The organism is Streptomyces sp. LaBMicrA B280 (assembly GCF_049222185.1).
Taxonomy (GTDB): domain Bacteria; phylum Actinomycetota; class Actinomycetes; order Streptomycetales; family Streptomycetaceae; genus Streptomyces; species Streptomyces murinus.
Map to the genome: position 1 here is coordinate 1 of NZ_JBMJCT010000020.1, position 57,274 is coordinate 57,274.

Sequence of the window (57,274 nt, forward strand, 5' to 3'; positions counted from 1 at the left end):
TTCCGATCTGCCCCCCTCCGGGGCGCCGCCCCGCGCGGGGGGCGCGGCGCCGAACACGCGGCCCCACTGGGCGAGCCGGTCCCGGCCCTCGGCGAGCAGCAGCATCAGATAGCCGCCCGCCGCCACCAGGAACCACAGCCAGTCCGGGCCGCCCTGGGACAGCCCGGCGGCCACCGAGTACAGCGCGAGCAGCGGCAGCCCGGCGGGCGCGGCGCTGCGGAAGGTCACCGCGAGGGTGTCCACCAGCAGGCCGATCAGCAGCACACCGCCGATCAGCAGCAGCCGGATGCCGTCGGTGAGCGGTGCCGGTATGGCGTACTGGCTCACGTCCTGCGCGCCCTGCCGCAGCAGTTCGGTGAGGTACGAGAAGGTGTCGGGGCCAGGGATCACCCCGGCGATCGCGTGCCCGCGGGCGAAGACCAGGGTGAGCAGCAGCAGCGTGACCACCGCCTGCACCAGCACGGTCCCCGTCCGGCCGAGCGGCACCCGCCGGGCCGCCGCGCCCACCCCGCTCTGCACGGCCACCAGCGGCACCAGCTCCAGCAGCCAGGACGGTCCGTTCACCAGCGGCAGCAGCGCGCACGAGGCCATCAAGGTGGCCGCCGCCGCGCACAGCGCCAAGCGCGCCCGCCCGCTCATGCCCGCACCTCCCCGGCCGCCGCGGCCAGGCCCGAGCGCTCCCGGTCCGCCCGCTGCCACAGCTCGTCGAGGGCGGCGCCGCGCGGCACGTCGACCACCGTCCAGCCCGCGTCGCGCAGCAGGTGCAGCCGGTCCGTGCGCGGGTCCCCGGGGCGCGGGGGCGCGGAGGGGTCGCGGGTCCAGGTGGCCGGGTCCAGGACGAAGGCGACGGCGCCGCCGCCGCGCCGGTTCATCCCGGCGACCGTGGTGGCCTGCTCCTCGTCCAGGTCGCCGAGGAAGGCGATCAGCAGGCCCTCGCCGCCGCCGCGCAGCGCGTCATGGGCCCGGGAGAGATCCTCGCCGCCGGAGTGGTCGATCACCGCGAGGGTGTCCAGGATCAGCCCGGCCGCGTCCGCGGCCTCCTGGCCGCCGCCCGCGAAGCCGTCGGCGCTCTCGCCGGGCACCGCGCTGCCGGTGTCGGTCAGCAGCCGTACCGAGAAGCCGCGTTCGAGCAGGTGCACCAGCGCGGAGGCGGCGCCGGAGACGGCCCACTCGAAGGCCGAGTCGGGGCCCGCGCCCGCATAGGCGCCGCCGCGGGTGTCCAGCAGGACGGTGCAGCGGGCGCGCCGGGGCTGTTCCTCGCGGCGCACCATCAGCTCGCCGTAGCGCGCGGTGGAGCGCCAGTGGACGCGGCGCAGATCGTCGCCGTACCGGTAGCCGCGCGGGATCACGTCGTCCTCGCCCGCCAGGGCCAGGGCGCGCCGGTGCCCGTCGCCGTAGCCCTTGGCCTCACCGGCGAACCTGGCCGGGGCCAGCGGGGTCACCCGGGGGATGACGGTGAGGGTGTCGGACTCCGCGAAGGCGCGGGTCAGTTCGCACATCCCGAAGGGGTCGGTGAGGCGCAGCTGGAGCGGGCCCAGCGGATAGCGGCCGCGCAGGTCCGAGCGGACCCGGTAGGACACCTCGCGCCGGCCGCCCGGCTCCATCCGGTCCAGCACGAACCGGGGCCGGGGCCCGAGCACATAGGGCACCCGGTCCTGGAGCATCAGCAGGCCGGTGGGCAGCCGGGAGACGTTGTCCATCCGCAGCCGGACCCGGGCCTCACCGCCGGCCGGGACGCGCGCGGGGGACAGCGCGCGGGTGCCGGAGACCCGGTAGCGGGTGCGGTAGAGCACGGTCGCGCAGGTCAGCGGCAGCGCGGCCAGCAGCAGCCCGACGCGCAGCAGTTCGCTCTGGCCCAGCACATAGGCGCAGATCGCGGCGGCGATCCCGGCCGCCAGGAAGGAGCGGCCGCGGGTGGTCAGACCGGCCAGCGCGGTGCGGATCCCGCCCGCCTCCGGGCGCTCGCCCGCCGCCCGCTCCGTCCCCCCGGCGCTCATCACAGACCCCGCGGGGGCTGCTGGGGGTAGGCGGGCACGCCGCGGCCGATGCCGTCGAGTCCGCCGCGCGCGCCCGGGGCCGCGGGCACCGGGGTGCGCTGGAGGATCTCCTGCACCACCTGCTCCGCGCTGCGGCGGTTGAGCTGGGCCTGGGCGGTGGGCAGCAGCCGGTGCGCGAGGACGGAAACGGCGAGTTCCTGGACGTCGTCCGGCAGCGCGTACTCCCGGCCGGCCAGGGCCGCGGACGCCTTCGCGGCGCGCAGCAGATGCAGGGTGGCACGCGGCGAGGCGCCGAGTCTGAGATCGGGGTGGACGCGGGTGGCGGCGACCAGTTCCACCGCGTACCGGCGCACCGGTTCGGCGACGTACACCCCGCGCACCGCGTCGATCAGCTTCACGATCTCGTGGGCGTGTGCCACCGGCTGGAGGTCCTCCAGCGGGTTGGCCCCGCCGTGTACGTCCAGCATCTGGAGCTCGGCCTCCACGCTGGGGTAGCCGACGGAGACACGGGCCATGAAGCGGTCGCGCTGGGCCTCGGGCAGCGGGTAGGTGCCCTCCATCTCGACCGGGTTCTGGGTGGCCACCACCATGAAAGGACTGGGCAGTTCATAGGACTGTCCGTCGATGGTGACCTGGCGCTCCTCCATGGACTCCAGCAGCGCCGACTGGGTCTTGGGCGAGGCGCGGTTGATCTCGTCGCCGATCACGATCTGCGCGAAGACCGCGCCCGGCTTGAACTCGAAGTCGCGTCGCTGCTGGTCCCAGATGGAGACACCGGTGATGTCCGAGGGCAGCAGGTCGGGCGTGAACTGGATGCGCCGCACCGAGCAGTCGATGGACCGCGCCAGCGCCTTGGCGAGCATCGTCTTGCCCACGCCGGGAACGTCCTCGATCAGCAGATGGCCCTCGGCGAGCAGCACGGTCAGCGCGAGTCGTACGACCTCGGGCTTGCCCTCGATCACGCTCTCCACCGAGCCGCGCACCCGTTCCACGGTGGCACTCAGATCGCTGAGGTTGTCTCGACCGTCATAGGTCGTCACCCGGCCCTCCTCGGCCCGTTCTTCCCGGGCCGGCACGCTTGATCACGGCCGGCCCACCCCGAAACACGGACACCACGCGGAAATGGTTCCGCGCGATGTCGCACACCGCATTCTTGCTGCCGTTACCGATTCGTGTCACCGCCTGTGGACAACTGCCCGCACGATGTCGGTCGTACGGCCCTTTCGGGCAGGCTTTCGATACGTTTCGGTGGGGATTGCCTCGGGGGCGGAAGTCGGAACGGAAAGTGCCCCGGGGCGGCCGGGGCGCCGGTCAGGCCGGGTCCACCTCGCGCAGCGCGCCGGTGCGCACGTCGAAGACGAAGCCGCGCACGTCCTCGGTGCTCAGCAGGAACGGCGAGGTGCGCACCCGCTGCATCGACTGCCGTACGTCCTGGTCGACGTCGCGGAAGGACTCCACCGCCCATGCCGGGCGCTGGCCGACCTCCATCTCCAGGTCGTGCCGGAACTCCTCGGTGATGGTCTCCATGCCGCAGCCGGTGTGGTGGATGAGCACCACGCTGCGGGTGCCCAGCGCCCGCTGGCTGATGGTCAGGGAGCGGATGACGTCGTCGGTGACGACCCCGCCCGCGTTGCGGATGGTGTGACAGTCACCCAGCTCCAGGCCGAGGGCGGCATGCAGGTCGAGACGGGCGTCCATGCATGCCACGACGGCGACCTTGAGCACGGGGCGGGCGTCCATGCCGGGATCGGTGAACTCGGCGGCATACCGCTGGTTGGCCTGCACCAGGCGGTCGGTCACAGCGCCACCGCCACTTATGGCGCCTTCGGATCCAGTGGGAACTGCTGCGGAAGTCGACATACTCATGACGTTACTGGTCACTCGTGGACGTGGCCTGCTGTGAGAGCGGACAAAGAACGTCATCGTGGCTTGTTGTGAGCTACCCCATACGGACGGCAAACCAGGGCCGGAAGGGTGAATCCGTTCGAAAGACGGCGTCCGTGCGGAGGCGGTGCGCGACGCGCAGGCCGGTTGATTGACCGTGAGACACCGTGGACTAAAGTGACGCGAAGCGGGAGGCGTGTTTCTCCCTGCTGGTGAAACCCCCGGAGACCCGGCACCCGCCCGGATCCGTCTCCCCGCGTGCGCGGCGCGTACGTACGGCTCGGCCTCCTCCCGCTCCCCGGTCGGCTGACGCTTCCGGCGCCGGCCGCCCCCCTGTTCACGAGCTGGCGGGGGCCCGCGGTGCGCACGGCGCCTCGCCGGAATGAGAGGCCCCCTTGAGCCAGAGTCGACACGTCCCGGTGATGCTCCAGCGGTGCCTGGACCTGCTGGCACCCGCCCTGGAGCGCCCGGGAGCGGTGGTCGTCGACTGCACCCTGGGCCTCGGCGGGCACAGCGAGGCGCTGCTGGCCCGGTTCCCCGAGGCCCGCCTGATCGGCCTCGACCGGGACAAGGAGGCGCTGCGCCTGTCGGGGGAGCGCCTCGCGCCCTTCGGCGAGCGGGCCACCCTGGTGCACGCCGTCTACGACGAACTGCCCGACGTCCTGGAGCGGCTGCGCGTCCCGCGCGTCCAGGGCGTGCTGTTCGACCTCGGCGTGTCCTCCATGCAGCTGGACGAGGCCGACCGCGGCTTCGCCTACGCCCAGGACGCGCCGCTCGACATGCGCATGGACCAGACGACCGGCATGAGCGCCGCCGAGGTCCTCAACACCTACCCGGCGGGCGAACTGGTGCGCATCCTGCGCGCCTACGGCGAGGAGAAGCAGGCCAAGCGGATCGTCGGGGCGATCGTGCGTGAGCGCGAGAAGGAGCCGTTCAGCAACAGCGGCCGCCTGGTGGAGCTGATCCGCGACGCGCTGCCGCAGGCCGCCAAGCGCACCGGCGGCAACCCGGCCAAGCGCACCTTCCAGGCGCTGCGCATCGAGGTCAACGGCGAACTGTCGGTCCTGGAGCGGGCGATCCCGGCGGCCGTGAAGGCCCTCGCCGTCGGCGGGCGTCTCGCCGTGCTGTCGTACCACTCGCTGGAGGACCGGCTGGTCAAACAGGTGTTCGCGGCGGGTGCGGCGAACACCGCGCCGCCCGGACTGCCGGTGGTGCCCGAGCGCTACCAGCCGCGGCTCAAGCTGCTCACCCGCGGTGCCGAACTTCCCACCGAGGAAGAGATCGCCGAGAACCGCCGGGCCGCCCCCGCCAGGCTGCGGGGTGCCGAGCGCATCAGGGAGGACGCCGAGTGAGCCGGACGGGTGGGCTGGTCTCCGGGACCTCGGTCCTCGGAACTCACTGGGGGAGCGGTGCCTAGGAAACCCGAACTGAAAGGGCGGGCCGCGCGGCTCGCCCGGCTCTTCCCGGCCGGCCGCGCCAAGGCCGCCCGCACCCCGTTCGTCCTCCTCGTCGTCCTGCTCCTCGGCGGCGGCCTCATCGGGCTGCTGGTGCTGAACTCCGCTCTGAGCGAGGGTTCGTTCAAACTCGCCGACCTCCAGAAGCGGACCCAGAACCTCACCGACGAGGAACAGGCCCTCCAGCGGGACATCGACGCCTACTCGTCCCCCGACGCCCTGCAGCGCCGGGCCCACGAACTCGGCATGGTCCCCGGCGGCGACCCCGCCTTCCTCGACCCGGACGGCACGGTCAGGGGCGTACCCGGCGCCGCCTCCCCCGCGCCGGCCGTGTTCGAGGGCCCGCCCGCCCCCGAGTCCCTGGAGCTCACCCCGCCGCCCGGCCTGCCGGCCGCCTCCGCCCCGGCCGTCCGGCGCCCGAGCGGCGGGCGGGTGCCCGCCCAGCGCCCGCTGCGGCTCGGCAGCCCCCGGCCCCGGCTGCGCCTGGTCGGCCTCGCCCTCGGCCTGGTGCTGGCCGTCTTCGTCGTACGACTGCTCCAGGTGCAGGCCGTGGAGGCCAGCGCGTACGCGGCGAAGGCCGAGGTCAACCGGTACGTCGTCCATACGCTGGCCGCCGAGCGCGGCGGTATCACCGACCGCGACGGCGTGGCCCTCGCCGTCAGCGAGGACGCCTACGACATCACGGCCGACCCCACGATGTTCAGCGCCAAGCAGCTGAAGATCGCCGATGGACCCGAGCGGGCCGCCGCCCTCCTCGCCCCGATCCTCGGCCAGGACCAGGCCGCCCTGGTCAAGAAGCTGCGGCCCGCCGACAAGAACTCCCGCTACGCGCGGCTCGCCACCCGCCAGACCCCCCAGGTCTGGAAGCAGATCAAGGACCTGAAGTCGGCCCTCGCGCAGAAGACCGGCACCGCCAACGTCCTCGCCGGGGTCTTCGCCGACCCCAGCAGCCAGCGCGTCTACCCCAACGGCGACCTCGCCGCCGGGATACTGGGCTGGGTGAACGCCGAAGGCCAGGGCGGCGGCGGCATCGAGCAGATGCTGGAGAAGCAGCTCGCCGGGAAGAACGGCAAGATCCGCTACGCCCAGTCCGGTGGCCGCGAGGTGCCCACCGCGGGCTCCGCCGAGACGCCCGCCGTGCCCGGCTCCGACGTCGAGCTGACCATCGACCGAGACATCCAGTGGGCGGCCCAGGACGCCATCACCCAGCAGGTGAAGAAGTCCAAGGCCGACCGCGGCTACGTCGTCGTCCAGGACACCCGCACCGGCCAGATCCTCGCCATGGCCGACGCGCCGGGGTTTGACCCCAACGACCTCTCCAAGGCCGACCCGGCCGCCCTCGGCAACGCGGCCGTCCAGGACGCCTACGAGCCCGGCTCCACCGCCAAGGTGATGTCCATGGCCGCCGTCCTCCAGGAGAACGCGGCGACCCCGCTCACCCATGTCGTCGTACCCAACCGGCTGCACCGCGGCGACCGGCTCTTCCAGGACGACGTCGACCACGCCACCTGGGACCTCACGCTCAACGGCGTGCTCGCCAAGTCCAGCAACATCGGCACCATCCTCGCCACCGGCCAGCTCGGCAAGACCCAGCCGCAGGCCAACCAGGTCCTCTACTCCTACCTGCGCAAGTTCGGCATCGGCGGCTACACCGGGCTGCACTTCCCCGGCGAGACCCCGGGCATCCTGGCGCCGCCGCAGAAGTGGTCCACCTCGCAGCAGTACACGATCCCTTTCGGCCAGGGCTTCTCCATCAACGCCCTCCAGGCCGCGTCCGTGTACTCGACCATCGCCAACGGCGGCGTCCGCGTCCAGCCGAGCCTGATCCGCGGTACCAAGGGGCCCGACGGCCGGTTCACCCCCGCGGCCAAGCCCGAGGAGACCAGGGTCGTCAGCGCGAAGACCGCCAAGTCGGTCGCCGAGATGCTGGAGTCCGTGGTCGACGACGAGCAGGGCACCGGCATCTCCGCCCGGATCCCCGGCTACAACGTCGCCGGTAAGACCGGCACCGCCAACCGAGTGGATCCGGCCACCGGCAGATATCGCGGCTACACCTCGTCCTTCGCCGGTTTCGCCCCCGCGGACAAGCCCCGCATCACGGTCTACTGCGCCATCCAGAACGCCACCTCGGGCGGCTACTTCGGCGGCCAGATCTGCGGGCCTATCTACAAGAAGGTCATGGAGTTCGCCCTGAAGACCCTCCAGGTCCCGCCCACCGGCGCGCCGCCCGCGAACCTGCCGGTCGCCTACAAGCCCTGACCAGCACCGAAAGCACAGGATCCAGCCAGTGACAACGATCACCCCAGGACCCGGGAACCACGCGGAGCCCGAGCCCTCGCTTCGCTCCGAGGGCGGTACGCCCGGTACGCTCACCGCCGTGCCACACGCTGATCAGTCCCAAACCACCCAGAAGGGCGCTTCCGTGACATATCCGGGACCGCCGCGACCGGTCCACGTCTCCGCCACACCCCTCGCGGAGCTGGCCGATCAGCTGGGTGCCGTCGCCCCGGACGCCACCGCCGAGATCACCGGGATCACCCACGACTCGCGCGCCGTCCGCCCCGGCGACCTGTACGCCGCCCTGCCGGGCGCCCGCCTGCACGGCGCCGACTTCGTCACCCAGGCCGCCGGCCTCGGCGCGACCGCCGTGCTCACCGACCCGACCGGCGCCGGGCGCGCCGCCGCGACCGGACTGCCGGTCCTGGTGGTGCCCGACCCGCGGGCCCGGATGGGCGAACTGGCCACCACCATCTACGGCCACCCGGGGCGCGACCTGCTCCAGATCGGCATCACCGGCACCTCCGGCAAGACCACCACGGCCTACCTGGTCGAGGGCGGCCTGCGGACCGCGAAGGCCACCGGCCTGATCGGCACCGTCGAGATGCGCATCGGCGACGAGCGCATCAAGTCCGAGCGCACCACCCCCGAAGCCACCGACCTCCAGGCCCTGTTCGCCGTCATGCGCGAACGCGGCGTCGAGGCGGTCGCCATGGAGGTCTCCAGCCACGCCCTGGTCCTCGGCCGGGTCGACGGCTGCGTCTTCGACATCGCGGTCTTCACCAACCTCAGCCCGGAACACATGGAGTTCCACTCCGGCATGGAGGACTACTTCCAGGCCAAGGCGCAGCTCTTCACGCCGAAACGCAGCAAACTCGGCGTCGTCAACGTGGACGACGAGTACGGCCGCCGCCTCGCCGCCGAGGCCACCGTCCCCGTCGTCACCTTCTCCGCCGAGGGCCACCCGGACGCCGACTGGCGCGCCGAGCACGTCCACGTGGGCCCGCTGGACTCGACGTTCACCGTCCTCGGCCCGAACGGCGAGCGGGTGCAGGCCAGGTCGCCGCTGGCCGGCCCCTTCAACGTGGCGAACACCCTCGCCGCCGTCGTCGCCCTCGCCGCGGCCGGGCTCGACGCGCAGACCGCCGCCGACGGCATCGCCGCCGTCCCGGGCGTCCCCGGCCGCCTGGAGCGTATCGACGCCGGACAGCCCTACCTCGCGGTCGTGGACTACGCCCACAAGACCGACGCGGTCGAGTCGGTGCTCAAGGCGCTGCGCAAGGTCACCAAGGGCCGGCTGCACATCGTCCTGGGCTGCGGCGGCGACCGCGACCAGACCAAGCGCGCCCCGATGGGCGCCGCCGCGGCCCGGCTCGCCGACACGGCCGTACTGACGTCGGACAACCCACGCTCCGAGGACCCGCTCGCGATCCTCGCGACCATGCTCCAGGGCGCGGCCTCGGTGCCCGCGCACGAGCGCGGCGAGGTGCTCCTCTTCGAGGAGCGGGCCGCCGCCATCGCCGCCGCCGTGGGCCGCGCCCAGGCCGGCGACACCGTACTGGTCGCGGGCAAGGGCCACGAGCAGGGCCAGGACATCGCCGGTGTGGTCCGTCCCTTCGACGACCGCCAGGTGCTTCGCGAAGCTATCCAGAAGACCCAGGGATGAACTTGTGATCGCCCTCTCCCTCGCCGAGATCGCAGCTGTCGTCGGCGGGCAGACGCACGACATACCGGATCCGTCCGTACAGGTCACCGGACCGGTCGTCCGGGACTCCCGGGAAGTGGTGCCCGGCAGCCTGTTCGCCGCGTTCGTCGGCGAGCGCGTGGACGGCCACGACTTCGCACCGCAGGTCGTCGAGGCGGGCGCCGTCGCCGTACTGGCGTCGCGCCCCGTCGGCGTGCCCGCGATCGTGGTCGAGGACGTCCAGAGCGCCCTCGGCGCCCTCGCCCGGCACGTCGTCGCCCGGCTCGGCGCGACCCTCGTCGCCCTGACCGGCTCGGCGGGCAAGACCAGCACCAAGGACCTCATCGCCCAGGTGCTGAGCGGCAAGGCGCCGACGGTGTTCACACCGGGCTCGTTCAACAACGAGATCGGGCTGCCGCTGACCGCCCTCACCGCGACCGAGGAAACCCGTTTCCTGGTCCTGGAGATGGGCGCCCGGGGCATCGGCCACATCCGCTACCTCACCGGCCTCACCCCGCCGCGGATCGGCGTCGTCCTCAACGTCGGCACCGCCCACATCGGCGAGTTCGGCGGTCGCGAGCAGATCGCCCAGGCCAAGGGCGAGATCATCGAGGGGCTGCCCGAGGACGGCGCGGCCGTCCTCAACGCCGACGATCCGCTGGTGCGCGCCATGGCACCGCGTACCAAGGCGAAGGTGATTCTTTTCGGAGAGTCGGCCGAAGCGGACGTACGCGCCGAGAATGTACGACTCACGGACACCGGACAGCCCACCTTCAGGCTTCACACACCCTCCGGTGCATCTGATGTGACCATGCGCCTGTACGGTGAGCATCACGTGTCGAACGCGCTCGCCGCGGCCGCCGTCGCCCATGAACTGGGCATGTCCGCGGAGGAGATCGCCACCGCGCTCTCCGGGGCCGGCTCCCTCTCCCGCTGGCGGATGGAGGTCACCGAGCGCCCGGACGGCGTGACCATCGTCAACGACGCCTACAACGCCAACCCCGAGTCCATGCGGGCCGCCCTTCGGGCACTCGCGGCCATGGGCAACGGACGGCGCACATGGGCGGTGCTCGGCAAGATGGCCGAGCTGGGGGACGAGGCGCTCGCCGAGCACGACGCCGTCGGACGGCTCGCCGTCCGGCTCAACGTCAGCAAGCTCGTCGCCGTCGGGGGGATTGAGGCCTCCTGGCTGCAACTGGGCGCATATAACGAGGGTTCGTGGGGTGAGGAGTCGGTGCACGTGTCCGACGCACAGGCGGCGATCGACCTGTTGCGCAGCGAGTTGCGCCCGGGGGACGTCGTCCTCGTGAAGGCGTCCCGTTCGGTGGGGCTCGAAGGTGTCGCCGCGGCGCTGCTGGAGACCGGTGCCGAGGGTGAGGTTGCCGCCCGATGATGAACCAGATCCTGTTCTCGGGTGTCATTGGCCTCTTCCTCACGCTGGTCGGCACCCCGCTGCTGATCAAGCTGCTGGCCCGCAAGGGCTACGGCCAGTTCATCCGTGACGACGGCCCGCGCGAGCACCTCAGCAAGCGCGGCACGCCGACCATGGGCGGTATCGCCTTCATCTTCGCCACGGTCGCCGCGTACTTCCTGTCCAAGGTGATCGCCGGCAAGTCACCGTCGTTCACCGGTCTGCTGGTGCTCGGCCTGATGGTCGGCATGGGCCTGGTCGGCTTCCTGGACGACTACATCAAGATCGTCAAGCGGCGTTCGCTGGGTCTGCGCGCCAAGGCGAAGATGGCCGGCCAGCTGATCGTCGGCATCTCCTTCGCCGTCCTGGCGCTGATGTTCCCCGACTCCCGCGGCAACACCCCGGCCTCCACCAAGCTGTCGTTCATCACGGACTTCGGCTGGTCGATCGGCCCGGTGCTGTTCGTGATCTGGGCGCTGTTCATGATCCTCGCGATGTCGAACGGCGTGAACCTGACCGACGGTCTGGACGGCCTCGCCACCGGCGCCTCCGTCCTCGTCTTCGGCGCCTACACGTTCATCGGCGTCTGGCAGTACCAGGAGTCCTGCGCCAACGCGCAGACCCTGACCAACCCGGCCGCCTGTTACGAGGTACGCGATCCACTCGACCTCGCCGTGGTCGCCTCCGCGCTGATGGGCTCCTGCCTGGGCTTCCTGTGGTGGAACACCTCCCCGGCGAAGATCTTCATGGGCGACACCGGCTCGCTCGCCCTCGGCGGTGTCCTCACCGGCCTGGCCATCCTCTCCCGCACGGAGCTGCTGGTGGCCATCATGGGCGGCCTGTTCGTCCTCATCACCATGTCGGTCGTCATCCAGGTCGGCTCCTTCCGGCTCACCGGGAAACGCGTCTTCCGGATGGCGCCACTCCAGCACCACTTCGAACTAAAGGGCTGGTCCGAGGTCCTTGTCGTGGTCCGCTTCTGGATCATCCAAGGCATCTGTGTGATCGTCGGACTCGGCCTCTTCTACGCGGGATGGGCAGCGGAAAAGTGACCACCGACTCGGCGCCCTTCGACTTCCGGGGCAAGCACGTCACCGTCGCGGGACTCGGCGTCTCCGGGATCCCGGCGGCCAAGGTGCTGCACGCGCGCGGCGCGATCGTCACCGTCGTCAACGACGGCGACGACGCCCGCGCCCGCGAGCAGGCCGAGGGCCTGGAGGCGCTCGGCATCACCGTGCGCCTGGGTGACGGCGCGACCCTCCCGGAGGGCACCGAGCTGATCGTCACCACCCCCGGCTGGGGGCCCGCCAAGCCGCTCTTCCAGGCGGCCGCCGAGGCGGGCGTGCCGGTCTGGGGCGACGTGGAGCTGGCCTGGCGGCTGCGGGGGCCCGACGCGGCCCCCTGGCTGGCCGTCACCGGCACCAACGGCAAGACCACCACCGTGCAGATGCTCGCCGCCATCCTGAAGGCGGCGGGCCTGCGCACGGCGGCCGTCGGCAACATCGGGGTCTCGCTGCTGGACGCCGTGCTGGGCGAGGAGACGTACGACGTCCTCGCCGTCGAGCTGTCCAGCTACCAGCTGCACTGGGCGCCCTCGCTGCGCGTCCACTCGGCCGCCGTCCTCAACCTCGCGCCCGACCACCTCGACTGGCACGGCTCCATGGCGGCGTACGCGGCCGACAAGGGCCATATCTACGACGGCAACCAGATCGCCTGCGTCTACAACGTGGCCGACCAGGCCACCGAGGACCTGGTGCGCGAGGCCGACGTCGAGGAGGGCTGCCGGGCCATCGGGTTCACCCTCGGCACCCCCGGCCCCTCCCAACTCGGCGTCGTGGACGGCATCCTGGTCGACCGCGCCTTTGTGGAGAACCGGCAGAAAAACGCGCAGGAGCTGGCCGAGGTCTCCGACGTCCGCCCGCCGGCCCCGCACAACATCGCCAACGCCCTCGCGGCGGCGGCCCTCGCCCGCGCCTTCGGGGTGCCCGCCCAGGCCGTACGGGACGGACTGCGCTCCTTCCGGCCGGACGCCCACCGCATCGAGCACGTCGCCGACCTCGACGGCGTGTCCTACGTGGACGACTCCAAGGCCACCAACACCCATGCCGCGCAGGCATCGTTGGCGTCCTACGAGTCGATCGTGTGGATCGCGGGCGGCCTCGCCAAGGGCGCGACCTTCGACGAACTGGTCACCGCCTCGGCGAAGCACCTGCGCGCCGTCGTGCTGATCGGCGCCGACCGGGCCCTGATCCGCGAGGCCCTCGCGCGACACGCCCCGGAAGTACCCGTGGTCGACCTCGACCGGACCGACACTGGGGCGATGCTCCAGGCGGTGACGGAGGCCAGGCGGCTCGCGGTCGCCGGCGACACGGTGCTCCTCGCTCCGGCCTGCGCCTCCATGGACATGTTCACCAACTACAACCAGCGCGGTGACGCGTTCGCGACGGCGGTCGGCGAACTCCGCGCCTGACCCCGGCCGCCCGCCGGGCGGATCCTGGGAGGGACGCGAGGGGCGGCCGACGTCCAGTGGAGGCGCCGATGCCCAGTAGCCGTACCGGAAAGCCCCCTGTGCAGCGGGCGTCCCGGCGTCCCGCCGTCGCCCGTCCCGGGCGCGAGAACCCCGTACAGCGGCTCGTCACGCGCGCCCGGCGGGCCTGGGACCGGCCGCTGACCGCCTATTACCTGATCGTCGGCGGCAGCATGCTGATCACGGTGCTCGGCCTGGTGATGGTCTACTCGGCCTCCCAGGTCACCGCGCTCCAGATGTCGCTGCCCGGCTCGTACTTCTTCCGCAAGCAGCTGCTGGCCGCGGTGATCGGCGGCATCCTGCTGTTCGCGGCCTCCCGGATGCCGGTGAGACTGCACCGGGCGCTCGCCTACCCGATCCTCGCCGGCGCCGTCTTCATGATGGCCCTGGTGCAGGTCCCCGGGATAGGGATGTCGGTCAACGGCAACCAGAACTGGATCTCCCTCGGCGGCTCCTTCCAGATCCAGCCCAGCGAGTTCGGCAAGCTCGCCCTGGTGCTGTGGGGCGCCGATCTGATCGCCCGCAAGCAGGAGCGGAAACTGCTGACCCAGTGGAAGCACATGCTGGTGCCGCTGGTACCGGCCGCCTTCCTGCTGCTCGGACTGATCATGCTCGGCGGCGACATGGGAACCGCGATCATTCTCACAGCGATCCTGTTCGGACTGCTCTGGCTCGCGGGCGCCCCGACCCGGCTGTTCGCGGGCGTGCTCTCGGTCGCGGTCGTGATCGGGGTGATCCTGATCGAGACCAGCCCCAACCGGATGGCCCGCCTGGCCTGCATCGGAGCCACCGAGCCCCGGGCCCAGGGCGCCGACTGCTGGCAGGCCGTGCACGGCATCTACGCGCTGGCCTCCGGCGGGCTCTTCGGCTCCGGGCTCGGCGCGAGTGTGGAAAAATGGGGCCAACTGCCGGAAGCGCACACCGACTTCATCTTCGCGGTCACCGGTGAGGAACTGGGCCTGGCGGGGACACTGTCGGTGCTCGCCCTGTTCGCGGCTCTAGGCTATGCGGGTATCCGCGTGGCCGGACGCACGAAAGACCCCTTCGTGAGGTACGCCGCGGGAGGCGTGACCACCTGGATCATCGCTCAGGCGGTGATCAACATCGGTGCGGTGCTCGGTCTGCTGCCGATCGCCGGTGTCCCGCTCCCGCTGTTCTCCTACGGAGGATCCGCCCTGCTGCCGACCATGTTCGCCATCGGGCTGCTGATCGCGTTCGCGCGCGACGACCCCGCTGCGCGGACGGCGCTTGCGCTGCGGCAACCTCGCTTTGGTAGAAAGCGGGCGGGAGGCTCCGGTGCGGATCGGGGGCCTCGGAGATGGAACACGATGCGACGGCGTGCCTCGGCGGCGCGTTCGTCCGGAGAGCGGTGAATTTCGGTGCATGTCGTACTCGCCGGTGGGGGGACCGCCGGCCACATCGAGCCCGCGCTCGCCCTCGCGGACGCCCTGCGCAGGCAGGACCCGAGCGTGGGGATCACGGCCCTGGGCACGGAGCGTGGCCTGGAGACCCGGCTCGTCCCGGAGCGCGGCTACGAGCTGGCGCTGATCCCCGCGGTGCCGCTGCCACGCAAGCCCACCCCCGAGCTGATCACCGTCCCGGGCCGGCTGCGCGGCACCATCAAGGCCGCCGAGCAGATCCTCGAACGCACCAAGGCGGACGCCGTGGCCGGCTTCGGCGGCTATGTCGCGCTGCCCGCCTACCTCGCCGCCAAGCGGCTCGGCGTGCCCATCGTGATCCACGAGGCCAACGCCCGGCCGGGGCTGGCCAACAAGATCGGGTCCCGGTACGCGGCGCAGGTCGCCGTCTCCACGCCGGACAGCAAGCTGCGCGGCTCCCGCTACATCGGCATCCCGCTGCGCCGCTCCATCGCCACGCTGGACCGCGCGGCCGTGCGCCCGGAGGCCCGGCACCGCTTCGGCCTCGACCCCAACCTGCCCACGCTGCTGGTCTCCGGCGGCTCGCAGGGCGCACGCCGGCTCAACGAGGTCGTCCAGCAGGTCGCCCCGTGGCTCCAGCAGGCCGGTATCCAGATCCTGCACGCGGTCGGTCCGAAGAACGAACTGCCGCATGTCCAGCAGATGCCGGGGATGCCCCCCTACATCCCGGTAAGTTACCTGGACCGGATGGACCTCGCGTACGCCGCGGCCGACATGATGCTCTGCCGCGCGGGCGCGATGACCGTCGCCGAACTCTCCGCCGTCGGACTGCCGGCCGCCTACGTACCGCTGCCCATCGGCAACGGTGAACAGCGGCTGAACGCCCAGCCGGTGGTCAAGGCGGGTGGCGGACTCCTCGTGGACGACGCGGAACTGACGCCCGAGTGGGTGCAGCACCATGTGCTGCCCGTGCTCGCCGACCCGCACCGGCTCTACGAGATGTCGCGCGCCGCCAGCGAGTTCGGCCGCCGGGACGCCGACGAGCTGCTCGTCGGCATGGTGTACGAGGCCATCGCCTCGCGCCGTTAGGACCGTATGACGAAAGGGTAGTGAGGGTGGCTGGACCGACGACTCGTGAACGCGGAGAACGCCAGCAGGAGTCGTCCGGTCCGCCGCTCGCCCGAAGGATAAAGCGACTACGTCTTCGTACGATCGTCATCCTGGCTGTGGCCGTGGTGCTCGTAGCGGCCGGTTCCGTATGGGTGTTGTACGGCTCCTCGTGGCTGCGCGTCGAGCGGGTACCGGTCTCCGGCACCCGGGTGCTGACGCCCGCCGAGGTGCGTGACGCCGCCGCCGTACCGGTGGGGGCGCCCTTGGTGTCGGTCGACACCGATGCCATCGCGGACCGAATGCGCCGCAAACTGCCACGAATTGACACGGTCGACGTGTCCCGTTCCTGGCCGCACGGCATCGAGCTGAAGGTGACCGAGCGAACCGCGGTCCTGCTGGTGCGAAAAGGAAAGAATTTCGTCGAAGTCGACCACAAGGGTGTCCGGTTCGCCACGATCGCGCAGGCGCCCAAGGGCGTCCCGCTGCTGCGGATGTCCGTGTCCTCGTCGGGTTCGGCCGCCGCGAGCCTGCGGCGTTTCGGCACCGACCGGCTGGTGCGCGAGGCGGTCCTGGTGGCCGGCGAACTGCCGGGCCCCGTCAGGCGCCTGACCGGCACCGTCGAGGTGCGCTCCTACGACGACATCCGGCTGGAGCTGGCCGACGGCCGCACCGTCGCCTGGGGGAGCGGGGAGAACGGCCGCGCCAAGGCACGGACCCTCACCGCACTCATGAAAGCAGCTTCCGGTGCACGCCACTTCGACGTCAGCGTTCCCACCGCCCCTGTGTCATCGGCGAGTTGACGCGCATCAGTGCAGGCCAGCACCCTGGTTGGGCACCGCTATGGCTGATCACATAGGGTGAAAAGAAAAACGGGAGGTTCGGCGTGTTCGTTGAACGGGCGCCACTTGTCGACTTAGTGTCCTGTTCAGAAGACTCCAGAGAACAGACACACTGGTAACCCTAAACTTCAGGCTTAGGGTTCGGGTCGGCGCTACGGACCGTCCCATTCGGCATCTGTCGTCACGGCGCGGGCAACCGCCCGCGGCGGCGACGTAATTCGAGGCGAGAGGCCTTCGACGTGGCAGCACCGCAGAACTACCTCGCAGTCATCAAGGTCATCGGTGTCGGCGGCGGTGGTGTCAATGCCATCAACCGGATGATCGAGGTCGGTCTCAAGGGTGTCGAGTTCATCGCCATCAACACCGACGCGCAGGCGCTGTTGATGAGCGACGCCGACGTCAAGCTGGACGTCGGCAGGGAACTCACCCGCGGACTCGGCGCCGGCGCCAACCCGGCCGTCGGCCGCAAGGCCGCCGAGGACCACCGCGAGGAGATCGAGGAGGTCCTCAAGGGGGCCGACATGGTCTTCGTGACCGCCGGTGAGGGCGGCGGCACCGGCACCGGCGGCGCACCCGTCGTGGCCAACATCGCGCGCTCCCTGGGCGCCCTCACCATCGGCGTGGTCACGCGCCCGTTCACCTTCGAGGGGCGGCGCCGCGCGAACCAGGCCGAGGACGGCATCGCGGAGCTGCGCGAAGAGGTCGACACCCTCATCGTCATCCCGAACGACCGGCTGCTGTCCATCTCGGACCGCCAGGTCTCGGTCCTGGACGCCTTCAAGTCCGCCGACCAGGTCCTGCTCTCCGGTGTGCAGGGCATCACCGACCTCATCACCACCCCGGGCCTGATCAACCTGGACTTCGCCGACGTGAAGTCGGTCATGTCCGAGGCCGGTTCGGCCCTCATGGGCATCGGCTCGGCCCGCGGCGACGACCGCGCGGTGGCCGCGGCCGAGATGGCGATCTCCTCGCCGCTCCTGGAGGCGTCCATCGACGGCGCCCGGGGCGTGCTGCTCTCCATCTCCGGCGGCTCCGACCTCGGCCTCTTCGAGATCAACGAGGCGGCCCAGCTGGTCAGCGAGGCCGCCCACCCCGAGGCCAACATCATCTTCGGCGCGGTCATCGACGACGCCCTCGGCGACGAGGTCCGGGTCACCGTGATCGCGGCCGGCTTCGACGGCGGTCAGCCGCCGGCCCGCCGGGAGAACACCCTGGGCGCGGCCGCCACTTCGGCGCCCGCCCGCCGTGAGGAGCCCGCACCGGTACGGCAGTCCGAGAGCCGTCCGTCCTTCGGCTCGCTCGGCAGCGTGAAGCCGAAGGAGGAGCCGGAGCCGGCCCCCGAGCCGGTGGCCGACATCCCGGTCGCGCCGCCGCTCACCCCGGCGCCGCGCCCCGCCTACTCGGACAGCGCGGCCGAGGAACTGGACGTCCCGGACTTCCTGAAGTGATAGGTCGGCGCGAGAGCGTGAGCGGCGCGCACTTCGCCTTCACCGACAGGTGGGGCGGGGTGAGCGCCGCTCCGTATGAGGAGCTGAACCTCGGCGGCGCGGTCGGCGACACGCCCGAGGCGGTAGCGGCCAACAGGAAACTGGCCGCCACCTCGCTCGGCCTGGACCCCGCCCGTGTGGTGTGGATGAACCAGGTGCACGGCGCCGAGGTGGCCGTGGTGGACGAGCCCTGGGGCACCCGGCCGGTGCCGGAGGTCGACGCCCTCGTCACCGCCCGGCGCGGACTCGCCCTCGCGGTCCTCACCGCCGACTGCGTGCCGGTGCTGCTCGCCGACCCCGTCGCCGGGATCGCCGCCGCGGCCCACGCGGGCCGGCCCGGCATGGTCAAGGGGGTCGTCCCCGCCGCCGTACGGGCCATGGTCGAACTCGGCGCCGTGCCCGAGCGGATCGTCGCCCGCACCGGACCGGCCGTCTGCGGCCGGTGCTACGAGGTACCCGAGACCATGCGGGCCGAGGTGGCGGCGGTGGAGCCGACGGCGCACGCTGAAACCAGCTGGGGCACACCGGCGGTCGATGTGAGCGCCGGAGTGCACGCGCAGCTCGACCGGCTCGGGGTGTGCGACCGGGCGCATTCGCCGGTGTGCACGCTGGAGTCGGGGGACCACTTCTCATACCGTCGCGACCGCACCACCGGGCGGCTCGCGGCCTATGTCTGGCTGGACTGATGGGGAATGACGGACCGTAAGACCGAACTCGCCGGGAATCTGGCGAATGTGGAGGAGCGCATCGCCCGCGCCTGCGCCACCGCGGGCCGGCGGCGGGAGGAGGTGACCCTGATCGTGGTCACCAAGACCTACCCGGCGAGCGATGTGCGGATCCTGGCGGAGCTCGGTGTGCGCCATGTCGCCGAGAACCGCGACCAGGACGCCGCGCCGAAGGCGGCGGCTTGTGCCGATCTGCCCCTGAAGTGGCACTTTGTCGGCCAGTTGCAGACCAACAAGGTGCGTTCCGTGGTCGGTTACGCCGATGTCGTGCAGTCGATCGACCGGGCACGGCTCGTCACCGCGCTGTCCAAGGAGGCGGTGCGCGCCGGGCGCGAGCTGGGATGCCTGATCCAGGTCGCGCTCGACGCGGACGCGAGCGGACGGGGAGAGCGCGGGGGCGTGGCCCCCGAAGGAATCGAAGAGTTGGCCGACCTCGTCGCCGGCTCGCCCGGACTGCGGCTCGACGGTCTGATGACCGTGGCTCCGCTCACCGGTGAGTACGCGGGACGCGAACAGGCGGCGTTCGGGCGCCTCATGGATTTGTCGACCGACCTGCGCCGAGCCCATCCGGCTGCAACCATGGTGTCGGCAGGGATGAGTGCGGACCTCGAGCAGGCCGTGGCGGCCGGGGCGACACATGTGCGCGTCGGCACTGCGGTACTCGGTGTCCGTCCCCGGCTCGGGTAACGTCGCCAAGAAGTCGGACCACAGCAGAAAATATGGTCAGTGTTCGCGAAACGGGCACAACGACCGCGTGGATCGCGGGCACTTGGCAGTCGTCAGCCGATCCACCACAGAGCGGAGGACTCAGAGCATGGCCGGCGCGATGCGCAAGATGGCGGTCTACCTCGGCCTCGTGGAGGACGATGGGTACGACGGCCGCGGATTCGACCCCGATGACGATTTCGAGCCCGAGTTGGACCCGGAGCCCGAGCGGGACCACCGGCGGCACGAGCCGCTGCATCAACCGCATGAGGCACATCAGCCCCAAAGGGATGAATCGGTGCGAGTGGTGCAGCCTCCGGCGCCCCGTGAACCGGTGTCCCGGGCGGCTTCGCTACCCGCGGAATCCGGTCGCCCGGCGCGGATCGCGCCCGTGGCGTCCATCACACAAGAACGCCAGTCCCTGGAGAAGAACGCGCCGGTGATCATGCCCAAGGTCGTGTCGGAACGAGAGCCTTACCGGATCACCACATTGCACCCACGGACCTACAACGAGGCCCGTACCATCGGGGAACACTTCCGTGAGGGCACCCCGGTGATCATGAATCTGACTGAGATGGATGACACAGACGCCAAGCGACTTGTCGACTTTGCGGCCGGTTTGGTGTTTGGTCTTCACGGCAGTATCGAGCGGGTGACGCAGAAGGTGTTCCTGTTGTCTCCTGCTAACGTCGATGTCACGGCGGAGGACAAGGCCCGCATCGCAGAGGGCGGGTTCTTCAACCAGAGCTGAGACGCAGACCGGACCGCAGTACGCAAGAGCTCGGAACAGGGGAGAGGGAAACACAGGCCATGGGCGTGTTCGCGCAGGTGATCTACATCGCGCTGATGGTGTTTCTCGTCGTGCTCATCTTCCGGCTGGTCATGGACTACGTCTTCCAGTTCGCCCGCTCATGGCAACCCGGCAAGGCGATGGTGGTCGTACTGGAGGCCACCTACACTGTCACCGATCCACCGCTGAAGCTTCTGCGGCGGTTCATTCCGCCGCTGCGTCTCGGGGGCGTGGCGCTCGACCTGTCCTTCTTCGTACTGATGATCATCGTCTACATTCTCATCGCCATCGTGCAGAACTTCGTGAGATGAGCGTGTGGACGATCCGGTCTTGCCGACTGCCGATGACTACGTTGAGGTGAAGAGATGCCGTTGACCCCCGAGGACGTGCGGAACAAGCAGTTCACGACCGTCCGCCTCCGAGAAGGCTATGACGAGGACGAGGTCGATGCCTTCCTCGATGAGGTCGAAGCCGAACTGACCCGCCTGCTCCGGGAGAACGAGGACCTGCGCGCGAAGCTGGCGGCCGCCACGCGAGCCGCGGCGCAGAACCAGCAGAACTCCCGAAAGCCTTCGGAGCAGGAACAGCAGCAGCAGGGCATGCGAGGTCCCGGCGCTCCGGTACCCGCCGGCATATCGGGCCCGCCGCAGCAGCAGATGGGTGGCCCCATGGGTGGTCCGCCCCAGCTGCCGAGCGGTGCCCCGCAGCTGCCCGCCGGTCCCAGTGGGCAGGGTGGTCCGCAGGGTCCCGGCCCGATGGGCCAGGGTCCGATGGGACAGGGCCCGATGGGCCAAGGCGCCATGGGCCAGGGCTCGATGGGCCAGGGCGGTATGGGTCAGGGCGGCATGGGCCAGGGCCCGATGGGTGGTCAGCCGCCCATGCAGCAGCAGATGGGTGGCCCCATGGGCGGTCCGATGGGTGGCCCGATGGGCGGTCCCATGGGCGGTCCCGGTCAGGGTCCCGGCGGCGACAGCGCCGCCCGTGTCCTCTCGCTGGCCCAGCAGACCGCCGACCAGGCGATCGCCGAGGCCCGCTCCGAGGCCAACAAGATCGTCGGCGAGGCCCGCAGCCGCGCCGAGGGTCTGGAGCGTGACGCCCGTGCCAAGGCCGACGCCCTGGAGCGGGACGCGCAGGAGAAGCACCGCGTCGCGATGGGCTCCCTGGAGTCCGCTCGCGCCACGCTGGAGCGCAAGGTCGAGGACCTGCGCGGCTTCGAACGCGAGTACCGCACGCGCCTGAAGTCGTACCTGGAGTCGCAGCTGCGTCAGCTGGAGACCCAGGCCGACGACTCGCTGGCCCCGCCGCGTACCCCGGCCGCCGCGTCCCTGCCGCCGTCCCCGGCGCCTTCCATGGCTCCGGCCGGTGCGAGTGCCCCGTCCTACGGCGGCAACCAGGCGATGGGTGGTTCGCCCGCCCAGACGTCCGGTCCGTCCTACGGCGGTCAGCAGCAGATGACGCCCGCCATGACCCAGCCGATGGCTCCGGTCCGCCCGCAGGGCCCGTCCCCGATGGGCCAGGCCCCCTCGCCGATGCGCGGTTTCCTGATCGACGAGGACGACAACTGAGCGCCGGCGACGGTGAGTAGTACGCCATAGGCGTCGGCAGCGCTGAGAACGCGGCCCCGGACTTCGGTCCGGGGCCGCGTTCTTTTGTGTGCGGTGTGCTTTTCCGCCTACGAAGCAGGGCCCGCCCTCCGAACCGGAGGGCGGGCCCTGCTCAAGCGGCTACCGGCGCCTACGCCTTGCGCAGCCGGAACACCAGGCTCAGACCCTCGTCGGTGAAGGGCTCGCCGTAGCTGTCGTCGGCCTCGCCCTGGGCGAAGTCCGTCGCCAGGACCTCCTCCGCGATCAGCCCGGTGTGCTCACCGAGGGCCGCGATCACCGCCGGGTCGGTGGACGTCCACCGCAGCGCGATCCGGTCCGCGACATCCAGGCCGCTGTTCTTGCGCGCCTCCTGGATGAGCCGGATCGCGTCACGGGCGAGCCCCGCCCGGCGCAGCTCCTCCGTGATCTCCAGGTCCAGCGCCACCGTGGCACCGGAGTCGGACGCCACCGACCAACCCTCGCGCGGCGTTTCCGTGATGATCACCTCGTCCGGCGCCAGGGCGATCGTCTCACCGTCGATCTCCACCGTCGCCGTGCCCTGGCGCAGCGCCAGCGACAGCGCGGCGGCGTCGGCGGCGGCGACCGCCTTGGCCACGTCCTGCACCCGCTTGCCGAACCGCTTGCCCAGCGCGCGGAAGTTGGCCTTGGCCGTGGTGTCCACCAGGGAGCCGCCGACCTCGGACAGCGAGGCCAGCGAGGAGACGTTCAGCTCCTCCGTGATCTGCGCGTGCAGTTCGCGGTCCAGGGTCTCGAAACCGCTCGCCGCGATCAGCGCGCGGGACAGCGGCTGACGCGTCTTGACGCCCGACTCGGCACGCGTGGCGCGGCCCAGCTCCACGAGCCGGCGCACCAGCACCATCTGCCGGGACAGCTCCGGGTCGATCGAGGAGAGGTCCGTCTCCGGCCAGGACGCCAGGTGCACCGACTCCGGCGCGCCCGGGGTGACCGGCGCGATCAGGTCCTGCCACACCCGCTCGGTGATGAACGGGGTGATCGGCGCCATCAGCCGGGTGACCGTCTCCAGCACCTCGTGCAGTGTGCGCAGCGCGGCCTTGTCGCCCTGCCAGAAGCGGCGGCGGGACCGGCGGACGTACCAGTTGGAGAGGTCGTCGACGAACGCGGACAGCAGCTTGCCTGCGCGCTGGGTGTCGTATCCCTCAAGGGCCTGCGTCACCTGGTCGGTGAGCGCGTGCAGTTCGGACAGCAGCCAGCGGTCCAGCAGCGGGCGCTCGGCCGGGGCCGGGTCGGCCGCGCTCGGCGCCCAGTTCGACGTACGGGCGTACAGCGCCTGGAAGGCGACCGTGTTCCAGTACGTCAGCAGCGTCTTGCGGACGACCTCCTGGATGGTGCCGTGGCCCACCCGGCGCGCCGCCCACGGGGAACCGCCCGCGGCCATGAACCAGCGCACCGCGTCCGCGCCGTGCTGGTCCATCAGCGGGATCGGCTGGAGGATGTTGCCCAGGTGCTTGGACATCTTGCGGCCGTCCTCGGCGAGGATGTGGCCGAGGCACACGACGTTCTCGTACGAGGACTTGTCGAACACCAGGGTGCCGACGGCCATCAGCGTGTAGAACCAGCCGCGGGTCTGGTCGATGGCCTCGGAGATGAACTGGGCCGGGTAACGGCTCTCGAACAGCTCCTTGTTCTTGTACGGGTAGCCCCACTGTGCGAACGGCATCGAACCCGAGTCGTACCAGGCGTCGATGACCTCGGGCACGCGCGTGGCGGTGCTGCCGCAGCCCTCGTGCGGGCAGGCGAAGGTGATCGCGTCGATGTACGGGCGGTGCGGGTCGAGGTCCGACTGGTCGGTGCCGGTCAGCTCGGACAGCTCCGTGCGGGAGCCGACGCAGGTGAGATGGTCCTCCTCGCAGCGCCAGATGGGCAGCGGGGTGCCCCAGTAGCGGTTGCGGGAGAGCGCCCAGTCGATGTTGTTGTTCAGCCAGTCGCCGAAGCGGCCGTGCTTGACCGTGTCGGGGAACCAGTTGGTCTTCTCGTTCTCCTGGATCAGACGGTCCTTGACGGCCGTCGTACGGATGTACCAGGAGGGCTGCGCGTAGTAGAGCAGCGCGGTGTGGCAGCGCCAGCAGTGCGGGTAGCTGTGCTCGTACGGCAGGTGCCGGAAGAGCAGGCCGCGCCGCCCCAGGTCCTCGGTGAGCTGTTCGTCGGCCTTCTTGAAGAAGACGCCGCCGACCAGCGGCACGTCCTCCTCGAAGGTGCCGTCGGGGCGCACCGGGTTGACGACGGGCAGGCCGTAGGAGCGGCAGACCTTGAGGTCGTCCTCACCGAAGGCGGGGGACTGGTGGACCAGGCCCGTACCGTCCTCGGTGGTCACGTAGTCGGCGTTCACCACGTAGTGGGCCGGCTCCGGGCTGCGCCCATCGGTTCCCTCGCTGACGCTCGGGAACTCGATCAGCTCGAACGGGCGCTGATAGGTCCAGCGCTCCATCTCGGCGCCGGTGAAGCTCTGCCCGGTCGGCTCCCAGCCCTCGCCGAGCGCCTTGGCGAGCAGCGGTTCGGCGACGACGACCTTCTCCTCGCCGTTCGTGGCGACGACGTAGGTGACCTCCGGGTGGGCGGCGACCGCCGTGTTGGAGACCAGGGTCCAGGGGGTCGTCGTCCACACCAGGAGCGCGGCCTCGCCGGCCAGCGGTCCGGAGGTGAGCGGGAAGCGGACGTACACCGAGGGGTCGACGACCGTCTCGTAGCCCTGCGCCAGCTCATGGTCGGACAGGCCGGTGCCGCAGCGGGGGCACCAGGGAGCGACGCGGTGGTCCTGGACCAGCAGGCCCTTGCCGAAGATCTCCTTCAGCGACCACCAGACCGACTCCACGTACTCCGGGTCCATGGTCCGGTAGGCGTCGTCCAGGTCGACCCAGTAGCCCATGCGGGTCGTCAGCTCGGCGAAGGCGTCGGTGTGCCGGGTCACGGACTCGCGGCACTTGTCGTTGAACTCGGCGATGCCGTACGCCTCGATGTCCTGCTTGCCGGAGAAGCCCAGCTCCTTCTCCACGGCCAGCTCCACGGGCAGGCCGTGGCAGTCCCAGCCGGCCTTGCGGGCCACGTGGTAGCCGCGCATGGTGCGGAAGCGGGGGAAGACGTCCTTGAAGACGCGCGCCTCGATGTGGTGGGCGCCGGGCATGCCGTTGGCGGTGGGCGGGCCTTCGTAGAACACCCATTCGGGGCAGCCCTCGGACTGCTCCAGGGTCTTGGCGAAGATCTTCTGCTCACGCCAGAAGTCGAGCACGGCGTGCTCGAGCGCGGGCAGGTCGACCTGTGCGGGCACCTGGCGGTACGTCGGCGCTGTCATCTGCGGGCATCCTCCAACGGACTTGCTGCCTTCCGTCGGAGGGACGAGAGCTTCGATTCCTACGCCGTGTGCGGCGCGCTCCCGCGGTACCACCCTCCTTGGCCCGCCGCCGTGCCTCGGTCGCCGGTGGGCCCCCTCATTGGGTTCGCGAAACCGGTTCTACCGGCCCGGCCCTGCGGCCTGAGGCTTTCTTCCGGCGGCTCCGGGGTGATCTTCACGTCGCGCTCGCCCCCGGGCTTCCACCGTCCCCGGGTCGCTCTGGGCTGCGTACGCCGCTACTCGTCCCCATCCATGCTGCTCGCTGCGCCCAGTGTACGGCGCCGCGCGGACAGCGGCCGACCGCTTTTCGGGGCACCGGTGACCGGTGGCCCGGAGCGGGGCGCCGGATGCCCCGAATGGCGAGGGCGCGGGGGTGATGCCCGGCGTGGCGGATTACCCGGCGGGGAGCTGGGCACAACGGATGCAGGCCCGTCGCGCGGGGGGTGCGGCCGGGCGAATCGGGCGGTGTGCCCCGTTGCCGCGGGAGGCAAGTCGATTTATCGTCCCAGCACGATTCGCGAGCGAGATCACCCTATGTGAAGGGGTCGCGGCCATGGTGGCGAGAAAGAGCGCGAAGAAGACCGTGGCTGGGCAGACGAATACCGAGAAAACCGCTGCTCGGAAGGCCACCGCCAAGAAGGCGGCGGCGCGCGGGGCGGTGGCCGAGGAGGGGGAAGGGAAGGCGGTGGCCAGGAAGGCCGCCGCCGAGAAGGGAGCCGCCGTGAAGCCGGTCCTGGAGCAGACGGGCGCGGCCTCGGAGGCCGCCGCCCACCCGGTGGTGAGGAAGACGGCCGCCGGGAAGACACCGGAGAAGAAGACGGCGGCCGGGAAGACCGCGGCGGCCGCGCACAGGACGGCCGCGGCGGCGAAGGCCCCGGCCGGTAAAACGGCGGCTTCGGCCGGTAAAACGGCGGCTTCGGCCGGTAAAACGGCGGCCAAGAAGGCGGCGAAGAAGGCGCCCGCCAGGAGGACCGCGGCCAAGGGCACGACGCCCGCGGACCCGACCACGGGCGACACGGCGGCCGAGGCCGCCGCCGCAGCGGGAACCGCCGCCGGGAAGGCCGCGAAGACCGTGGCCCGCGCGGCGGAGCCGGACGAGAAGAGCACGGCCAAGAAGGCGGGCGCGGCGCGGGCCGCGAAGCAGACGGGAGCCACGAAGGTGGTTGCGAAGAAGACCCCTGGCACGGCCACGGCGGACGACACCGCCGTTCCCAAGGCGCGCCTCGCCGCGGCGGACCCCGGCGAACTGGCGGTACGTCCCGGCGAGGACCCCTGGACCGATCAGGAGGTCGCCGAGGCGCGTGCGGAGCTCCAGACCGAGATGGAGCGGCTGCGGCGGGAGATCAGCTCGTCCGAGGAGTCCCTCGTCGGCCTGATGCGCGACTCCGGGGACGGCGCGGGCGACGACCAGGCCGACACCGGGACCAAGAACATCACCCGCGAGCACGAGCTGGCGCTGGCCGCCAACGCGCGCGAGATGCTCACCCAGACCGAACGCGCGCTCGAACGGCTGGACGCGGGCACCTACGGCCTGTGCGAGAACTGCGGCAACCCCATCGGCAAGGCCCGGATGCAGGCCTTCCCGCGGGCCACCCTGTGCGTGGAGTGCAAGCAGAAGCAGGAACGCCGCTCCTGAGCGTGTGGGGCCGCTCAGGCGTGCCGTAGTCTCGTCCTCAGTCAGGTACCTAGGTCGAGGGACGCACGTGGCAGAGGCGGAGCGCATCATCAATACGCCGGACACCCCGGAGGACGGCGCACATCAGGCCCCCGAGCAGGCGGCGGACCAGGAACGGGAGCGGACCGGCCGCGGGCGCCGGATCGCCGTGCTGTTCGCGGTGGCCGCGTTCGCCTACGCGCTCGACCTGATCAGCAAGACGCTGGTGGTGGCCAAGCTGGAGGGCCACGCGCCGATCAAGCTCGTCGGGGACCTGCTGGAGCTGCACGCCATCCGCAACCCGGGTGCCGCCTTCGGTTTCGGCGCGGCCTTCACCGTGATCTTCACGGTGATCGCCGCCTCGGTGATCGTGGTGATCATGCGGCTGGCCCGCAAGCTCTACAGCTTCCCCTGGGCCGTCGCGCTCGGCCTGCTGCTCGGCGGCGCGCTCGGCAACCTCACCGACCGGATCTTCCGCTCACCCGGGGTCTTCAACGGCCAGGTGGTGGACTTCATCGCGCCCAAGGGCTTCGCGATCTTCAACCTCGCCGACTCGGCGATCGTGTGCGGCGGCATCCTGATCGTGCTGCTGTCCTTCCGCGGTCTCGACCCGGACGGCACGGTCCATAAGGACTGACGGCACGGCCCCGGCGGACCGGGGCCGGAGCCGGTTTTCCACAGGCTCGGTCGGGGCCGTGCCGCCCGTCCGGCATACTCGACGGGTGAGCACGATTCCCGAGATCCGTACCCTGCCCGTGCCCGACGGCCTGGAGGGCGAGCGCGTCGACGCCGCCATCTCCCGCATGTTCGGCTTCTCCCGCACGAAGGCGGCCGAGCTGGCCGCGGCCGGCAAGGTGCAGGTCGACGGCGCGGTCGTCGGCAAGTCCGAGCGGGTGCGCGGCGGCGCCTGGCTGGAGGTCGAGATGCCGCAGGCGCCCGCGCCGGTGCGGGTGGTCGCCGAGCCCGTCGAGGGCATGGAGATCGTGCATGACGACGATGACGTGGTCGTCATCGTCAAGCCGGTCGGCGTGGCCGCGCACCCCTCCCCGGGCTGGACCGGCCCGACCGTCATCGGCGGTCTCGCCGCCGCCGGCTACCGGATCTCCACCTCCGGCGCCGCCGAGCGCCAGGGCATCGTGCACCGCCTGGACGTGGGCACCTCCGGCCTGATGGTGGTCGCCAAGTCGGAGTACGCGTACACCTCGCTCAAGCGCCAGTTCAAGGAGCGCACGGTCGACAAGCGCTACCACACCCTGGTCCAGGGCCACCCGGACCCGACGAGCGGCACCATCGACGCCCCGATCGGCCGCCACCCGAACCACGACTACAAGTGGGCGGTCACCGCCGACGGCAAGCCCTCGGTGACGCACTACGACCTCATCGAGGCCTTCCGCGCCGCCTCCCTGCTCGATGTGAAGCTGGAGACCGGCCGCACCCACCAGATCCGCGTCCACATGGCCGCCCACCGCCACCCATGCGTCGGCGACCTCACCTACGGCGCCGACCCCACCCTCTCCAAGCGGCTGCGCATCACCCGCCAGTGGCTGCACGCCGTCCGCCTCGGCTTTGAACACCCGGGCGACGGCAGCTGGGTGGAGTTCTCCTCCGACTACCCCGAGGACCTCCAGCAGGCCCTGGACCTGGTCCGCGAGGAGACCTACGGATGACCGGGGCCCCCATCGTCCGCGTCGCCGAGGACCCCGCCGACCTGGAGGCGTGCTTCGCGGTCCGCAAGGAGGTCTTCGTCCAGGAGCAGGGCGTGGACGAAGCCATCGAGTACGACGCGTACGACACCGTCGCCGTGCATGTGCTGGCCCTGCGCGCGGACGGCACCCCGCTGGGCACCGGCCGGCTGCTGACCGGTGAGGCGGCCGTCGCCAAGACCGGCGCGGACGCCTCCGTCGGCTCCCTCGGGCGGCTCGCGGTCACCCGCCGGGCCCGCGGGCTCGGCATCGGCGCCGCCCTGGTGCGGGCCGTCGAGGACGCGGCCCGCGCGCGTGGCCTGGCCGCGGTGGACCTGCATGCGCAGACCCAGGCGCTGGGCTTCTACGAGCGGCTCGGCTACACGGCGTACGGACCGGAGTTCCTGGACGCCGACATGCCCCACCGGGCGATGCGCCGCGCCCTGTGACCACCGGCGCGAGAGCCGGTGAACGGGGTGTGGCGGTACCCCCCGGGGCGATGCGCACGAACGGCCGGTGATCGGCCGGCATGGCAGGCTTGAAGCCTCGCGTGCCATGTCGACCCCGGAGCGCCGGCCTTGGATCAGTTGGCTCTGTTGTTCGCCCTGCTGCTCGGGGCCCTGGTGAGCGTCCCGGTGGGCGACCGCCTCGGGGTGCCGGCCCCGGTGCTGATGACGCTGTTCGGCGGGGTCCTCGCGGTGGCCGCCTTCGTGCCCAACGTGAACATCCCGCCCGAGCTGATCCTGCCCGGACTGCTGCCGCCGCTGCTGTACGCGGCCGTACGGCGCACCTCCTGGCGGCAGTTCACGACCAACAAACGCCCGATCCTGACCCTGGCCGTCGCCCTGGTGTTCATGACCACGGTGTGCGTCGCCTTCGTGGCCCACGCGATCGTGCCCGGCCTGTCGGTCGCCGCCGCCGTGGCGCTCGGCGCGCTGATCGCCCCGCCCGACCCGGTCGCCGCGACCAGCGTCGCCGGACAACTCGGGCTGCCGCGCCGCCTGGTGTCGGTCCTGGAGGGCGAGGGGCTGTTCAACGACGTCACGGCCATCGTGCTCTACCACGTGGCGATCGCCGCCGCGGTGAGCGGGCTGTTCTCGCCGTGGAAGGCCGGGCTGGCGCTGGTGCTGTCCGCCGTGGTCGCGGTGGCCGTGGGGCTGCTGCTCGGCTGGGGCGCGAACCGGGTGATGGACCTGCTGGGGGACCCGACCCTCCAGATCGGCCTGACCCTGCTGGTGCCCTACGCCTCCTATGTGCTCGCGGAGAAGCTCCAGGGCTCCGGGGTGCTCGCCGTGCTCACCACGGCCCTCTACCTCTCCGAGTACGCCACCGGCGCCGACGATGTGATGACCCGACTGGCGGGACACGCCTTCTGGGACATCATCGACACCCTCGTCACCGGCGTCGCCTTCGGGCTGATCGGCCTGGAGCTGCACAACGCGATCCGTACGGCCAGCGGACGGTGGGGCGAGCTGCTCGGCTGGGCGGCGGCCGTCGCCGGTGTGGTGATCGTCGTACGGCTGCTGTGGCTGCTCCCGGCGACCTGGCTGACCAAACGGCTGCACGCCCGGCGGGACGTGGAGGAGGAGATCCCGACGAGCTGGCGGGAGACGGTCGTGATGTGGTGGTCCGGGATGCGCGGGGTGGCCTCGGTCGCGCTGGCGCTGGCCATCCCTCTGGAGACCGACGCCGGCAAGCCCTTCCCGGACCGGGACGAGATCGTCTTCATCGCCTTCGGGGTGATCGTCGCCACCCTGGTGATCCAGGGGCTGACCCTGCCGTGGCTGGTCAAACGGCTGCGGGTGCGGGCCGACGCCGAGCGGGAGAAGGAGTACGAGAAGGAGCTGGCGGTGCGCGCGGCCAAGGCGGCCAAGCGCCGGCTGCGGGAGATCGAGCAGGTGGAGGACCTGCCCGAGGAACTCTCCGAGCAGATGCTGCGGCAGGCCTTCGACATCGGCATCCGGATCAGCCCCGACATGGGCGAGGAGGAGCGCCGCGAGGCACAGCACCAGCGGGCCAAGCGGCTGAAGCGGATCCGGCGCATCCAGGGCGAGATGCTCAGCGCCGCCCGGCACGAGGTGCTCGCGGCGCGCAGCGAACCGGGGATGGACCCGGAGATCGTGGACCGGGTCCTGCGCCATCTCGATGTGCGCAGCCTGCGCTGACGGCGCTCGGCCGGCCGTGTATATCGGCCAGCTGTGTATATCCGGTCATACAAATACCCGGCGGTTGTGGACAACCGGAAGCGCCGTCCGCCGGTGGCTCCTACTCTCGGATCATGACTCGCAACATCGTGATCAGCGGAGGCGGTACGGGCATCGGGCTGGCGACGGCACGTGCCTTCGCCGCGGACGGGGACCGGGTGCTGCTCCTCGGGCGGCGCGCGGAGGTGCTGGAGAAGGCGGGGGTGCCGGGGGCGCTCACCCACGCGGCCGACCTCACCGAGCCCGCCGACGTGCGGGAGGTGGCCCGGCTCGTCGCCCGGGAGTTCGGCACCGTCGATGTGCTCGTGCACAGCGCGGGGGGCTCCGGCGCCCTGGAGCCACCGGCCGGCAGTGAGGACTCCCTCGACCGGGTGGCCCATGCCTGGACCGTCGCCTTCAGACTCAACACCCTGACCGCGGTGCTGCTCACCGAGGCCCTTCAGGAGCGGCTCGCCGAGCCCGGCGGGCGGGTGCTGTTCCTCAGCTCCATCGCCGCCCACCGCGGCTCGGGCAGCGGCGCCTACGCGGCGTCCAAGGCCGGGCTGCACCCCTACGCCCACGATCTGGCCCGCCGCCTGGGCCACCGGGGCATCACGGTGAACGTGGTCGCGCCCGGCTACGTCGAGGACACCGACTTCTTCGGCGGCGCCATGTCCGAGGAGCGGCGCGGACAGCTCGTGGCCGAGACCGCCACCGGCCGGGCGGGCGAGCCGGGCGACGTGGCGTCCACCCTGCACTGGCTGGCCTCGCCCGCCGCCGGGCACATCACCTCACAGATCATCCAGGTCAACGGAGGCGCCGAGCGCGGACATTGAACCGGACCGAGGCGCCCGCCGGTCCCGCCCCGGTCAGCTCCGTCCGGTGCGCGGGAAGTCGTACGCCTTGCGCAGCGAGTGGCGGTCCGGGGAGGGGACGCGGTAGGGCGGCAGCACCGCGTCGGAGGTGTTGACCCGGGGGAGCGCGTAGGGGTGCTCCGCGGACAGCCAGGTGATCATCTGCTCGCGGACCGCGACCCGCACCGTCCAGATGTCATCGGAGTCCTTCGCGGTCACCAGCGCGCGCACCTCCATGGTGTTGGCGGTGGAGTCGGTGACCACCAGGTTGGAGGCGCGGCCGTCCCAGGCCGGGCACTGGCGCAGGATGTCGCGCAGCTTCTCGCGCATCGCCTCCAGGGGCGCGCTGTGGTCGAGCTGCCAGAACACGATGCCGGTCATCTGCGGGGTGCCCCGCGACCAGTTCTCGAACGGCTTGGAGGTGAAGTACGACACCGGCATGGTGATCCGGCGCTCGTCCCAGGTCCGTACCGTCAAGAAGGTCAGGGTGATCTCCTCGACCGTGCCCCACTCGCCGTCCACGACCACGGTGTCGCCGATGCGGACCATGTCGCCGAAGGCGATCTGGAGCCCCGCGAACAGGTTCGACAGCGTGGACTGCGCGGCGACGCCGGCCACGATGCCGAGGACACCGGCCGAGGCCAGCAGGGAGGCGCCCGCGGCCCGCATCGCCGGGAAGGTCAGCAGCATCGCGGCCACCGCGACCACGCCGACGACCGCCGAGACCACGCGCATGATCAGCGTGACCTGGGTGCGCACCCGCCGTACCCGCGCCGCGTCGTGGTGGACGCGCGCGTAGCGGCTGTACGTCGTCTCGACCACGGCGCCCGCGATCCGGATCACCAGCCAGGCCGCGGCCCCGATGAGCACCAGGGTCAGGGTCCGGCCGACGCCGACCCGGTGCTCCTCGAACAGCTCGGCCTGGTCGTACGAGCCTCTGAGCAGGGCGGCACAGAGGACCAGCTGGTACGGGACGCGGGCGCGCCGCAGCCGGTCCCACAGAGGGGTCTCGGAGTGGCGTTCGTCCGCCTTGCGCAGCAGCACGTCGGTGGCCCAGCCGATGAGGACGGTCAGGAACACGGACGCGCCGACCACGATCACAGGGCGCAGTACGGTCTCCATGCCTTGGAACGTAACCGGCTACGGCGATCGTGAACCTGTGACTTGTCCCGCTCCCGCTCCCGGTCCCGCTCCGGGGCCGGGTCCCGGGGCTGGCACCATGGGCTCATGAACATCATGCTCTTTCACTCGACCTATGGGCTCAGGCCCGCGGTGCGCGCTGCCGCTGACCGGCTGCGCGCGGCCGGCCACGAGGTGTGGACGCCGGACCTCTTCGAGGGGCGGACGTTCGACACCGTCGAGGAGGGCATGGAGTTCAGCGACGGGATCGGCAAGGAGGAGCTGCTGAAGCGCGCCGTGCTGGCGGCGGCGCCGTACTCGGAGCGAGGTCTGGTCTACGCCGGGTTCTCGCTCGGCGCCTCCGTGGCGCAGACCCTCGCCCTCGGCGACGACAAGGCGCGCGGGCTGCTGCTTCTGCACGGCACCTCGGACATCGCGCCGAACGCGCACGTGGACGAGCTGCCGGTGCAGCTGCATGTGGCCGAGCCGGATCCGTTCGAGACGGACGACTGGCTCAGCGCCTGGTACCTCCAGATGGGCCGGGCGGGCGCCGACGTGGAGGTCTACCGGTACGCCGGGGCCGGGCATGTGTACACCGACCCCGACCTGCCGGACCACGACGCGGAGGCCGCCGAGGCGACCTGGCGCGTGGCGCTCGGCTTCCTCGACAGCCTGCGGACCGCCTAGACCGGGTCGTAGGTGCGCTCGACCTTCTGCGTGCCGGTGCGGGTGCGGTACGAGCGCTCCCACTTGGCGGTGGCGTTCTGGTCGGTGCGGTCGGAGAGGACGTAGTAGTCCATCTGGGCGCGGTCGGTGGTGATGTCGAGCACGCCGAAGCCGTGCCGGTCGGTGTCCACCCAGTGGACGTGCCGGTTGGCGGCCTCGATCAGCGGCGCGGCGACCGCGGAGACGACGCCCTCGGGGACCTTGACGATGTCGTCGAGGTTGTCGGAGGTCACCGAGGTGATGACGAACTCGGTGGCGGCCGACTCCGACAGCGGGTAGGTGCCCGCGTCCACCGGCACGTCGTTGGCCCAGGACATGTGGATGTCACCGGTCAGGAAGACGGTGTTGCCGATGTTGTTCGACGTCAGGTGGTCGAGGAGTTCCCGGCGGTCGTGGGTGTAGCCGTCCCACTGGTCGGTGTTGATGCCTATGCCGCCCTGCGGCAGGTCGAGCAGCTGGGCGAGCGGCTTGAGCAGGTCCGCGGTGAGGGAGCCGATGACGAACGGCGCGATCATCACCGAGTTGCCGACCAGCCGCCACTTGGTGTCGGACGCCTTCAGGCCGGACTTCAGCCAGTCGAGCTGGGCCCGGCCGGTGATGGTGCGGTTCGCGTCGTCCACCGAGCCGCTGGTGCCGGACACCTGCTGGGAGCGGAAGGAGCGCAGGTCCAGCAGGGACAGGTCGGCGAGCTTGCCGAAGCGCAGCCGCCGGTAGGTGGTGCCCTCGATCGCCGGGCGCACCGGCATCCACTCGAAGTAGGCCTGCTTGGCGGCGGCCTTGCGGGCGGTCCAGGTGCCCTCGGCGCCCTCGGTGTGGTTGACCGCGCCGCCCGACCACGCGTTGTCGGCGAACTCGTGGTCGTCCCAGATCGCGATGACCGGCGCCTTCAGGTGCAGGGCCTGGAGGTCGGCGTCGGTCTTGTACTTGCCGTGCCGGGTGCGGTAGTCGGCGAGCGTGATGATCTCGTTGGTGGGGGCGTGCTGCCGGATCACCTTGCCGCGGGCCGCGTACTCGCCGGACTTGTACTCGTAGATGTAGTCGCCGAGGTGCAGCCAGGCGTCCAGGTCGTTGCGCGCCGCGAGGTGGCGGTACGAGGAGAAGTAGCCGGCCTCCCAGTTGGCGCAGGTGACCACGCCGAAGCGGAGCCCGGAGACGTCCGCGGTGGCGGCCGGGGCGGTGCGGGTGCGCGCGACGGGCGAGTCGGTGCCGCCGGAGGAGAAGCGGAACCAGTAGTCGGTGGCCGGCTGGAGGCCGCGGATGTCCGCCTTCACCGTGTGGTCCGAGGCGGCCGTCGCGGTGGTGGAGCCCTTGCTGACGACCTGGGTGAGCGCCTTGTCGGTGGCGACGACCCAGCTCACCACGGTGTCCGGGCCGACGCCGGAGCCGGGGGTGGCGTCCGGGGTCGGGGTGATGCGGGTCCACAGCAGGATGCCGTCGGGCAGCGGGTCACCGGAGGCCACACCGTGCAGGAAGGCGGGGGCCTGACCGGAGGCGCGGGCGGGCAGGGCGGCGGCGAGCGGCCCGGCCAGCACAGCGGTCGCCGCCGCGGCCTTGACGACCGTACGGCGGCGAGGGGAAGGGGAGTTGAGGCCCTGGGAGGCCGGCAGTGATCTGTTTCGACTGGTCACGGCCGATCAGGTTACCGAGCAGTAGAACAAAAGAGCGGGCGAACAGGGAATGTTCGCCCGCTCTTCACCGAGCCGTCGGTTTTTGAAGAGGTGTCAGCACCCTTTTCGACGGGGTGTCAGCACCCTGGAGTCCGTCGGCCGAAAGGGATGCGTCAGCCCTTGACGGCCGCGTCGATGACCTTGTTGAACTCGTCCACCGACGTGATCATGTTGCCGCCGTTGAGCTGCTTGCCGTCCATGACGAAGGCCGGAGTGCCGGTCACGCCGTCCTTGTTGTCGTCGAACTGCTTCGACATGTTCACCGCCCAGGCGTCGTAGGTGCCCTTCTTGACGGCGTTCTGGAAGGTGGCGTTGCCCTTCAGCGCCGGGACGGTGTCGGCGATCTTGATGAGGTAGCTGTCGTCCTTGAACTTGTCGTCGTTCTCGTCCGGGTGCCACTTCGTGGAGTACAGCGCGGACTTGTAGTCGAGGAACGCCTGGGGGCTGATGTTCAGCGCGGCGCCGAGCGCGCTCAGCGCGTTCTTGGAGCCCACGCCGTTGTCATGGGCGTCCAGGAACGTGGCGCCCACGTACTGGTACTTGAACGTGCCGTCGTCGATGTCCTTGTGCAGCGTCGAGCCGACCGTCTGCTCGAACTGGGCGCACACCGGGCAGCGTGGGTCCTCGTACATCTTGAGGGTCTTCTTGGCACTCGACTTGCCGATGACGACCGTGGCGCCCTTGGCGCCCTCGGTGTGGGCCGGGGCGACGACCTTCGCGTTCTTCAGCCCCTCCCAGTAACTGGGCTTGTTGGCTTGGACGACGGCGTAGCCGATGCCGCCCGCGGCCGCCAGCGCGACCACGACGCCGCCGGCCACGAACGCCTGGCGCCTTGCCTTGTCGCGCTTGGCCTGGCGCTCGCGCTCCTCGCGCAGCCGCTCCCGGGCCGCGTTCTTCGACGCCTGGCTGTTCCGCTTGCTCATGTCGGTGTTCTCCCTGGGGGTCGCGCAGCTGTCGTGCGCGGGATACGGGTGGGGTGCTCGGGGTCGCTCACCAGGCGGTGAGCGGGGCGGAGCACGGCGGTCCACGCCGTCCCAGGGAGTGGGCGAGAAGCCGGTCGCGGGCGGCGGCCCGGCGCCGCGCCGGGCGGGGCGGACGGCCCTCCGGCAGACGTCGTACGGCGACCGCGGCCACCGCGAGGAGCAGCGGCCGGAAGGAGGCGGCGGCCACCGCGCGCAGCGACTGCACCAGGGCGCGCTCGCCCCGGCGCAGCCAGGCGGCGGTCAGCAGGCTCACGCCGATGTGCGCGGCGAGCAGCAGCCAGGCGGTGGCGGGAGAGGCGTTCGCCAGCACCCCGGCGGCCTGGCCGCGGCTCACCTGGGCCAGCGGGGTGCCCACCGCGCCGCCGTGGCACAGCAGGTCGAAGCCGAAGGCGTGCAGGGGGCCGGCGACCGGGCCGCCCGCCCGGCCGTAACAGGTCTGCTGGCCGGTGGTGAACACCGTGTCCGCGGCCAGTTCCAGCGGTACCAGCAGGGCCGCGATCCGGCCGAAGCCGCGCTCCCGGCCCGCCAGCGCGTACGCGCCGGTGAAGACGCCGGCGGCGACCGCGGCCACGGTCGCGGCCGGCAGCGGGGTCCGGGACAGCAGCACGTGCGACGCGGTGCCGAGGGTCACGACGAAGGCCGTGAACAGCACCGCGCGAACGGCTCTGAGGTAGGTCCCGGATATGTCCATAGCGATAGCAGAGTCTGTCACGAACCGGAGTAAGGGACCCCTAAAGGGGGCCTGTGAGTACGCGCACCCCACCGCCTCGGCGGGGCGCCCTACAGCCCCGGGATCCGGCCGTTGCGGAACAGCTCCACGAAGATGTGGTGGTCCGCGCGGGCCCGTGCGCCGTAGGCGTGCGCGAAGTCCACCAGCAGGGGCGCGAAGCCCTCCTCGTGGGCCGCGATCGCCGCGTCGATGGCCCGCTCGGTGGAGAAGGGCACCAGGGACTCGCCGGAGGTGTCGTCCGCCGCCGCGTGCATGGTGGCGGTCGCCCGGCCCAGGTCGGCCACGACCAGCGCGATCTCCTCCGGGTCGTCGAGTTCGCTCCAGTCCAGGTCGACCGCGTACGGCGAGACCTCGGCGACCAGCTGGCCCGCGCCGTCCAGCTCGGTCCAGCCCAGCCACGGGTCGGCGTGCGCCTGGAGGGCGCGCTGGGAGATCACCGTGCGGTGGCCCTCGTGCTGGAAGTACCCGGCGATGGCCGGATCCGTGAGGTGCCGGGAGACGGCCGGGGTCTGGGCCTGCTTGATGTAGATCACGACATCGTTCTCCAGGGCGTCGCTGTGGCCCTCCAGGAGGATGTTGTACGACGGCAGCCCGGCCGAGCCGATGCCGACGCCCCGGCGGCCCACGACGTCCTTGACCCGGTAGGAGTCCGGGCGGGCCAGGGAGGAGTCCGGCAGCGTCTCCAGATAGCCGTCGAAGGCCGCGAGGATCTTGTAGCGGTCGGCCGCGTCCAGCTCGACGGTGCCGGGACCCGCCGCGAACCTGCGTTCAAAATCGCGGATCTCGGTCATCGAGTCCAGCAGCTCGAACCGGGTGAGCGAGCGGGCCGCGCGCAGCGCGCCGAGCAGCGGGCCCTCCGCGGTGTCCAGGGTGAACGGCGGCACCTCGTCGCTCTTGGCGCCGGTGGCCAGGGCGTGGATCCGCTCCCGGTACGCGTCCGCGTAGACCGTCACCAGCTCGGTGATCTGCTCGTCGCTCAGCGCCTTGGCGTACCCGAGGAGCGCGACCGAGGCGGCGAAGCGCTTCAGGTCCCAGGTGAAGGGGCCGACGTACGCCTCGTCGAAGTCGTTGACGTTGAACACCAGGCGGCCGTACGAGTCCATGTACGTGCCGAAGTTCTCCGCGTGCAGATCGCCGTGGATCCACACCCGCGAGGTGCGGTCGTCCAGGTAGGGGCCGCCCCGCCGCTCGGCGTCGATGTCGTGGTAAAAGAGGCACGCGGTGCCCCGGTAGAACGCGAAGGCCGAGGCCGCCATCTTCCGGAACTTCACCCGGAAGGCGGCCGGGTCGGCGGCCAGGAGCCTGCCGAAGGCGGTGTCGAATACGGCGAGGATCTCCTCGCCGCGCTGCTCGTCGCTGAGCTTGGGGACCGACATCGCGGGATGCCTCCTGGTGCGGGAGTGGTGCGTCACTGTGCGTCCATGGACACGACGGCGCTTTCGCCGTCTCCAACGGGCGACGCGGCGCGGGAGTGCCCGGTTCCCGTCGACCGTACGCGGGGATCCACTCCGGCTGTCGGTGCCAGGGCATAGGATTCGACGCTGTCCCCCAGAGTGTCCGCCCGCCCGTCGCCTGACGTTCTCCGTTGGAGGCCAAACCGTGTCAAAGCCGCCGTTCACGCACCTGCACGTCCACACCCAGTACTCGCTGCTGGACGGTGCCGCGCGGCTGAAGGACATGTTCAACGCCTGCAATGAAATGGGCATGACGCACATCGCCATGTCCGACCACGGCAACCTCCACGGGGCGTACGACTTCTTCCACACCGCCCAGAAGTCCGGGGTCACCCCGATCATCGGGATCGAGGCCTATGTCGCCCCCGAGTCCCGGCGCAACAAGCGCAAGATCCAGTGGGGCCAGCCGCACCAGAAGCGCGACGACGTCTCCGGTTCCGGTGGTTACACCCACAAGACGATGTGGGCGGTGAACCGGACCGGTCTGCACAACCTCTTCCGGCTGTCCTCCGACGCGTACGCCGAGGGCTGGCTCCAGAAGTGGCCCCGGATGGACAAGGAGACCATCTCCCAGTGGTCCGAGGGCATCGTCGCCTCCACCGGCTGCCCCTCCGGCGAGCTCCAGACCCGGCTGCGCCTCGGCCAGTTCGACGAGGCCCTCAAGGCGGCCAGCGAGTACCAGGACATCTTCGGCAAGGACAAGTACTTCCTGGAGCTGATGGACCACGGCATCGACATCGAGCACCGGGTGCGCGACGGCCTCCTGGAGATCGGCAAGAAGCTCGGCATCCCCCCCCTGGTCACCAACGACTCGCACTACACGTACGCCCATGAGGCGACCGCCCATGACGCGCTGCTGTGCATCCAGACCGGCAAGAACCTCTCCGACCCGGACCGCTTCAAGTTCGACGGCACCGGCTACTACCTGAAGTCCACGGAGGAGATGTACGCCATCGACTCCTCGGACGCCTGGCAGCAGGGCTGCGCCAACACGCTCCTGGTGGCCGAGATGGTCGACACCACCGGCATGTTCGAGAAGCGCGACCTGATGCCGAAGTTCGACATCCCCGAGGGCTACACCGAGGTCACCTGGTTCAAGGAGGAGGTCAGCCGGGGCATGCAGCGCCGCTTCCCCGGCGGCATCCCCGAGGACCGCCAGAAGCAGGCCGACTACGAGATGGACGTCATCATCTCGATGGGCTTCCCCGGCTACTTCCTCGTGGTCGCCGACTTCATCATGTGGGCCAAGAACAACGGCATCGCGGTCGGCCCCGGCCGAGGCTCCGCGGCGGGTTCGATCGTCGCCTACGCCATGGGCATCACCGACCTCGACCCGATCCCGCACGGCCTGATCTTCGAGCGGTTCCTCAACCCCGAGCGCATCTCGATGCCCGATGTCGACATCGACTTCGACGAGCGCCGGCGCGTCGAGGTGATCCGGTACGTCACCGAGAAGTACGGCGCCGACAAGGTCGCCATGATCGGCACCTACGGCACCATCAAGGCCAAGAACGCGATCAAGGACTCGGCGCGGGTGCTGGGCTACCCGTACGCGATGGGCGACCGCATCACCAAGGCCATGCCCGCCGACGTCCTCGGCAAGGGCATCCCGCTGTCCGGCATCACCGACCCGCAGCACCCGCGCTACTCGGAGGCGGGCGAGGTCCGGGGGATGTACGAGAACGAAGCGGACGTGAAGAAGGTCATCGACACCGCGCGCGGCGTGGAGGGCCTGGTCCGGCAGATGGGTGTGCACGCGGCCGGCGTGATCATGTCCAGCGAGACCATCACCGACCACGTCCCGGTCTGGGTCCGGCACACCGACGGCGTGACCATCACGCAGTGGGACTACCCGAGCTGCGAGTCGCTCGGCCTGCTGAAGATGGACTTCCTGGGCCTGCGCAACCTCACGATCATGGACGACGCGGTCAAGATGGTGAAGGCCAACAAGGGCCTCGACATCGACCTGCTGTCCCTGCCGCTGGACGACCCCACGACCTTCGAACTGCTCCAGCGCGGCGACACCCTCGGCGTCTTCCAGTTCGACGGCGGCCCCATGCGCTCGCTCCTGCGCCTGATGAAGCCCGACAACTTCGAGGACATCTCCGCCGTGTCGGCCCTGTACCGGCCGGGCCCGATGGGCATGAACTCCCACACGAACTACGCCCTGCGCAAGAACGGGCAGCAGGAGATCACGCCGATCCACCCCGAGCTGGAGGAGCCGCTCAAGGAGGTCCTGGACGTCACCTACGGCCTGATCGTCTACCAGGAGCAGGTGCAGAAGGCCGCCCAGATCATCGCCGGATACTCGCTCGGCGAGGCCGACATCCTGCGCCGTGTGATGGGCAAGAAGAAGCCCGAGGAGCTGGCGAAGAACTTCACCATCTTCCAGGGCGGTGCCCGCAAGAACGGCTACAGCGACGAGGCCATCCAGGCGCTGTGGGACGTGCTGGTCCCGTTCGCCGGTTACGCGTTCAACAAGGCGCACTCGGCCGCGTACGGCCTGGTGTCGTACTGGACCGCCTACCTCAAGGCCAACCATCCCGCCGAGTACATGGCCGGACTGCTGACCTCCGTCAAGGACGACAAGGACAAGTCGGCGGTCTACCTCAACGAGTGCCGCCGCATGGGCATCCGGGTGCTCCCGCCGAACGTCAACGAGTCGGAGTCCAACTTCGCCGCCCAGGGCGACGACGTGATCCTCTTCGGCCTCTCCGCGGTGCGCAACGTGGGCACCAACGTGGTCGAGTCGATCATCAAGTGCCGCAAGGCCAAGGGGAAGTACGCCTCCTTCCCCGACTACCTCGACAAGGTCGAGGCGGTCGTCTGCAACAAGCGCACCACCGAATCGCTGATCAAGGCCGGCGCGTTCGACACCATGGGGCACACCCGCAAGGGCCTCACCGCGCAGTACGAGCCGATGATCGACAACGTGGTCGCGGTCAAGCGCAAGGAGGCCGAGGGCCAGTTCGACCTCTTCGGCGGCATGGGCGACGACAGCGCGGACGAGCCCGGCTTCGGCCTCGACGTGCAGTTCGCCGAGGACGAGTGGGACAAGACCTATCTGCTCGCCCAGGAGCGGGAGATGCTCGGTCTGTACGTCTCCGACCACCCGCTGTTCGGCCTCGAACACGTGCTGTCCGACAAGGCCGACGCGGGCATCTCCCAGCTCACCGGCGGCGAGCACGCGGACGGCGCGGTGGTCACCATCGGCGGCATCATCTCGGGCCTCCAGCGCAAGATGACCAAGCAGGGCAACGCCTGGGCGATCGCCACCGTGGAGGACCTCGCGGGCTCCATCGAGTGCATGTTCTTCCCGGCCACCTACCAGCTGGTGTCGACCCAACTCGTCGAGGACGCCGTGGTGTTCGTCAAGGGCCGCCTCGACAAGCGCGAGGACGTGCCCCGGCTCGTCGCCATGGAGCTGATGGTCCCGGACCTGTCCAACGCGGGCGCCAACGCGCCGGTGGTCCTCACCATCCCGGCGACCCGGGTCACCCCGCCCATGGTCAGCCGCCTCGGCGAGATCCTCAGCCATCACAAGGGCGACAGCGAGGTGCGGATCAAGCTCCAGGGGCCGCGCAAGACCACGGTGCTGCGCCTGGACCGGCACCGGGTCAAGCCCGACCCGGCGCTCTTCGGCGACCTGAAGGTGCTGCTCGGCCCGTCCTGTCTCGCGGGCTGAGCCGGCGCCCGGCAGCGTGAGAGGGGCGCACCCGTCAGGGGTGCGCCCCTCTTTTCTTACGCAACAGGCGTCAACCGCCCTTTAGTTGTGGCCGAAGCTCTTCTGCTTCTTGCCACGCCCGGTATCACCGGAACTGCCCTGGATGTGTGTCACCGGAGACTCGTGGGCCTCCGTGGTGTGCTGCGCCTGCTCGTGAGCCTGACCGGCGTGCTGCGCGGCGCGGTTCTGCGAGCCACCCTGCTTACGGTTCTTGTTCTTGGCCATGATGATCTGCCTCCTGCGGGGCATCTAGGGGCCAGGACCGGATTCAGATTCACATACGCTGACATCAATCGCATGTCGGACAATTACCCTGTGTGACAGGGTAGGTTGGCGAGTAACAGCCGCAAACGCCACGCCGAAGATCGAGTTCGGGCCGTTAACCCCCGCGCGGTCGGGCAGACTCGAAGGAAGTCCGAAGCAAAACCTCCCGGGAAGAGGGTGAGTCGCGTGGACCGCTGCATCGTCCTGGTGGACGCCGGGTATCTGCTGGGCGCGGCCGCCAGTCTCCTCGCGGGCGAGCCCTCACGGTCCCGGATCACCGTCGACCACACCGCACTGATCCAGGCGCTGCGCGACCGCGCCGAGTCCGACACCGAGCGGCCCCTGCTGCGCATCTACTGGTTCGACGGCGCCCCCGACCGGGTTCCCCAGCCCGAGCACCGCAGGCTGCGGGTGATGCCCCGGGTCACCGTCCGCCTCGGCGCCCTCACCCGCAGCGACGGACGCTGGGCCCAGAAGGGCGTGGACGCCGCCATGCACGCCGAGCTGACCGAGCTGGCCCGCAACGGCGCCTGCTCCGACGTCGTCCTCGTCACCGGTGACGGCGATCTGCTGCCGGGCATGATGGCGGCCAAGGAGCACGGCGTCGCCGTACACCTGTGGGCCGTGCAGGCGGCCGACGGCGACTACAACCAGTCCGAGGACCTGGTCGCCGAGGCCGACGAGCGGCGCGTCCTGGACCGGGCCTGGATCACCCAGGCCGTCCGCGCCAAGGAACTGACCGGGGTGTGCGCCCCGCCGCCGGTGCCCCGCCCCGAGATCGCCGCGATCCTCTCCGCCCCGCTGCCCGAGTCCGCGCTCGCCGCGGCCGCCGAGCGCCCCGCCGAGCAGGAACCGCACCCGTCGGCCGGCGCCGCCGAGAACGGCGGCCAGGAGCGGGTGCCCGCGGCCAAGGGCGTCCCCACCCCCAAGGACCTCGCCGCGCTGCGCGCCCCCGGCGCCGTCCAGCCCGCACCGCAGCCGACCACCGCGACCCTGCGCTGGTCCTCCGACAAGGGCTGGGTGGACCGGCCAGGGGCGGTGGCCGAACCGGCCGAGGCCGCCGCCATGCCGACCCTCGCCCAGCTCACCACGGCCGAGCAGCGCTGGGCGGACCGCGAGGAGGACATCACCACCGTCGGTGGCGACCCGTACGAGGTGGGGCAGGTCTTCGCCCGCCGCTGGATGTCCCGGCTCGGCGACCAGAGCCATCTCCAGCGGCTGTCCCAGATGTACCCGCGCATCCCGCACCGCATCGACGGGGAGCTGCTGCGCTACGCCGCGCGCTTCGGGCTGCTCGCGCACAAGGACGACCAGATCGACGAGCACGACCGTTACGCCATCCGGGCAGGCTTCTGGCGTGAGTTCGACATCCCGGCCGCCGCGGAGCACGCGAACGCGGGGGAGTGAGGCGAGGGCGGAGCGGGGCGCGGTCGCGGCCGCTTCGGGTGGCCCCAAGGGCGGGTAAAGGTCCCGACCCCGTACCCTCTTCCCTTGTGAGGACGCGCGTGGGGCAGGCACTTCGGCAGGACGAGGTCGTCCGCGTACGCGGGCTCGCCAAGACCTATCCGGCCGTCAAGAGCCGCCGCGGCGCACCCGGCACCCCCGAGGTGCGAGCCACCGACGCCCTGGAGCTGACGGTACGGCGCGGGGAGATCTTCGGTCTGCTCGGCCCCAACGGCGCCGGAAAGTCCACCCTGGTACGACAGCTCACCGGGCTGCTGCGCCCCGACCGGGGCAGCGTCGAGATCCTCGGCCACGACATCGTGCGCCACCCCGAGCGGGCCGCCCGCCTCCTCGCCTACCTCGGCCAGGAGTCCACCGCCCTGGACGAGCTGACCGTCTCCCTCGCCGCCGAGACCACCGGCCGCCTGCGCGGTCTGGACGCGGCGCGGGCGCGGGCCGAGCGGGACGCCGTACTGGAGGAGCTGGGGCTCACCCCGATCGCCGGGCGGCCGCTGAAGAAGCTGTCCGGCGGCCAGCGCCGGCTCGCCACCTTCGCCGCCGCCCTCGTCGGCGAGCGCCCGCTGCTGGTCCTGGACGAGCCGACCACCGGCATGGACCCGGTGGCCCGGCGCGCGGTCTGGTCCGCCGTGGACCGGCGGCGCGCAGAACACGGCACGACCGTCCTCCTCGTCACCCACAACGTCATCGAGGCCGAGACCGTCCTGGACCGGGTCGCCGTCCTCGACCGGGGCCGGGTCATCGCCTGCGACACCCCCGCCGGGCTGAAGGAACGGGTCGCGGGCGAGGTCCGGGTGGAACTGGTGTGGCGGGAGCGGGCCCCGCTGGACGTGCCCGAGGTCGCCGTGCTGCGCGAGCGCGCGGTGGAGGCCGGCCGGCGCTGGACGCTGCGGCTCGCGCCCGAGGAGGCCCGCGCCGCCGTCGCCACGGTGACCGGCGGCGCCGCCTTCGCCGCCCTGGACGACTTCACCCTGGCCACGCCCAGCCTGGAGGACGTCTACCTGGCCCTCGGCGGCGCCGCCCGGCAGGGGCTGGTGAAGGCATGAGGGCCGGTGAGGGCATGAGCACACGGGCCGCCGTACGCCGCACGGCCGGTACGACCGCCGTCAGGGAAGAGGAGCAGCTCGTCGTGAGTGTCGTACCCGCGCAGGTGCTGCCGGACGCAGCCCGGGACGTGCCGGAGGCGCGGCCGGTCGTGGCCGAGCTCGCCCCCGCCGCGCGACTGTGGCCGTCGCTGGCGGCCGTGTACCGGGCGCAGCTGTCCCGGGCCCGGGTGGCGCGGATCCCGCTGCTGTTCGTGGCGACCTTCCAGTCCATCGGCATCACCGTGATGATGCGCGGCGTCGTCGACAGCGGCTTCGAGGCGCGGTCCGTGGTGGCCGGCTCGGCCGTGCTGGTCGTCGCGTTCGTCGCGCTGAACCTGCTGGCCCAGTACTTCGGGCAGCTGCGGGCGGGCGGCGGGCTCGACCACTACGCCACGCTGCCGGTGCCGCCGGCCGCGGTGGTGCTGGGCACGGCGGCGGCGTACGCCTCCTTCACGCTGCCCGGGACGCTGGTGACCGCCGTCTTCGGCTGTGTGCTCTTCGGACTGCCGCTGGCCAACCTGTGGGTGCTGCTGGCCGTCGTGCCGCTCGCCGGGGCCGCGCTGTCCGGGCTCGGCGCGGCGCTCGGCCTGCTGGCGCCCCGCCCCGAGCTGGCCACGCTGCTCGGCCAGCTGGGCATGTCGGCGGCGCTGCTGCTCGGGGTGCTGCCGCCCGACCGGATGCCGGAACTCGTCCGGCTCGCGCGGGACCTGCTGCCCTCCACCTACGGCGTGCAGGCGTACGCCCGCACCTTCGACGCCCACCCGGACTGGGCCGTCGTCCTCGCTGACCTGGGGGTGTGCGCGGGGGTCGGGGTGATCTCGCTGGCCGTGGCCGCGTGGGCGTACCGCAGGGCCGCCGTCCGGTGACGCGGCGCACAGGCCGACCTGGCACGATGGCAGGGTGACCGCACCGCTGAATCCGCCCCCGCCCCCGCACGACCACTCCGCGCACCAGGTCCGGCAGGCGCCGCCCGCCGGGGCGCCGATGGCGGGCGCCCACGAAGAGGACGGCCCCGGGATGAAGACCGAAGCGCGCGAGGCCGCCGTGATCACCGTGCTGGTGACGGTGTGCGGGGCGCTGCTCGGGCTGCTGTGGTGGCGGCTGGCGCCCCATGTGCCGCTGGTCGGCGACCAGTCGGGCAACAGCTGGGTGGTCTATCTCAAGGACACCGAGGGGGAGCAGGCGGTCGGCGTGGACGGCACGTTCACCCTGCTGGCGCTCGCGTTCGGCGCGGTGAGCGGGCTCGCGGCGTTCCTGTGGCGCAGGCGCGGCGGCGTACCGCTGGTCGTCGGTCTGGCGCTCGGCGGACTGCTCGGCTCCCTGCTGGCCTGGCGGCTCGGCGTGTGGCTCGGCCCCACGTCCGATGTCATCGCCCATGCCCGCGCGGTCGGCAAGGGGGTCACCTTCCCGGCCCCGCTGCGTCTGGGCGCCAAGGCCGCGCTGCTGTCCTGGCCGTTCGCCGCGGTGCTGGTCCACCTCGGCCTGACCGCGCTGTTCGGCCCGCGCGACCCCGAGCCCGAGCACCCGGGCGAGGCGCCGCTCGCGCCCGCCCCCCAGTAGGCGCGCCGCTCCCGGTGGGCGCCACGCGCCCGGGGGGGGGCTTCCCTCAGCCCCGTCCGATGGGCGCCGACACCGCTCCGGTCAGCTCCGCCAGGTCGCCCGGCGCCAGCTCCACCTCCAGGCCCCGCCGCCCCGCCGACACACAGATCGTGGCGTGGCCGAGGGCCGAGTCGTCCAGGACGGTGGGCAGCCTCTTGCGCTGGCCGAGCGGGGAGATCCCGCCGCGGACGTAACCGGTGGTGCGCTCGGCCAGGGCCGGATCGGCCATGGCGGCGCGCTTGCCGCCCACCGCCGAGGCCAGGGCCTTCAGATCGAGGGTGCCCGCGACCGGGACGACCCCGACGACGAGGTTGCCGTCCACGTCGGCCACCAGGGTCTTGAACACGCGCTCCGGGGAGACGCCCATCGCCTGTGCCGCCTCCTCGCCGTAGGAGGGGTGGGAGGGGTCGTGCTCGTAGGCGTGGACCGTGAACTCCACGCCCGCCGCGGCCAGCGCCACCGTCGCCGGGGTACCGCCGGACTGCTGCTTCTTCGACTTCTTCGCCATGAGGTTGTGGACTCAGTTCAGACTGGTCGGCGTCCGCGTCAGCTCGAACGCGGGCAGCGACGGCAGATGACGGATGATGGCGGTCTCGCCGCGCAGGAGCCGCAGCTCGTCCCGCAGCCGGGACGCGGTGTCCGGCGCCTGGAGCAGCCGCTGCTTGGTCGGCGTGTCGTGCACCATCGCGGCCGCCACCAGGTACGACACCACGCTCGGGTCGTCCGGCAGCTCCGCGCTGGTCGCCAGCGACCGCTCCCGTGCCCCCGCCAGCCGCTTCTGGTACTGCCTGAAAGCCCGCAGCACGCCCTCCGCGAGCGCCCCCGCCTCGTCGCCCGGCTCCTCCGCCAGCTCCTCCAGTTCGGCCGTCAGAAAGGGCCCCGAGGCGTCCACGGACAGCAGCCGCACCCGGGTCGTACCGGTCGCGAGCACCTCGAAGGTGCCGCCGGTGCGCTCCCGGATGGTCGCCGCGTCGGCGATACAGCCCATCTGGTGGAAGGAGGCGAGCGGGTCCGGGCCGAAGCCCGCGGCCGGGCCCCGCTCGGGCTCAGCCGTGGGGTCGGGCATGCCGGAGGCGCTGGGCGCCACCTCGTACCCGTCGCGGATGGCCACGACGGCGAACCGCCGCGGCTCCTCCTCGGGGGTCTTCAGCAGCTCGCGCATCATGGCGCGATAACGCTCCTCGAAGACGTTCAGCGGCAGCACGAGTCCTGGGAAGAGGACCGTGTTCAGCGGGAAGAGCGGCAGACGGACGGTGGTCACGGCGCCCCAGCCTAATGGTCGGCGGCGCGGGCGTGTCCGCGGTGCCCGGGCAGAAGGTCCTCGGGCACCGGCAGCAACCCGGCCGGAACGGGCGCCCCGCCCCCTGACAGCAGGTGCTCGCGCAGCCGCAGGAAGTGGCCCAGCGGGTCGTCAGAGAACCGGTCCCAGGGGCAGGAGGTCACATAGGGGCCGATCAGCCGCACCAGGGTGCGGGCGTCCTCGGGGCGGTCCAGGCGCAGCAGCACGTAGAGCAGCTTGTTGCGCACCCCGGCGGGCGAGGGATCGGCCGCCGCGAACCGGGCCGACAGGGCCATCGCGCGGTCGGCCGCCGAGTCCAGCCGCTGCCGCGGCACCCCGGGCCCGCCGCCCTCGGTCAGATAGCCGTACGCGGCCCACGCGGGCAGCACCTGCACCAGCGAGTCCGTCGGCGCGTCCTGCGCGGCCAGCTCGGCGAAGTCGAAGCAGGCGCGGTGCGCGGCGCTCGGCACATGCGGGGTGTCCCCGAAGCGGACGCAGCAGAACGCGCCCAGATAGCGCAGGGCGGCCACATGACAGCCGTAGTGGTGCGGGGCGCGGCGCAGCGCCGCCTCCCACAGCTCCTCGAAGTAGCGGTGCCCGGCCCGCGAGCCGCGCGCGTGGTCCAGCGCGATCCGCCAGGGCACCGGGTCCCGGTCGTCGGCCCGCGCGGCGGCCGTGATCAGGGGGCTGACCTCGCGCAGCAGTTCGGCGCGGGCCGGTGAGGACCACACCCGGTCCACCGCCAGCTGGGCCGCGACCAGCAGGGCGCCGGGGTCGTCCGGCTCGGCCGCCCGCCAGTCCTCGAACCACTCGGAGCGCAGCCGGGCGAACGCGGCCAGCCGCCGGGCGTACCGGTCGTGGTTCTCCCACTCGGCCGCGGCCCGGGTGCCGGCCAGCAGCTCGGCCGCGGCCCGGTACTCGCCCCGCCCGGCGGCGACCAGCGCGGGCGAGAGCCGGTCGTCGGGCGCGTCGAGCACGGCCTCGTCCCCGGCGGGAATCCCCCCGGCCGGGCGCGCGGAGTGTCGGGACATCCAGGAGCGGCGGATGAACGCGGGCAGCGGAACCATGGTGCGGACCATTGAAAGTCCGCAGGTCGGGGCAGCGCCAGAGGCTTGGGGGAAATCGTGGAAGGTTGTACGGCCAAGGTTCAAGGAGCGGTAAAGGGCGACTGTTCGACTTTTGTACGGCGTGCGGGTTCAAGAGCGGCCTTTCCGCACATGACCGCACATGCCCGCACATGACCGCGCACTCAGCTGCGCCGCAGCAGCCGGGTCGCCCCCGCCGCCACCGTCGTCGCCAGGATCCAGCCCAGCATGATCATCGCGGCCGCCAGCCACTGCCAGGGGCCGCGCAGCTGCCACTCGCCGACCTGGCCGAGGTCGATCACCGGCAGCAGCAGGTCCAGCGTGAACAGGGCCGGGCTCCAGTAGGGGTGCTCGTCGTGGTTCGTCGGGGGGTGCGCGGCGTGCGAGAAGGCGAGGGTGCCCGCCGCCCAGAGCACCGCCATCCACACCGCGGCGCGGCCGGGCCGGTAGCCGTACGCGACCGTCAGGTCCTGCACATAGCCCCAGAGCTTGCCCGCCAGCGGCAGCGTCTCCCGGCGCCTGCGCTGCTTGGCGAGCAGCACCTCCCGGGCGTCCTCGTCCTCCCCGGCCTCCCGCAGCACCGAGGCGAGGCGCTCGTACGGCTCCGGCGCGTACTCGGCGGTGGCCGCGGCGATCCAGTCCAGGCGCCGGGCCAGCGGGAACGGGCCCTGCGGCACCAGGTTCTCGTAGGCGAAGCCGCCCATGTGCAGCCGTCCGGCGCCCGGCCAGGCGCCCGCGCGGTCCACCAGGTTCATGATCTGCGCCCCCGACAGCACCACCCTGCCGCGCCCCGGACCGTCCCCGAGGAAGCGCAGCTCGGGCGCGTGCACCCGGCGCAGCGACAGCTCCTGGTCGTCCGTGAGGGTGAACCGGGCCCGCTCCAGGTCCACCGCGTCCCCGAACCGCCCGTCGTCCAGCCGCAGCCCGCCCTGGCACTCGAACCGCTGGATCCGGGTCCCGCGCGCCGGTGTGGTGCCGCTGAGCAGCGGGTTGCCCACCCCGGCCGGGGTCAGGTACAGGGTGCGCTCCACGCTGAGCTGGGGCGCGTTCAGGGCCAGCCGGGAGTACGGGTTGGACAGGCGCGCGCCGCGCAGGCTCAGCGACACCCCGATCAGGGCGCCGCGCAGCCGCAGCTCGCCGTGCGACTCCAGCAGCTCCGCCTGGAGGTCCTGGCCGACATTGAGGCCGTCCGCGGAGATCGAGCGCCCGCTGCGGTCCCGGTACACGATCGCCTGGTTGAGCAGCAGATCGGTGCCGATGTGCGCGTCGGTCAGCCGGACGCCGTTCTGGAAGCGGCAGCGCGGCAGATGCAGATCGCCCTCGGTGTGCACCCGGGCCGCCTCCAGGCGCGGCACCGAGCAGTTCACCAGGCGCAGCGTGCTGAACCGCGCCTCCGGCACCAGCACCTGTTCGTCGAAGCGGCAGTCCCGCAGCTCGACGTACGGCCGCACGGTGCCGCCCGCCAGGTCCAGGGCGCCCGTGACGCGCACCCCGGCGAGCTTGAGCGCGGACACCCGCCCGGCGAGCGCCGGCGGTCCGTCCAGCAGCAGCCAGGCGATGATGCGCGCCCGCACGGACCGCTCGGGCCCCCAGGGATGCCCGCCGTGCGGATCGTCCACGACGGAATCGCCGCTGCTCAGGTCGTACACACTGCCGTTGCGGAAGGCCTGCCACATGCCCGCCTCGGCCGCGGTCAGGTCGTCCGGCAGGTCCCCGGCGACGAAGCCGGTCCCCTCGGTCACCGCTGTTCCTTCTTTCTCCGCTGTTCAGGTGGTTCGTCCAGCCGTTGATGCCCGCTGAGTGACGCGCGGAACACCCGGGGTGAAGGGGATCTTCCGAGTTCCGGCCAGCGTCTGTACCACGCATTGGTCCACGGCCTGTATCAGCCACTGATACGTGCGGACGACTACGGACGGCGGTCTGAGAGAATTGGGACTGTGATTTCCCGAATCGATCTGCGCGGCGACGCCCTCCCCGAGGGACCCGCCCTGCGTGACCTGCTGCCCCGAGCCGACTTCGACGTTCAGGCCGCCCTGGAGAAGGTGCGTCCGATCTGCGAGGACGTGCATCATCGTGGCGACGCGGCGCTGATCGACTTCGCGGAGAGGTTCGACGGGGTACGGCTGGAATCCGTCCGTGTCCCGGCCCGGGCGCTCGCCGACGCGCTGGCCGGCCTCGACCCGGACGTCCGCGCCGCCCTGGAGGAGTCCGTCCGGCGCGCCCGCCTCGTGCACCGCGCGCAGCGCCGCACCGCCCACACCACCCAGGTCGTCCCCGGCGGCGCGGTGACCGAGAAATGGGTTCCGGTCGAGCGCGTCGGGCTGTACGCGCCGGGCGGCCGCTCGGTCTACCCCTCCTCCGTGATCATGAACGCGGTCCCGGCCCAGGAGGCCGGTGTCGAGTCCATCGCGCTCGCCTCCCCGCCGCAGGCCGAGTTCGGTGGTCTGCCGCACCCGACGATCCTGGCCGCCTGCGCCCTGCTCGGCGTGGACGAGGTGTACGCGGCCGGCGGCGCCACCGCCGTCGCGATGTTCGCGTACGGCACCGAGTCCTGCCCGCCCGCGAACATGGTCACCGGGCCCGGCAACATCTGGGTGGCCGCCGCCAAGCGCTACTTCACCGGCCGGATCGGCATCGACACCGAGGCCGGACCCACCGAGATCGCGATCCTCGCCGACGACACCGCCGACCCGGCGCACGTGGCCGCCGACCTGATCAGCCAGGCCGAGCACGACCCGCTCGCGGCCGCCGTCCTCGTCACCGACTCCCCGGACCTCGCGGACGCGGTGGAGAAGGAGCTGGAGCCGCAGGTCGCGGCCACCAAGCACGTCGACGACCGGATCCGCCCGGCCCTCGCGGGCAGGCAGTCCGCGATCGTCCTGGTGGACGGCGTCGAGGAGGGTCTGAAGGTGGTCGACGCGTACGGCGCCGAGCACCTGGAGATCCAGACCGCCGACGCCACCGCCGTGGCCGACCGGGTGCGCAACGCGGGCGCGATCTTCATCGGCCCCTGGGCCCCCGTCTCCCTCGGCGACTACGCGGCCGGATCCAACCACGTCCTGCCCACCGGCGGCTGCGCCTGCCACTCCTCGGGCCTGTCCGTGCAGTCCTTCCTGCGCGGCATCCACATCGTCGACTACACCAAGGACGCGCTGGCCGAGGTCGCGCACCACGTGGTGACGCTGGCGGAGGCGGAGGACCTGCCGGCGCACGGCGCGGCGGTCAAGGCGAGGTTCGGCTGGAAGGTACCGGAGAGCAAGTGAGCGACGTAAGGATCGACGACCTCCCCATCCGGGACGAGCTGCGCGGCAAGTCCCCCTACGGCGCGCCCCAGTTGGACGTTCCGGTCCGGCTGAACACCAACGAGAACCCGTATCCGCTGCCCGAGCCGCTGGTCGAGCGGATCGCGGAGCGGGTCCGGGAGGCCGCCCGCCACCTGAACCGCTACCCCGACCGGGACGCGGTCCAGCTGCGCACCGAGCTGGCCAAGTACCTCACCGGCACCGGTGGGTTCCCGCTGGCCCTGGAGAACGTCTGGGCGGCCAACGGCTCCAACGAGGTCATCCAGCAGCTGCTCCAGACCTTCGGCGGTCCCGGCCGCAGCGCGATCGGCTTCGAACCGTCGTACTCGATGCACGCGCTCATCGCCCGCGGCACCGGCACCGGCTGGATCCCCGGTCCGCGGGGCGAGGACTTCACCATCGACCCGGCCGCCGCCGCGCGCGCCATCGCCGAGCACCGGCCGGACGTCGTCTTCCTCACCACCCCCAACAACCCCACGGGCAACGCGATTCCGCCCGGGACGGTCCGCGCTCTGTACGACGCGGCGCAGGCGGCCAAGCCGTCGATGGTGGTCGTGGACGAGGCGTACGTCGAGTTCAGCCACGGCGCCTCGCTGCTGCCGCTGCTCGAAGGCCGCCCGCACCTGGTGATCTCGCGCACCATGTCCAAGGCGTTCGGCGCGGCGGGCCTGCGCCTCGGCTACCTCGCGGCCGACCCGGCCGTGGTGGACGCCGTGCAGCTGGTCCGGCTGCCGTACCACCTGTCGGCGATCACCCAGGCGACCGCGCTGGCCGCCCTGGAGCACACCGACACCCTGCTCGGCTATGTCGAGCAGCTGAAGTCCGAGCGGGACCGGCTGGTCGCCGAGTTGCGCGCGATCGGCTACGACGTCGTCGAGTCCGACGCCAACTTCGTGCAGTTCGGCCGGTTCGCCGACGCCCACGGAGTCTGGCGGAAGATCCTCGACCGGGGCGTCCTGGTCCGGGACAACGGCGTACCGGGATGGCTGCGGGTCTCGGCCGGCACCCCCGCGGAGAACGACGCGTTCCTCGACGCCGTACGTGAAGTCAAGAAGGAGCTTGAGGCATGAGCCGCGTAGGGCGCGTCGAGCGCACCACCAAGGAGACCTCGGTCCTGGTCGAGATAGACCTCGACGGCACCGGGCGGACCGACATCGCCACCGGCGTCGGCTTCTACGACCACATGCTCGACCAGCTCGGCCGGCACGGTCTGTTCGATCTGACCGTGAAGACCGACGGTGATCTGCACATCGACTCCCACCACACCATCGAGGACACCGCCCTCGCGCTCGGCGCCGCCTTCAAGCAGGCGCTCGGCGACAAGGTGGGCATCTACCGCTTCGGCAACTGCACGGTCCCGCTGGACGAGTCCCTCGCCCAGGTCACCGTCGACCTGTCCGGCCGCCCCTACCTCGTGCACACCGAGCCCGAGCGCATGGCGCCGATGATCGGCGAGTACGACACCACGATGACCCGGCACATCCTGGAGTCCTTCGTGGCCCAGGCGCAGATCGCGCTGCACGTTCACGTACCGTACGGACGCAACGCCCACCACATCGTGGAGTGCCAGTTCAAGGCGCTCGCCCGGGCGCTGCGTTACGCCTCCGAGCGCGACCCGCGCGCGGCCGGCATCCTCCCGTCGACGAAGGGCGCGCTGTAACCCATGACCGGTCTGTCGACCCTCCTGATCGTCGTCGGCCTCTTCCTGGTCGGCGGCATCATCTCCTTCGTCAAGCAGAAGATGCCCACGAGCCTGATCGTGCTGCTCTCCCTCGCGGCCGGGCTGTGCCTGGTCGCCGGCGTCATGCGGTTGCAGGTGTGGAATTGAGCGCGGCCGCGAAGAAGGTCGTCGTCTTCGACTACGGCTTCGGCAATGTCCGCTCGGCCGAGCGCGCCCTGGCACGGGTCGGCGCCGACGTGGAGATCACGCGCGACTTCGACGCGGCGATGAACGCGGACGGCCTGCTGGTGCCGGGCGTCGGCGCCTTCGCCGCCTGTATGCGGGGCCTGCTCGACGCCCGCGGTGACTGGGTCATCGACCGCCGGCTGTCCGGCGGCCGCCCGGTGATGGGCATCTGCGTCGGCATGCAGATCCTGTTCTCGCGCGGCATCGAGCACGGCGTCCAGGCCGAGGGCCTGGAGGAATGGCCCGGCACCGTCGGCCCCCTGGAGGCCGATGTCGTGCCCCACATGGGCTGGAACACCGTCGACGCGCCCGCCGACTCCGAGCTGTTCGCGCACCTGGACGCCGACGCCCGCTTCTACTTCGTGCACTCCTACGCCGTCCATGACTGGACGCACGAGACCCACAACCCGCTGATCGCCGCGCCCAAGGTCACCTGGGCCACGCACGGCAAGCCCTTCGTCGCGGCGGTGGAGAACGGCGCCCTGTGGGCCACCCAGTTCCACCCCGAGAAGTCCGGCGACGCCGGTGCCCAGCTCCTCACCAACTGGATCGGAACCCTGTAGACCATGGCCAAGCTCGAACTCCTCCCCGCCGTCGACGTCCGCGACGGCCAGGCCGTACGCCTCGTCCACGGCGAGTCCGGGACCGAGACCTCCTACGGCTCCCCGCTGGAGGCCGCCCTCGCCTGGCAGCGGTCCGGCGCCGAGTGGCTGCACCTGGTCGACCTGGACGCGGCCTTCGGCACCGGTGACAACCGGGCGCTGATCGCCGAGGTGGCCCGCGCCATGGACATCAAGGTGGAGCTGTCCGGCGGCATCCGCGACGACGACACCCTCGCCGCCGCCCTCGCCACCGGCTGCACCCGCGTCAACCTCGGCACCGCCGCCCTGGAGACCCCCGAGTGGGTCGCCAAGGTGATCGCGGAGCACGGCGACAAGATCGCGGTGGGCCTGGACGTGCGCGGCACCACCCTGCGCGGCCGCGGCTGGACCCGCGACGGCGGCGACCTCTACGAGACGCTGGACCGCCTGAACAAGGAGGGCTGCGCGCGCTACGTCGTCACCGACATCGCCAAGGACGGCACCCTCCAGGGCCCCAACCTGGAGCTGCTGCGCACCGTGTGCGCGGCCACCGACCGGCCGGTCGTGGCCTCCGGCGGCGTGTCGTCCCTGGCCGACCTGCGCGCCATCGCCGAACTGGTGCCGCTCGGTGTCGAGGGTTCCATCGTCGGGAAGGCCCTCTACGCGAAGGCGTTCACCCTGGAAGAGGCCTTGGAGGCTGTGGCGTCATGACATCGGAAGGCGCCCGGCGGGTGCAGAGCGGAAGTCCCTGGGAAGAGAGTTTCGGTTTCGCGCGCGCCGTGGCGGCGGGGGACCGGGTCCTGGTGGGCGGCACGACTTCCTTCAAGGGCACGGTCCTGTACGGCGAGGGCGATCCGTACGAGCAGACCAGGGTCGCCTTCGGCAACGCGCTGGAGGCGCTCAAGGAGCTCGGACCCGGTATCGAGTCCGTGATTCGCACCCGTATGTACCTGAGCCATGTGCGCGATGTCGACGAGGCGGGCCGGGCCCACAAGGAGCTGTTCGACTCCGTGCGCCCCGCCTCGACCCTGCTGGTCGTCGAGGGCTTCGTGGACCCGCGCATCCTGGTCGAAGTAGAGCTTGAAGCATTCAGAGGAGCCTGAGCAGTCATGACCCTGGCGGTCCGAGTCATCCCCTGCCTGGACGTGGACAACGGCCGGGTCGTCAAGGGCGTGAACTTCCAGAACCTGCGCGACGCGGGCGACCCCGTCGAGATGGCCAAGGTGTACGACGCCGAGGGCGCCGACGAGCTGACGTTCCTGGACATCACCGCGTCCTCGGGCGACCGGGAGACGACGTACGACGTGGTGCGCCGCACCGCCGAGCAGGTGTTCATCCCGCTCACCGTCGGCGGCGGCGTGCGCACCGCCGAGGACGTGGACAAGCTGCTGCGGGCCGGCGCCGACAAGGTGGGCGTGAACACCGCGGCGATCGCCCGGCCCGAGCTGATCCGCGAGATCGCCGAGCGTTTCGGGCGCCAGGTGCTGGTCCTGTCGGTGGACGCCCGGCGCACCGGGTCCGGGTCCGGGTCCGGTTCCGGTTCCTTCGAGGTGACCACGCACGGCGGCCGCCGGGGCACCGGCATCGACGCCGTCGAGTGGGCGCACCGGGCCGCCGAGCTGGGCGCGGGCGAGATCCTGCTGAACTCGATGGACGCCGACGGCACCAAGGACGGCTACGACCTGGAGATGATCGCGGCCGTCCGCAAGCATGTCTCGGTGCCGGTGATCGCCTCCGGCGGCGCGGGCAGGCTGGCCCACTTCCCGCCGGCGATCACCGCCGGCGCGGACGCGGTCCTGGCGGCCTCCGTCTTCCACTTCGGCGACCTGCGCATCGGCGAGGTCAAGGAGACCCTGCGGGAGGCGGGACACCCCGTCCGCTGACGGGCGCGTTCCCCGGGCCCCGGTGGCTGAGCCGCCGGGGCCTTCGCACGCCCGGATGTGAAAGGGAAGTTGCGCAAAGTTTGTTGCGCAATATTTCTTTCGCATCTAGGGTCATGGGCATGGCAGAGAAGGAAAGCGACCGCCGGATCCAGGACATGGGCACGCTCAAGGCGCTCGCCCACCCCCTGCGGATGCGGCTGTACCGGGCCCTGACCCTCGCCGGGACCGCCACCGCCTCCCAGCTCGCCGAGCGGGTCGACGAGGCGGTCTCGCTGGCCAGCTATCACCTGCGCAAGCTCGCCGAGCACGGGCTGATCGAGGAGGCGGAGCCGGGGAGCGGGGACGGGCGGGAGCGCTGGTGGCGGCCGGCCTCCGACGGAGTGCGGATCCGCGACGAGGACTTCCGCGACGCCCCCGAGCAGATCGCCGCGCACACCGCCGCGAGCCGGCTCTTCTTCGCCCAGCGGTCCGACATGTACCTGCGCTTCCTGGACGAACGCCCGCACTGGGGCGAGCGGTGGGCACCCGGCGCGGTCTCCTCCGAGGCGGTGCTGCGGCTCACGCCGGGCGAACTCGCCGAGCTGACCCGGGAGATGCTCGCCCTCGTGCGGCGGTACGACGAGCTCGGCCGGGCGGCGGAGGCCGCGGAGCAGGCCGCGGGAGAGGCCGCGGGAGAGGCCGCGGGAGGGGCCGAGGGCCGCGAGAACGTCGCGGTGCACACGTACGCGTTCCCCTTCCGCGCCTGAGCCCCGCCGACGCCCCCGCCCTCCCGCCCCGGTCTCACACCTCTCGGCCTCACAAGGAGCCCGCCTTGAGCTCGACCCTCGTCACCCC

Annotated in this window: 52 protein-coding genes (1 of these 52 cut by a window edge); 37 read left to right on the forward strand and 15 right to left on the reverse strand. The window is 71.4% G+C overall.

Features of this window, described 5'->3' with window-relative positions; all coding sequences use genetic code 11:
* From ACLF5H_RS18460 to ACLF5H_RS18475, 4 genes are all read right to left on the reverse strand, one after another.
* On the reverse strand, nt 1-639 hold a 639-nt coding region (locus tag ACLF5H_RS18460; RefSeq protein ID WP_421677107.1), incomplete at its 3' end, for a DUF3488 domain-containing protein.
* Nucleotides 636-1,997, reverse strand: coding sequence for a DUF58 domain-containing protein (locus ACLF5H_RS18465; protein ID WP_421677108.1), 1,362 nt, complete (start codon nt 1,995-1,997; stop codon nt 636-638). The genes ACLF5H_RS18465 and ACLF5H_RS18460, both read right to left, overlap by 4 nt.
* Complete coding sequence (locus ACLF5H_RS18470; protein ID WP_421677109.1) at nt 1,997-3,037, reverse strand: AAA family ATPase; 1,041 nt, start codon at nt 3,035-3,037, stop codon at nt 1,997-1,999. The genes ACLF5H_RS18465 and ACLF5H_RS18470 overlap by 1 nt, the downstream gene beginning before the upstream one ends.
* 271 nt (nt 3,038-3,308) lie before the next feature.
* Entirely contained in the window at nt 3,309-3,857 is a 549-nt protein-coding gene (locus ACLF5H_RS18475; RefSeq protein WP_421677110.1) for a beta-class carbonic anhydrase, read from the reverse strand.
* Nucleotides 3,858-4,276: 419 nt separating this feature from the next.
* Between ACLF5H_RS18475 and rsmH the strand changes: the two genes are divergently transcribed.
* From rsmH to ACLF5H_RS18550, 15 genes are all read left to right on the forward strand, one after another.
* Nucleotides 4,277-5,233: a 16S rRNA (cytosine(1402)-N(4))-methyltransferase RsmH gene (gene rsmH / locus ACLF5H_RS18480; RefSeq protein WP_421677111.1), complete on the forward strand. Its 957-nt coding sequence runs from the start codon at nt 4,277-4,279 to the stop codon at nt 5,231-5,233.
* A 57-nt stretch (nt 5,234-5,290) separates the two neighbouring features.
* Complete coding sequence (locus ACLF5H_RS18485; protein WP_421677112.1) at nt 5,291-7,594, forward strand: penicillin-binding transpeptidase domain-containing protein; 2,304 nt, start codon at nt 5,291-5,293, stop codon at nt 7,592-7,594.
* Between the two features lie 163 nt (nt 7,595-7,757).
* Nucleotides 7,758-9,278, forward strand: coding sequence for a UDP-N-acetylmuramoyl-L-alanyl-D-glutamate--2,6-diaminopimelate ligase (locus ACLF5H_RS18490; RefSeq protein ID WP_421677113.1), 1,521 nt, complete (start codon nt 7,758-7,760; stop codon nt 9,276-9,278).
* A gap of 4 nt (nt 9,279-9,282) precedes the next feature.
* Nucleotides 9,283-10,689, forward strand: coding sequence for a UDP-N-acetylmuramoyl-tripeptide--D-alanyl-D-alanine ligase (locus tag ACLF5H_RS18495; protein WP_421677114.1), 1,407 nt, complete (start codon nt 9,283-9,285; stop codon nt 10,687-10,689).
* The gene (mraY, locus tag ACLF5H_RS18500; RefSeq protein ID WP_421677115.1) at nt 10,686-11,759 is read left to right on the forward strand and encodes a phospho-N-acetylmuramoyl-pentapeptide-transferase; all 1,074 of its coding nucleotides are present in this window, start codon (nt 10,686-10,688) and stop codon (nt 11,757-11,759) included. The genes ACLF5H_RS18495 and mraY overlap by 4 nt, the downstream gene beginning before the upstream one ends.
* Nucleotides 11,741-13,177, forward strand: a complete 1,437-nt coding sequence (gene murD / locus ACLF5H_RS18505; RefSeq protein ID WP_421677116.1) for a UDP-N-acetylmuramoyl-L-alanine--D-glutamate ligase — start codon at nt 11,741-11,743, stop codon at nt 13,175-13,177. The genes mraY and murD overlap by 19 nt, the downstream gene beginning before the upstream one ends.
* 68 nt (nt 13,178-13,245) lie before the next feature.
* On the forward strand, nt 13,246-14,607 hold the full coding sequence (gene ftsW, locus ACLF5H_RS18510; protein WP_421677117.1) for a putative lipid II flippase FtsW: 1,362 nt from the start codon (nt 13,246-13,248) through the stop codon (nt 14,605-14,607).
* A 6-nt stretch (nt 14,608-14,613) separates the two neighbouring features.
* Nucleotides 14,614-15,702 (forward strand): undecaprenyldiphospho-muramoylpentapeptide beta-N-acetylglucosaminyltransferase, encoded by a 1,089-nt coding sequence (murG, locus tag ACLF5H_RS18515; protein WP_037653096.1) that lies wholly within the window; start codon nt 14,614-14,616, stop codon nt 15,700-15,702.
* Between the two features lie 26 nt (nt 15,703-15,728).
* Complete coding sequence (locus tag ACLF5H_RS18520) at nt 15,729-16,523, forward strand: cell division protein FtsQ/DivIB (protein ID WP_421677118.1); 795 nt, start codon at nt 15,729-15,731, stop codon at nt 16,521-16,523.
* 278 nt (nt 16,524-16,801) lie between these two features.
* Nucleotides 16,802-18,010, forward strand: coding sequence for a cell division protein FtsZ (gene ftsZ / locus ACLF5H_RS18525; RefSeq protein WP_421677119.1), 1,209 nt, complete (start codon nt 16,802-16,804; stop codon nt 18,008-18,010).
* Nucleotides 18,007-18,735 (forward strand): peptidoglycan editing factor PgeF, encoded by a 729-nt coding sequence (gene pgeF / locus ACLF5H_RS18530; protein ID WP_421677120.1) that lies wholly within the window; start codon nt 18,007-18,009, stop codon nt 18,733-18,735. The genes ftsZ and pgeF overlap by 4 nt, the downstream gene beginning before the upstream one ends.
* A gap of 6 nt (nt 18,736-18,741) precedes the next feature.
* Nucleotides 18,742-19,461, forward strand: coding sequence for a YggS family pyridoxal phosphate-dependent enzyme (locus ACLF5H_RS18535; protein WP_421677121.1), 720 nt, complete (start codon nt 18,742-18,744; stop codon nt 19,459-19,461).
* A 127-nt stretch (nt 19,462-19,588) separates the two neighbouring features.
* Entirely contained in the window at nt 19,589-20,230 is a 642-nt protein-coding gene (gene sepF / locus ACLF5H_RS18540) for a cell division protein SepF (protein ID WP_111582403.1), read from the forward strand.
* 59 nt (nt 20,231-20,289) lie between these two features.
* Nucleotides 20,290-20,580 carry a YggT family protein gene (locus ACLF5H_RS18545; RefSeq protein WP_037653106.1) on the forward strand — a complete coding sequence of 97 codons (291 nt, stop codon included), beginning with the start codon at nt 20,290-20,292 and terminating at the stop codon, nt 20,578-20,580.
* A gap of 54 nt (nt 20,581-20,634) precedes the next feature.
* Nucleotides 20,635-21,834: a DivIVA domain-containing protein gene (locus tag ACLF5H_RS18550; RefSeq protein ID WP_421677122.1), complete on the forward strand. Its 1,200-nt coding sequence runs from the start codon at nt 20,635-20,637 to the stop codon at nt 21,832-21,834.
* A 169-nt stretch (nt 21,835-22,003) separates the two neighbouring features.
* Here ACLF5H_RS18550 and ileS read toward each other — a convergent pair whose 3' ends face one another.
* Entirely contained in the window at nt 22,004-25,180 is a 3,177-nt protein-coding gene (gene ileS, locus ACLF5H_RS18555) for an isoleucine--tRNA ligase (RefSeq protein ID WP_421677123.1), read from the reverse strand.
* A gap of 592 nt (nt 25,181-25,772) precedes the next feature.
* Here ileS and ACLF5H_RS18560 point away from each other — a divergent pair.
* The 6 genes from ACLF5H_RS18560 to ACLF5H_RS18585 all read left to right on the forward strand — a co-directional run bounded on the left by ACLF5H_RS18560 (nt 25,773) and on the right by ACLF5H_RS18585 (nt 31,574).
* Nucleotides 25,773-26,855 (forward strand): TraR/DksA family transcriptional regulator, encoded by a 1,083-nt coding sequence (locus ACLF5H_RS18560; protein ID WP_421677124.1) that lies wholly within the window; start codon nt 25,773-25,775, stop codon nt 26,853-26,855.
* A gap of 67 nt (nt 26,856-26,922) precedes the next feature.
* Nucleotides 26,923-27,510, forward strand: a complete 588-nt coding sequence (gene lspA, locus ACLF5H_RS18565; protein ID WP_037653109.1) for a signal peptidase II — start codon at nt 26,923-26,925, stop codon at nt 27,508-27,510.
* Nucleotides 27,511-27,595: 85 nt separating this feature from the next.
* On the forward strand, nt 27,596-28,540 hold the full coding sequence (locus tag ACLF5H_RS18570; protein ID WP_421677125.1) for an RluA family pseudouridine synthase: 945 nt from the start codon (nt 27,596-27,598) through the stop codon (nt 28,538-28,540).
* Complete coding sequence (locus ACLF5H_RS18575) at nt 28,537-29,004, forward strand: GNAT family N-acetyltransferase (protein WP_421677126.1); 468 nt, start codon at nt 28,537-28,539, stop codon at nt 29,002-29,004. The genes ACLF5H_RS18570 and ACLF5H_RS18575 overlap by 4 nt, the downstream gene beginning before the upstream one ends.
* A 129-nt stretch (nt 29,005-29,133) precedes the next feature.
* Complete coding sequence (locus ACLF5H_RS18580) at nt 29,134-30,720, forward strand: Na+/H+ antiporter (protein WP_421677127.1); 1,587 nt, start codon at nt 29,134-29,136, stop codon at nt 30,718-30,720.
* A 113-nt stretch (nt 30,721-30,833) separates the two neighbouring features.
* Complete coding sequence (locus ACLF5H_RS18585) at nt 30,834-31,574, forward strand: SDR family NAD(P)-dependent oxidoreductase (RefSeq protein ID WP_421677128.1); 741 nt, start codon at nt 30,834-30,836, stop codon at nt 31,572-31,574.
* A 33-nt stretch (nt 31,575-31,607) separates the two neighbouring features.
* Here ACLF5H_RS18585 and ACLF5H_RS18590 read toward each other — a convergent pair whose 3' ends face one another.
* Nucleotides 31,608-32,714, reverse strand: a complete 1,107-nt coding sequence (locus tag ACLF5H_RS18590; protein WP_421677129.1) for a mechanosensitive ion channel family protein — start codon at nt 32,712-32,714, stop codon at nt 31,608-31,610.
* A 105-nt stretch (nt 32,715-32,819) separates the two neighbouring features.
* On the opposite strand from ACLF5H_RS18590, the gene ACLF5H_RS18595 reads away from it, so the two are divergent.
* Nucleotides 32,820-33,398 (forward strand): dienelactone hydrolase family protein, encoded by a 579-nt coding sequence (locus tag ACLF5H_RS18595; protein WP_421677130.1) that lies wholly within the window; start codon nt 32,820-32,822, stop codon nt 33,396-33,398.
* Here the strand turns inward: ACLF5H_RS18595 and ACLF5H_RS18600 are convergent.
* The 4 genes from ACLF5H_RS18600 to ACLF5H_RS18615 all read right to left on the reverse strand — a co-directional run bounded on the left by ACLF5H_RS18600 (nt 33,395) and on the right by ACLF5H_RS18615 (nt 38,193).
* Nucleotides 33,395-35,065 (reverse strand): alkaline phosphatase D family protein, encoded by a 1,671-nt coding sequence (locus ACLF5H_RS18600; RefSeq protein WP_421677131.1) that lies wholly within the window; start codon nt 35,063-35,065, stop codon nt 33,395-33,397. The genes ACLF5H_RS18595 and ACLF5H_RS18600 overlap by 4 nt on opposite strands.
* Nucleotides 35,066-35,217: 152 nt before the next feature.
* Nucleotides 35,218-36,027, reverse strand: coding sequence for a thioredoxin domain-containing protein (locus tag ACLF5H_RS18605; RefSeq protein ID WP_421677132.1), 810 nt, complete (start codon nt 36,025-36,027; stop codon nt 35,218-35,220).
* A gap of 67 nt (nt 36,028-36,094) precedes the next feature.
* Complete coding sequence (locus ACLF5H_RS18610; RefSeq protein ID WP_421677133.1) at nt 36,095-36,778, reverse strand: hypothetical protein; 684 nt, start codon at nt 36,776-36,778, stop codon at nt 36,095-36,097.
* 89 nt (nt 36,779-36,867) lie between these two features.
* Nucleotides 36,868-38,193 (reverse strand): DUF2252 domain-containing protein, encoded by a 1,326-nt coding sequence (locus ACLF5H_RS18615; RefSeq protein ID WP_421677134.1) that lies wholly within the window; start codon nt 38,191-38,193, stop codon nt 36,868-36,870.
* Between the two features lie 223 nt (nt 38,194-38,416).
* On the opposite strand from ACLF5H_RS18615, the gene dnaE reads away from it, so the two are divergent.
* On the forward strand, nt 38,417-41,956 hold the full coding sequence (gene dnaE / locus ACLF5H_RS18620; protein WP_421677135.1) for a DNA polymerase III subunit alpha: 3,540 nt from the start codon (nt 38,417-38,419) through the stop codon (nt 41,954-41,956).
* A gap of 81 nt (nt 41,957-42,037) precedes the next feature.
* On the opposite strand, the gene ACLF5H_RS18625 is transcribed toward dnaE, so the two are convergent.
* Nucleotides 42,038-42,220, reverse strand: coding sequence for a hypothetical protein (locus tag ACLF5H_RS18625; protein WP_037653130.1), 183 nt, complete (start codon nt 42,218-42,220; stop codon nt 42,038-42,040).
* Nucleotides 42,221-42,445: 225 nt separating this feature from the next.
* Between ACLF5H_RS18625 and ACLF5H_RS18630 the strand changes: the two genes are divergently transcribed.
* The 4 genes from ACLF5H_RS18630 to ACLF5H_RS18645 all read left to right on the forward strand — a co-directional run bounded on the left by ACLF5H_RS18630 (nt 42,446) and on the right by ACLF5H_RS18645 (nt 46,365).
* The gene (locus ACLF5H_RS18630; protein ID WP_421677136.1) at nt 42,446-43,666 is read left to right on the forward strand and encodes an NYN domain-containing protein; all 1,221 of its coding nucleotides are present in this window, start codon (nt 42,446-42,448) and stop codon (nt 43,664-43,666) included.
* A gap of 86 nt (nt 43,667-43,752) precedes the next feature.
* A complete protein-coding gene (locus tag ACLF5H_RS18635) occupies nt 43,753-44,766 on the forward strand; it encodes an ABC transporter ATP-binding protein (protein ID WP_421677137.1) in 1,014 nt (337 codons plus the stop codon).
* Nucleotides 44,767-44,849: 83 nt separating this feature from the next.
* Nucleotides 44,850-45,671 (forward strand): ABC transporter permease, encoded by an 822-nt coding sequence (locus ACLF5H_RS18640; protein WP_421677185.1) that lies wholly within the window; start codon nt 44,850-44,852, stop codon nt 45,669-45,671.
* Between the two features lie 34 nt (nt 45,672-45,705).
* Nucleotides 45,706-46,365 (forward strand): AAA family ATPase, encoded by a 660-nt coding sequence (locus ACLF5H_RS18645; protein WP_421677138.1) that lies wholly within the window; start codon nt 45,706-45,708, stop codon nt 46,363-46,365.
* Nucleotides 46,366-46,411: 46 nt separating this feature from the next.
* Here the strand turns inward: ACLF5H_RS18645 and ybaK are convergent, their stop codons facing one another.
* The 4 genes from ybaK to ACLF5H_RS18665 all read right to left on the reverse strand — a co-directional run bounded on the left by ybaK (nt 46,412) and on the right by ACLF5H_RS18665 (nt 50,510).
* Nucleotides 46,412-46,912 carry a Cys-tRNA(Pro) deacylase gene (gene ybaK, locus ACLF5H_RS18650; protein WP_421677139.1) on the reverse strand — a complete coding sequence of 167 codons (501 nt, stop codon included), beginning with the start codon at nt 46,910-46,912 and terminating at the stop codon, nt 46,412-46,414.
* A gap of 12 nt (nt 46,913-46,924) precedes the next feature.
* Nucleotides 46,925-47,665, reverse strand: a complete 741-nt coding sequence (locus ACLF5H_RS18655; protein WP_421677140.1) for an LON peptidase substrate-binding domain-containing protein — start codon at nt 47,663-47,665, stop codon at nt 46,925-46,927.
* Between the two features lie 11 nt (nt 47,666-47,676).
* A complete protein-coding gene (locus ACLF5H_RS18660; RefSeq protein ID WP_421677141.1) occupies nt 47,677-48,762 on the reverse strand; it encodes a hypothetical protein in 1,086 nt (361 codons plus the stop codon).
* 170 nt (nt 48,763-48,932) lie between these two features.
* Nucleotides 48,933-50,510, reverse strand: a complete 1,578-nt coding sequence (locus tag ACLF5H_RS18665; protein ID WP_421677142.1) for an oxidoreductase — start codon at nt 50,508-50,510, stop codon at nt 48,933-48,935.
* 195 nt (nt 50,511-50,705) lie between these two features.
* Between ACLF5H_RS18665 and hisD the strand changes: the two genes are divergently transcribed.
* The 10 genes from hisD to ACLF5H_RS18715 all read left to right on the forward strand — a co-directional run.
* Nucleotides 50,706-52,031, forward strand: a complete 1,326-nt coding sequence (hisD, locus tag ACLF5H_RS18670) for a histidinol dehydrogenase (protein ID WP_421677143.1) — start codon at nt 50,706-50,708, stop codon at nt 52,029-52,031.
* A complete protein-coding gene (locus tag ACLF5H_RS18675) occupies nt 52,028-53,140 on the forward strand; it encodes a histidinol-phosphate transaminase (protein ID WP_421677144.1) in 1,113 nt (370 codons plus the stop codon). Before hisD ends, ACLF5H_RS18675 begins: the two co-directional genes overlap by 4 nt.
* A complete protein-coding gene (hisB, locus tag ACLF5H_RS18680; protein ID WP_085564273.1) occupies nt 53,137-53,730 on the forward strand; it encodes an imidazoleglycerol-phosphate dehydratase HisB in 594 nt (197 codons plus the stop codon). The genes ACLF5H_RS18675 and hisB overlap by 4 nt, the downstream gene beginning before the upstream one ends.
* 3 nt (nt 53,731-53,733) lie before the next feature.
* Complete coding sequence (locus ACLF5H_RS18685; RefSeq protein WP_421677145.1) at nt 53,734-53,898, forward strand: hypothetical protein; 165 nt, start codon at nt 53,734-53,736, stop codon at nt 53,896-53,898.
* The gene (gene hisH / locus ACLF5H_RS18690) at nt 53,895-54,539 is read left to right on the forward strand and encodes an imidazole glycerol phosphate synthase subunit HisH (RefSeq protein WP_421677186.1); all 645 of its coding nucleotides are present in this window, start codon (nt 53,895-53,897) and stop codon (nt 54,537-54,539) included. Before ACLF5H_RS18685 ends, hisH begins: the two co-directional genes overlap by 4 nt.
* A gap of 3 nt (nt 54,540-54,542) precedes the next feature.
* Nucleotides 54,543-55,268: a bifunctional 1-(5-phosphoribosyl)-5-((5-phosphoribosylamino)methylideneamino)imidazole-4-carboxamide isomerase/phosphoribosylanthranilate isomerase PriA gene (gene priA / locus ACLF5H_RS18695; RefSeq protein WP_128789623.1), complete on the forward strand. Its 726-nt coding sequence runs from the start codon at nt 54,543-54,545 to the stop codon at nt 55,266-55,268.
* Nucleotides 55,265-55,660, forward strand: coding sequence for a RidA family protein (locus ACLF5H_RS18700; RefSeq protein WP_421677146.1), 396 nt, complete (start codon nt 55,265-55,267; stop codon nt 55,658-55,660). The genes priA and ACLF5H_RS18700 overlap by 4 nt, the downstream gene beginning before the upstream one ends.
* Nucleotides 55,661-55,666: 6 nt before the next feature.
* Nucleotides 55,667-56,440: an imidazole glycerol phosphate synthase subunit HisF gene (gene hisF, locus ACLF5H_RS18705; RefSeq protein ID WP_421677147.1), complete on the forward strand. Its 774-nt coding sequence runs from the start codon at nt 55,667-55,669 to the stop codon at nt 56,438-56,440.
* Between the two features lie 119 nt (nt 56,441-56,559).
* Nucleotides 56,560-57,186 (forward strand): ArsR/SmtB family transcription factor, encoded by a 627-nt coding sequence (locus ACLF5H_RS18710; RefSeq protein WP_421677148.1) that lies wholly within the window; start codon nt 56,560-56,562, stop codon nt 57,184-57,186.
* A gap of 65 nt (nt 57,187-57,251) precedes the next feature.
* A protein-coding gene (locus tag ACLF5H_RS18715; protein ID WP_421677149.1) for an MFS transporter crosses the window boundary here: on the forward strand, nt 57,252-57,274 show its 5' portion. 1,216 nt of this gene lie beyond the right edge of the window; the window shows 23 of its 1,239 coding nt (coding positions 1-23); its start codon is at nt 57,252-57,254; the stop codon falls past the right edge of the window.

Bases quoted from the DNA above. Each gene is read 5' to 3' on its own strand.
- ACLF5H_RS18465 (WP_421677108.1), bottom strand. From the start codon at position 1,997: ATGAGCGCCGGGGGGACGGAGCGGGCGGCGGGCGAGCGCCCGGAGGCG.
- ACLF5H_RS18475 (WP_421677110.1), bottom strand. From the start codon at position 3,857: ATGTCGACTTCCGCAGCAGTTCCCACTGGATCCGAAGGCGCCATAAGT.
- mraY (WP_421677115.1), top strand. From the start codon at position 10,686: ATGATGAACCAGATCCTGTTCTCGGGTGTCATTGGCCTCTTCCTCACG.
- murD (WP_421677116.1), top strand. From the start codon at position 11,741: ATGGGCAGCGGAAAAGTGACCACCGACTCGGCGCCCTTCGACTTCCGG.
- ftsW (WP_421677117.1), top strand. From the start codon at position 13,246: ATGCCCAGTAGCCGTACCGGAAAGCCCCCTGTGCAGCGGGCGTCCCGG.
- ACLF5H_RS18535 (WP_421677121.1), top strand. From the start codon at position 18,742: ATGACGGACCGTAAGACCGAACTCGCCGGGAATCTGGCGAATGTGGAG.
- sepF (WP_111582403.1), top strand. From the start codon at position 19,589: ATGGCCGGCGCGATGCGCAAGATGGCGGTCTACCTCGGCCTCGTGGAG.
- ACLF5H_RS18545 (WP_037653106.1), top strand. From the start codon at position 20,290: ATGGGCGTGTTCGCGCAGGTGATCTACATCGCGCTGATGGTGTTTCTC.
- ACLF5H_RS18550 (WP_421677122.1), top strand. From the start codon at position 20,635: ATGCCGTTGACCCCCGAGGACGTGCGGAACAAGCAGTTCACGACCGTC.
- ileS (WP_421677123.1), bottom strand. From the start codon at position 25,180: ATGACAGCGCCGACGTACCGCCAGGTGCCCGCACAGGTCGACCTGCCC.
- ACLF5H_RS18560 (WP_421677124.1), top strand. From the start codon at position 25,773: ATGGTGGCGAGAAAGAGCGCGAAGAAGACCGTGGCTGGGCAGACGAAT.
- ACLF5H_RS18575 (WP_421677126.1), top strand. From the start codon at position 28,537: ATGACCGGGGCCCCCATCGTCCGCGTCGCCGAGGACCCCGCCGACCTG.
- ACLF5H_RS18585 (WP_421677128.1), top strand. From the start codon at position 30,834: ATGACTCGCAACATCGTGATCAGCGGAGGCGGTACGGGCATCGGGCTG.
- ACLF5H_RS18590 (WP_421677129.1), bottom strand. From the start codon at position 32,714: ATGGAGACCGTACTGCGCCCTGTGATCGTGGTCGGCGCGTCCGTGTTC.
- ACLF5H_RS18595 (WP_421677130.1), top strand. From the start codon at position 32,820: ATGAACATCATGCTCTTTCACTCGACCTATGGGCTCAGGCCCGCGGTG.
- ACLF5H_RS18605 (WP_421677132.1), bottom strand. From the start codon at position 36,027: ATGAGCAAGCGGAACAGCCAGGCGTCGAAGAACGCGGCCCGGGAGCGG.
- ACLF5H_RS18610 (WP_421677133.1), bottom strand. From the start codon at position 36,778: ATGGACATATCCGGGACCTACCTCAGAGCCGTTCGCGCGGTGCTGTTC.
- ACLF5H_RS18615 (WP_421677134.1), bottom strand. From the start codon at position 38,193: ATGTCGGTCCCCAAGCTCAGCGACGAGCAGCGCGGCGAGGAGATCCTC.
- ACLF5H_RS18625 (WP_037653130.1), bottom strand. From the start codon at position 42,220: ATGGCCAAGAACAAGAACCGTAAGCAGGGTGGCTCGCAGAACCGCGCC.
- ybaK (WP_421677139.1), bottom strand. From the start codon at position 46,912: ATGGCGAAGAAGTCGAAGAAGCAGCAGTCCGGCGGTACCCCGGCGACG.
- ACLF5H_RS18660 (WP_421677141.1), bottom strand. From the start codon at position 48,762: ATGGTCCGCACCATGGTTCCGCTGCCCGCGTTCATCCGCCGCTCCTGG.
- hisB (WP_085564273.1), top strand. From the start codon at position 53,137: ATGAGCCGCGTAGGGCGCGTCGAGCGCACCACCAAGGAGACCTCGGTC.
- ACLF5H_RS18685 (WP_421677145.1), top strand. From the start codon at position 53,734: ATGACCGGTCTGTCGACCCTCCTGATCGTCGTCGGCCTCTTCCTGGTC.
- priA (WP_128789623.1), top strand. From the start codon at position 54,543: ATGGCCAAGCTCGAACTCCTCCCCGCCGTCGACGTCCGCGACGGCCAG.
- ACLF5H_RS18700 (WP_421677146.1), top strand. From the start codon at position 55,265: ATGACATCGGAAGGCGCCCGGCGGGTGCAGAGCGGAAGTCCCTGGGAA.
- hisF (WP_421677147.1), top strand. From the start codon at position 55,667: ATGACCCTGGCGGTCCGAGTCATCCCCTGCCTGGACGTGGACAACGGC.
- ACLF5H_RS18710 (WP_421677148.1), top strand. From the start codon at position 56,560: ATGGCAGAGAAGGAAAGCGACCGCCGGATCCAGGACATGGGCACGCTC.